This window comes from Ideonella sp. (genome assembly GCF_036277275.1).
Classification (GTDB): Bacteria; Pseudomonadota; Gammaproteobacteria; order Burkholderiales; family Burkholderiaceae_C; genus Ideonella.
Window position 1 is genome coordinate 1 of record NZ_DASUNH010000102.1, and the last position, 57,671, is coordinate 57,671.

General features: G+C 66.2%; 36 protein-coding genes and 1 tRNA gene (2 of these 37 only partly in view). 25 read left to right on the top strand and 12 right to left on the bottom strand.

Features of this window, described 5'->3' with window-relative positions:
* Positions 1 to 91: 91 nt before the first annotated feature.
* A complete protein-coding gene (gene ppc / locus VFY73_RS16890; RefSeq protein ID WP_414654479.1) occupies positions 92 to 2,923 on the bottom strand; it encodes a phosphoenolpyruvate carboxylase in 2,832 nt (943 codons plus the stop codon).
* A gap of 102 nt (positions 2,924 to 3,025) precedes the next feature.
* Here ppc and hemC point away from each other — a divergent pair, with 102 nt between their 5' ends.
* The 5 genes from hemC (at position 3,026) to VFY73_RS16915 (ending at position 7,478) form a co-directional block, all read left to right on the top strand.
* The gene (hemC, locus tag VFY73_RS16895) at positions 3,026 to 3,988 is read left to right on the top strand and encodes a hydroxymethylbilane synthase (protein WP_329720834.1); all 963 of its coding nucleotides are present in this window, start codon (positions 3,026 to 3,028) and stop codon (positions 3,986 to 3,988) included.
* Positions 3,985 to 4,788 carry a uroporphyrinogen-III synthase gene (locus VFY73_RS16900; protein ID WP_329720836.1) on the top strand — a complete coding sequence of 268 codons (804 nt, stop codon included), beginning with the start codon at positions 3,985 to 3,987 and terminating at the stop codon, positions 4,786 to 4,788. Before hemC ends, VFY73_RS16900 begins: the two co-directional genes overlap by 4 nt.
* A 221-nt stretch (positions 4,789 to 5,009) precedes the next feature.
* The gene (locus VFY73_RS16905; protein ID WP_329720838.1) at positions 5,010 to 6,083 is read left to right on the top strand and encodes a uroporphyrinogen-III C-methyltransferase; all 1,074 of its coding nucleotides are present in this window, start codon (positions 5,010 to 5,012) and stop codon (positions 6,081 to 6,083) included.
* 4 nt (positions 6,084 to 6,087) lie between these two features.
* On the top strand, positions 6,088 to 7,335 hold the full coding sequence (locus VFY73_RS16910) for a heme biosynthesis HemY N-terminal domain-containing protein (protein WP_329720840.1): 1,248 nt from the start codon (positions 6,088 to 6,090) through the stop codon (positions 7,333 to 7,335).
* A gap of 66 nt (positions 7,336 to 7,401) precedes the next feature.
* Positions 7,402 to 7,478, top strand: a tRNA-Arg gene (locus tag VFY73_RS16915).
* 104 nt (positions 7,479 to 7,582) lie between these two features.
* On the opposite strand, the gene VFY73_RS16920 is transcribed toward VFY73_RS16915, so the two are convergent.
* Together VFY73_RS16920 and VFY73_RS16925 are read right to left on the bottom strand one after the other, a co-directional pair.
* Positions 7,583 to 8,707, bottom strand: a complete 1,125-nt coding sequence (locus VFY73_RS16920) for a tyrosine-type recombinase/integrase (protein ID WP_329720842.1) — start codon at positions 8,705 to 8,707, stop codon at positions 7,583 to 7,585.
* A gap of 196 nt (positions 8,708 to 8,903) precedes the next feature.
* Positions 8,904 to 10,310 carry a phage integrase N-terminal domain-containing protein gene (locus VFY73_RS16925; protein WP_329720844.1) on the bottom strand — a complete coding sequence of 469 codons (1,407 nt, stop codon included), beginning with the start codon at positions 10,308 to 10,310 and terminating at the stop codon, positions 8,904 to 8,906.
* Between the two features lie 1,171 nt (positions 10,311 to 11,481).
* Between VFY73_RS16925 and VFY73_RS16930 the strand changes: the two genes are divergently transcribed.
* The 7 genes from VFY73_RS16930 (at position 11,482) to VFY73_RS16960 (ending at position 30,529) form a co-directional block, all read left to right on the top strand.
* Positions 11,482 to 14,379 carry a DEAD/DEAH box helicase gene (locus tag VFY73_RS16930; protein WP_329720846.1) on the top strand — a complete coding sequence of 966 codons (2,898 nt, stop codon included), beginning with the start codon at positions 11,482 to 11,484 and terminating at the stop codon, positions 14,377 to 14,379.
* Positions 14,380 to 14,423: 44 nt separating this feature from the next.
* Positions 14,424 to 19,445 carry an Eco57I restriction-modification methylase domain-containing protein gene (locus tag VFY73_RS16935; RefSeq protein WP_329720848.1) on the top strand — a complete coding sequence of 1,674 codons (5,022 nt, stop codon included), beginning with the start codon at positions 14,424 to 14,426 and terminating at the stop codon, positions 19,443 to 19,445.
* Positions 19,446 to 19,490: 45 nt separating this feature from the next.
* Positions 19,491 to 21,158, top strand: coding sequence for a DUF262 domain-containing protein (locus VFY73_RS16940; protein WP_329720850.1), 1,668 nt, complete (start codon positions 19,491 to 19,493; stop codon positions 21,156 to 21,158).
* Between the two features lie 3 nt (positions 21,159 to 21,161).
* The gene (locus VFY73_RS16945) at positions 21,162 to 27,512 is read left to right on the top strand and encodes a DEAD/DEAH box helicase (protein ID WP_329720852.1); all 6,351 of its coding nucleotides are present in this window, start codon (positions 21,162 to 21,164) and stop codon (positions 27,510 to 27,512) included.
* A gap of 2 nt (positions 27,513 to 27,514) precedes the next feature.
* The gene (locus tag VFY73_RS16950; RefSeq protein WP_329720854.1) at positions 27,515 to 29,674 is read left to right on the top strand and encodes a UvrD-helicase domain-containing protein; all 2,160 of its coding nucleotides are present in this window, start codon (positions 27,515 to 27,517) and stop codon (positions 29,672 to 29,674) included.
* A gap of 167 nt (positions 29,675 to 29,841) precedes the next feature.
* Positions 29,842 to 30,048 (top strand): hypothetical protein, encoded by a 207-nt coding sequence (locus VFY73_RS16955; RefSeq protein WP_329720856.1) that lies wholly within the window; start codon positions 29,842 to 29,844, stop codon positions 30,046 to 30,048.
* Between the two features lie 292 nt (positions 30,049 to 30,340).
* Complete coding sequence (locus tag VFY73_RS16960) at positions 30,341 to 30,529, top strand: hypothetical protein (RefSeq protein ID WP_329720858.1); 189 nt, start codon at positions 30,341 to 30,343, stop codon at positions 30,527 to 30,529.
* Between the two features lie 103 nt (positions 30,530 to 30,632).
* Here VFY73_RS16960 and VFY73_RS16965 read toward each other — a convergent pair whose 3' ends face one another.
* The 3 genes from VFY73_RS16965 to VFY73_RS16975 form a co-directional block, all read right to left on the bottom strand.
* Positions 30,633 to 30,794, bottom strand: coding sequence for a hypothetical protein (locus VFY73_RS16965; RefSeq protein WP_329720860.1), 162 nt, complete (start codon positions 30,792 to 30,794; stop codon positions 30,633 to 30,635).
* Positions 30,795 to 31,039: 245 nt separating this feature from the next.
* Positions 31,040 to 31,729, bottom strand: coding sequence for a flavin reductase family protein (locus VFY73_RS16970; RefSeq protein ID WP_329720862.1), 690 nt, complete (start codon positions 31,727 to 31,729; stop codon positions 31,040 to 31,042).
* Positions 31,730 to 31,848: 119 nt separating this feature from the next.
* The gene (locus tag VFY73_RS16975; RefSeq protein WP_329720864.1) at positions 31,849 to 33,885 is read right to left on the bottom strand and encodes a hybrid sensor histidine kinase/response regulator; all 2,037 of its coding nucleotides are present in this window, start codon (positions 33,883 to 33,885) and stop codon (positions 31,849 to 31,851) included.
* Between the two features lie 232 nt (positions 33,886 to 34,117).
* Between VFY73_RS16975 and VFY73_RS16980 the strand changes: the two genes are divergently transcribed.
* Positions 34,118 to 35,149, top strand: a complete 1,032-nt coding sequence (locus VFY73_RS16980; protein WP_329720866.1) for an SMP-30/gluconolactonase/LRE family protein — start codon at positions 34,118 to 34,120, stop codon at positions 35,147 to 35,149.
* Positions 35,150 to 35,159: 10 nt separating this feature from the next.
* On the opposite strand, the gene VFY73_RS16985 is transcribed toward VFY73_RS16980, so the two are convergent.
* Both VFY73_RS16985 and VFY73_RS16990 read right to left on the bottom strand, forming a co-directional pair.
* Positions 35,160 to 37,058, bottom strand: a complete 1,899-nt coding sequence (locus VFY73_RS16985; RefSeq protein ID WP_329720868.1) for a diguanylate cyclase — start codon at positions 37,056 to 37,058, stop codon at positions 35,160 to 35,162.
* A gap of 70 nt (positions 37,059 to 37,128) precedes the next feature.
* Positions 37,129 to 38,100: a helix-turn-helix transcriptional regulator gene (locus tag VFY73_RS16990; protein WP_329720870.1), complete on the bottom strand. Its 972-nt coding sequence runs from the start codon at positions 38,098 to 38,100 to the stop codon at positions 37,129 to 37,131.
* 132 nt (positions 38,101 to 38,232) lie between these two features.
* Between VFY73_RS16990 and VFY73_RS16995 the strand changes: the two genes are divergently transcribed.
* Positions 38,233 to 39,438, top strand: coding sequence for a pyridoxal phosphate-dependent aminotransferase (locus VFY73_RS16995; protein WP_329720872.1), 1,206 nt, complete (start codon positions 38,233 to 38,235; stop codon positions 39,436 to 39,438).
* A gap of 317 nt (positions 39,439 to 39,755) precedes the next feature.
* A complete protein-coding gene (locus tag VFY73_RS17000; protein WP_329720874.1) occupies positions 39,756 to 43,037 on the top strand; it encodes a carbohydrate binding domain-containing protein in 3,282 nt (1,093 codons plus the stop codon).
* Positions 43,038 to 43,073: 36 nt separating this feature from the next.
* Here VFY73_RS17000 and chrA read toward each other — a convergent pair whose 3' ends face one another.
* Both chrA and VFY73_RS17010 read right to left on the bottom strand, forming a co-directional pair.
* Positions 43,074 to 44,303 (bottom strand): chromate efflux transporter, encoded by a 1,230-nt coding sequence (gene chrA / locus VFY73_RS17005; RefSeq protein ID WP_329720876.1) that lies wholly within the window; start codon positions 44,301 to 44,303, stop codon positions 43,074 to 43,076.
* Positions 44,304 to 44,317: 14 nt separating this feature from the next.
* Positions 44,318 to 45,328: a sulfotransferase gene (locus VFY73_RS17010; protein ID WP_329720878.1), complete on the bottom strand. Its 1,011-nt coding sequence runs from the start codon at positions 45,326 to 45,328 to the stop codon at positions 44,318 to 44,320.
* Between the two features lie 394 nt (positions 45,329 to 45,722).
* Between VFY73_RS17010 and VFY73_RS17015 the strand changes: the two genes are divergently transcribed.
* Positions 45,723 to 46,277 carry a hypothetical protein gene (locus VFY73_RS17015; protein WP_329720880.1) on the top strand — a complete coding sequence of 185 codons (555 nt, stop codon included), beginning with the start codon at positions 45,723 to 45,725 and terminating at the stop codon, positions 46,275 to 46,277.
* Between the two features lie 75 nt (positions 46,278 to 46,352).
* Positions 46,353 to 47,894, top strand: a complete 1,542-nt coding sequence (locus VFY73_RS17020) for a methyl-accepting chemotaxis protein (RefSeq protein ID WP_329720882.1) — start codon at positions 46,353 to 46,355, stop codon at positions 47,892 to 47,894.
* A gap of 208 nt (positions 47,895 to 48,102) precedes the next feature.
* On the opposite strand, the gene VFY73_RS17025 is transcribed toward VFY73_RS17020, so the two are convergent.
* The gene (locus VFY73_RS17025; protein ID WP_329720884.1) at positions 48,103 to 49,554 is read right to left on the bottom strand and encodes a PLP-dependent aminotransferase family protein; all 1,452 of its coding nucleotides are present in this window, start codon (positions 49,552 to 49,554) and stop codon (positions 48,103 to 48,105) included.
* A 95-nt stretch (positions 49,555 to 49,649) separates the two neighbouring features.
* Here VFY73_RS17025 and VFY73_RS17030 point away from each other — a divergent pair, with 95 nt between their 5' ends.
* The gene (locus VFY73_RS17030) at positions 49,650 to 50,456 is read left to right on the top strand and encodes a hypothetical protein (RefSeq protein ID WP_329720886.1); all 807 of its coding nucleotides are present in this window, start codon (positions 49,650 to 49,652) and stop codon (positions 50,454 to 50,456) included.
* A 13-nt stretch (positions 50,457 to 50,469) separates the two neighbouring features.
* Positions 50,470 to 50,940: a cupin domain-containing protein gene (locus VFY73_RS17035; protein ID WP_329720888.1), complete on the top strand. Its 471-nt coding sequence runs from the start codon at positions 50,470 to 50,472 to the stop codon at positions 50,938 to 50,940.
* 41 nt (positions 50,941 to 50,981) lie between these two features.
* On the opposite strand, the gene VFY73_RS17040 is transcribed toward VFY73_RS17035, so the two are convergent.
* A complete protein-coding gene (locus VFY73_RS17040) occupies positions 50,982 to 51,404 on the bottom strand; it encodes a response regulator (RefSeq protein WP_329720890.1) in 423 nt (140 codons plus the stop codon).
* A 255-nt stretch (positions 51,405 to 51,659) separates the two neighbouring features.
* Here VFY73_RS17040 and VFY73_RS17045 point away from each other — a divergent pair, with 255 nt between their 5' ends.
* Positions 51,660 to 52,115, top strand: a complete 456-nt coding sequence (locus VFY73_RS17045) for a CheW domain-containing protein (protein ID WP_329720892.1) — start codon at positions 51,660 to 51,662, stop codon at positions 52,113 to 52,115.
* Entirely contained in the window at positions 52,112 to 53,638 is a 1,527-nt protein-coding gene (locus VFY73_RS17050; RefSeq protein ID WP_329720894.1) for a protein-glutamate O-methyltransferase CheR, read from the top strand. The genes VFY73_RS17045 and VFY73_RS17050 overlap by 4 nt, the downstream gene beginning before the upstream one ends.
* Complete coding sequence (locus tag VFY73_RS17055; protein WP_329720896.1) at positions 53,635 to 54,159, top strand: chemotaxis protein CheW; 525 nt, start codon at positions 53,635 to 53,637, stop codon at positions 54,157 to 54,159. The genes VFY73_RS17050 and VFY73_RS17055 overlap by 4 nt, the downstream gene beginning before the upstream one ends.
* A gap of 97 nt (positions 54,160 to 54,256) precedes the next feature.
* Positions 54,257 to 55,624 (top strand): CHASE3 domain-containing protein, encoded by a 1,368-nt coding sequence (locus VFY73_RS17060; protein WP_329720898.1) that lies wholly within the window; start codon positions 54,257 to 54,259, stop codon positions 55,622 to 55,624.
* A gap of 3 nt (positions 55,625 to 55,627) precedes the next feature.
* Positions 55,628 to 57,671, top strand: partial view of a hybrid sensor histidine kinase/response regulator gene (locus VFY73_RS17065; RefSeq protein WP_329720900.1) — the 5' portion only. 2 nt of this gene lie beyond the right edge of the window; only the first 2,044 of its 2,046 coding nucleotides appear in the window; the start codon lies at positions 55,628 to 55,630; its stop codon straddles the right edge of the window (only 1 of its three bases is visible, at position 57,671).
* Positions 57,670 to 57,671, top strand: a 2-nt sliver of a protein-coding gene (cheB, locus tag VFY73_RS17070) for a chemotaxis-specific protein-glutamate methyltransferase CheB (RefSeq protein ID WP_329720902.1). It continues 1,129 nt past the right edge of the window; just 2 of its 1,131 coding nucleotides fall inside the window; its start codon straddles the right edge of the window (only 2 of its three bases are visible, at positions 57,670 to 57,671); the stop codon falls past the right edge of the window. Before VFY73_RS17065 ends, cheB begins: the two co-directional genes overlap by 4 nt.

The window sequence follows — 57,671 nt, forward strand, 5'->3', positions numbered from 1 at the left end:
GCCGCCTCCGACGGGGCCCGCCGCTCGGTCGCCTGAGCCCGTCCCGCCGACGCTCCCCCCGGCGTCGCCGGGCGGGCTCGGGCCCGGTCCGCTACCCGCTGTTGCGCAGCCCCGTCGCCAGGCCGTTGATGGTCAGGTGGATGCCCCGCTGCACGAGCTCGTGCTCGTCGCCACCCCGGCGGCGCCGCAGCAGGTCGACCTGCAGGTGGTTCAGCGGGTCGAGGTAGGGGAAGCGGTGTTCGATCGAGCGCGCCAATGCCGGGTTGCTTTGCAGCCGTTCGCCTTCGCCGGTGATCAGCGCCAGCGCGTCGTGGGTCTTGTCCCACTCGGTCCGGATCGCGGCAAAGATGCGCTTGCCCAGCCGCTTGTCCTCGACCAGCTCGACATAGCGCTGCGCGATGCGCACGTCGCTCTTGGCCAGCACCATGTCCAGGTTCGACAGCAGCGTGCGGAAGAACGGCCATTGCTTGTGCATGCGCTGCAGCAGCTCGAGCCGGCCGGTGCGGCCCGAACCTTCACCGAGGAAGGCCTCGACCGCGGAGCCGAAGCCGCACCAGCCCGGCAGCGCGACGCGGCATTGGCCCCATGAGAAGCCCCAGGGGATCGCACGCAGGTCCTCGATCGCCCGCGTGGCCTTGCGCGATGCGGGGCGCGAGCCGATGTTCAGCTCGGCGATCTCGCGGATCGGCGTGGCGGCGAAGAAGTAGTCGGTGAAGCCTTCGGTGTCGTAGACCAGGTGACGGTAGGCCGCCATGCTGGCCTGGCTCAGCGTTTCGGCCGCTTCGAGGAAGGCCTTCGGCGCGGCCTTGGTCGGGTGCAGCAGGCTGGCTTCGAGCGTCGCCGCGACGAGGGTTTCGAGGTTGCGCCGGCCGATCTCGGGGTGGGCGTATTTCGACGCGATCACCTCGCCCTGTTCGGTCAGCCGGATCTGGCCTTTTACCGTGCCGGGCGGTTGCGCGAGGATCGCCTGGTAGCTGGGGCCACCGCCGCGCCCGACGGTGCCGCCGCGGCCGTGGAACAGGCGCAGCCTGATGTTGTGCTCGGCTTCGAGCGCATCGAACATCTCGACCAGCGCGATCTCGGCGCGGTACAGCTCCCAGTTGCTGGTGAAGAAGCCGCCGTCCTTGTTGCTGTCCGAATAGCCCAGCATCACGTCCTGCTCGCCGCCGCCGCGTGCCACCAGCGCGGTGATGCCCGGCAGGGCGTAGAACTCGCGCATGATTTCCACCGCGTTGCGCAGGTCGGCGATGGTCTCGAACAAGGGCACCACGATCAGCGCGGCGCGGCCGTGGTCGTTCAGAGTGCCCTGCAAGAGCCCGGTTTCCTTCTGCAGCAACAGCACCTCGAGCAGGTCGCTCACCGTTTCGGTGTGCGAGATGATGTAGTGGCGGATCGCATGGGCGCCGAAGCGCGCGCGGCCCACCGCAGCGGCTTCGAAGATGGCCAGCTCGCCTTGCGTCAGCGGCGAATAGTCGGCGCCGCGCACACGCAGGCTGCGCGCGTCGTCGAGCAGGCGCAGCAGCAGCGCGCGGCGCTCGTCCTCCGGCAGGGCAGCGTAGTCGGGCTCGATGCGCGCGATGCGCAGCAGCTCGGCGACCACCAGCTCGTGCTGGTCGGAGCTCTGGCGCAGGTCGACGGTGGCGAGATGGAAACCGAACACCTGCACCGCACGCTGCAGCGGCGCCAGGCGCGGCGCGACCAGCGCTTCGGCGTGGTGGAAGCGCAGCGATCGTTCGATCACCTCCAGGTCGGCAGCGAACTCCTCGGCCGTCGCATAGGGGTTCTGCGGCGCCACGGCATGGCGCAGGGCCTCGGTGCCGGTGAGCTCGTGCAGCGTCGCGGCCAGGCGCGCGTAGACGCCGATCAGCGCGCGGCGGTAGGGTTCGTCTTCACGATGCGGGTTCTTGTCGGGCGAGCGTTCGGCCAGTGCCTGCATTTCGGGCGGAACCGGTGCGAGCATGGCAGACATCGACAGCTCGGCACCGAGCGAGTGGACTTCGGTCAGGTAGTGGCGCAGCGCGGTCTCGGCCTGGCGCGACAGCGCCAGGTTCAGCGTCTCGGCGGTCACGTTGGGGTTGCCGTCACGGTCGCCGCCGATCCAGTGGCCCATGCGGAAGAACGGTGGCACCGCATGGCCGGGCAGGGCCTGCTCGATCTCGCGGTACATGCGCGGGATCTGGCGCAGGAAGGTGGCGTGGTAATACGACAGCGCGTTCTCGATCTCGTCGGACACACGCAGCTTGGCGTAGCGCAGCATGCGTGTCTGCCACAGCTGGGTGACGCGGGCGCGGATCAACTGCTCGTTCTCTTGCCGGTCGCGCTCGCTGCGCAACTCGTCGCGCTGGGTGATCAACACAGCGATGCTGCGTTCGGCATCGAGGATGCTGGTGCGCTGCACCTCGGTCGGGTGGGCCGTCAGCACCGGCGAGATGTAGGCCCGCTCCAGCATCGCCGCGATGTCGGCGCCGCGGTGGTCGGCCCGCGCCAGGCGCTCGAAGCAGAAGGCCAGCGAGCCCTCTTGCAGATGGCCCTCGGCTTCGTGGTGCATGCGCCGTCGCACGTGGTGGCGGTCTTCGGCGATGTTGGCCAGGTGAGAGAAGTAGCTGAAGGCGCGGATCACGCTGACCGTCTGGTCGGCCGACAGGTTCTTCAGCAGCCGGTCGAGCACCCGGCCCGCCGAAGCGTCCTTTTTCAGCCGGTAGGCCACCGAGAGTTGCCTCACCCGCTCGATCAGCTCGAACGCTGCCCGGCCCTCCTGCTCGCGGATCACGTCGCCGAGGATCCGGCCGAGTAACCGGATATCCTCCATCAAGGGCTTGTTCTTTTCGGCGGCGTCGCTCTTGGCGTTCGGCACCACTGCAGACTTGCGCGATTTTGGTGCAGAGGTTGAAGAGGGGGCGGTCGTGCGGGCGGCGCGGGGCATGTGGTCTCCAAATGGGTAACTAAATTACCACTGCGCGATCGTAGCAGGCTTCTTCGATGGTTACGTCCTGGCCGGGGTCGAGCGGCTGGCGATAATTCACCCATGTCTGCAGACAACACCTCCACCGCCGCGACCGACGTTGTCATTGCCACACGCGAAAGCCGGCTCGCGCTGTGGCAGGCCGAGCATGTGCGCGACCGCCTCGCCGCCGAGCTGGGCCTGCGCGCCCAGTTGCTGGGCATGACGACACGCGGTGACCAGATCCTCGACCGCAGCCTGTCCAAAGTGGGCGGCAAGGGCCTGTTCGTCAAGGAGCTCGAAACCGCGCTCGAAAACGGCCAGGCCCGCCTGGCGGTGCACTCGTTGAAAGACGTGCCGATGGACCTGCCGCCCGGTTTCGCGCTGGCAGCGATCCTCGAGCGTGAAGACCCGCGCGATGCGTTCGTTTCGAACCAATACGACCAGTTGGCCGCGCTGCCGCAGGGGGCCTGCGTCGGCACCTCCAGCCTGCGCCGTGTCGTGCAGTTGAAGGCGCAGCGGCCCGACCTGCGCATCGAGCCCTTGCGCGGCAACCTCGACACCCGGCTGCGCAAGCTCGACGAAGGCGGCTACGACGCCATCGTGCTGGCCGCGGCCGGGCTGAAGCGCCTGGGCCTGGCGAGCCGCATCCGTGCGCTGTTCGATGTGGCCCAGATGATTCCTGCGGCCGGGCAGGGGGCGCTGGGGTTGGAGGTGCGCGAAGACGATGAATCGTTGCAGCAGGCCCTGGCGCGGCTGAGCCATCGGCCCACCTGGCTGGCCACGCATGCCGAACGCGCGGTGTCGCGCTCGCTCGGCGGCAGCTGCTCTGTCCCGCTGGCCGCCCACGCCACCTGGCCCACGCCAGGCCAGTTGCACCTGGCGGTGGCGCTGGGTGATGGCGAGAACACCTTGCTGCCGCTGCTCAAGGCCGAAGTCCAGGCCGAAGTGGCCGACACCGAAGCGGCCGAGGCCCTGGGCCGGCTGGCCGCTGCGCGGCTGCGCGAGTCCGGCGCGGCGCGTTACCTGGCCCATCTGGGCGGATGAACGACCGCACCGCGCCGGCCCGCTGCGCGCTGGTCACGCGCCCGCGGGCACAGGGGGTGGTCTGGCAGCAGCGGTTGCGCGCCTTGGGCGCGCGGGCCGAGTTGCTGCCCTTGATCGAGATCGACCCGGCGCCCGATCCGGCGGCATTGCGCCTGTGGTTCGCCGCGCTGGCGGCAGGGGGGCCGTTCCAGCCGGCGGCGCTGGTGATGTTCGTCAGCCCGAACGCGGCGACCGGCCTGTTCGAGGTCTTGCCAGCCGGCTGGCGTTGGCCCGCCGGCACGCTGGCGGCGGCCACCGGGCCGGGCACCGTGGCGGCACTGCGCGCGGCGGACGTGCCGGCCGAGCTGATCGTGGCGCCGCCGGAAGATGCGACGCAGTTCGATTCCGAAGCCCTGTGGGCCGTACTCGAACCCCGGCGTGACTGGGCCGGCCAACGCGTGGGCATCGTTCGTGGCGACGGCGGGCGCGATTGGCTCGCCGCCCAATTGCGCGCTGCCGGCGCCCGCGTCGGGTTTGTCCAGTCCTATGCCCGCGCTGCGCCCCGCCTGAGTGCCGACGAGCAGGCGCTGCTGAAGCAAGCGCTCGCGCAGCCGGCCGCCTTTGCCTGGTTGTTGAGCAGCTCGGAGTCGATCGACCATTTGCCGGCCCTGGCGCCTGCTGCCGACTGGCAGGCCGCATTGGCGCTGGCCTCGCACCCCCGCATCGCGGAACGCGCCCGGGCGCTGGGGTTTGGCCGGGTGCTCGAAGTGAAGCCAACGCCCGAAGCGGTCACCCAGGCGCTGGGCACGCTGCCTGCCTAGGCTTTCCGCTTCCGGCTTTCAGATGGCGAGGGTTGTCACCCTTCGTTGACAGCCACGGCCCTCGCCCAGGCGGGACACTGTGGCGCGGAAGCCGCGCGCACCGCTGGTGAACAAGGCCCGTCGATACAATCCGCGCACCCGTGAACGCCCCTGAATTGCCCTCGTCTTCCTCGGCGCCCAACGCCGCTGAACCGGTGTCCGCGGCACCTGCACCGCCTGCCATGCCCAGCCCGGCAAGCGTGGCGCCATCGCCCGCGCGCGGCCTGATGTGGCCGCTGGGTGCACTGGCGCTGACCGTGCTCAGCGTGGCCAGCCTGTCGCTCGTCTGGAGCACCCAGCAGCGCGTCAAGTCGCTCGAGCAAGAGCTGGTTCGCCGCCAGCAGAGCAGCCAGGACCAGTCCACCGAGGCCCGTCTGCTGGCCCGCCAGGCGCACGACGCCGCAGCCGATGTTGCGGCGAAGCTCGCGCTGGTCGAGGCCCGCGTGGCGGAATCTGCACTGCAGCGCACCCAGGTCGAAGAGCTGATTCAATCGCTGTCGCGCTCGCGCGATGAAAACGTGCTGGCCGATGTCGAGGCAGGCCTGCGCGTGGCGCAACAGCAGTCGGCCATCACCGGCAGCGCCGAGCCGATGGTGGCTGTGCTGCGCCAGGCCGACGAACGGCTGGCGCGCTACAACCAGCCGCGGCTCGAACGGGTGCGCCGCGCCGTCGCGCGTGATCTCGACCGTGTCCGGGCTGTCACCGTGGCCGATGTGCCCAGCTTGTCGATCAAGCTCGACGAGGCGGTGCGCCAGGTCGACGAGCTGCCGATGCTGGTCAACCCCGAGCGCAAGGTGGCGGTCCCCGCGCCGGCTGCTGCGTCGGCACCACCGCGTGATCCCTCGGCGTCGGCCGTGCGCCGCCAGGCAGAAGACTGGCTCGGCATGCTCGACCAGGCTTGGCAGCGCGTGGCCAGGGAGGCCTGGGCCGAGGTGCGTTCGCTGGTGCGAGTGACGCGCATCGACCAGCCCGAGGCGATGCTGGTGGCGCCTGAGCAGGCCTACTTCCTGCGCGAGAACCTGAAGCTGCGCCTTCTGAATGCACGGCTGGCGTTGTTGTCGCGCCAGTTCGACCAGGCCCAAAGCGACCTGGCTCAAGCCCAGGCTTCGCTGGAGCGCTATTTCGACCGCAGCTCGCGCCGCGTCAACACGACGGCAGAGCTGCTGCGCCAGGTGGCTTCGCAGACGCGTCAGGTCAACCTGCCCCGGCCCGACGAGACGTTGGCCGCGTTGGCTGCGGCCTCGGCCGGCCGCTAGCCGCATGCGTTCCGTCATCTGGCTGGTATTGCTGTTCACCGCGGCGGTGGTCACCGCCACGGTGCTGGGCCGCAACGATGCGCTGGTGTCGGTGTTCTACGGCACCTGGCGGGTCGACTTTTCGCTCAACCTGTTCCTTCTGATCCTGCTGGCGGTGGTCTTCATCGTCTTCGCCGGCCTGCAGGCGGCCCAGTCGCTGCTGAGCCTGCCGACCCGCGCACGCGAGTGGCGCGAGCAGAAGCGCGAGCGCGCCGCAGGCGCCGCGTTGCGCGAGGCGCTGGCCGAGTTGTTCGCCGCGCGTTATGCGCGCGCGCAGCGTGCTGCGCAGCGTGCACTGGATCTGCAGTCGTTGAGCAACGGCCTGCGTGGAGACCTGCAGTTCACCGTGCTGGCCGAGATGGTGGCCGCCGCCGGCCTGCACCGCCTGCAGGACAAGCGTGCCCGCGACGAACGCGTCAACGCGGCGCTGGCCCTGGTGCGTGGCCGCATCGGCAGCAGCACCGCATTCGACGGGCTGCAGCTGCTGAGCGCCGAGTGGGCGCTGGAAGACCGTGACGCCGAACGCGGACTGGCCCTGCTGGCTGAGCTGCCGCCCGGTGTGGCGCGCCGCACGCAGGCGTTGCGCTTGAAGCTGCAGGCGGCCCGCCAACAGCGTCGGCCCTTGGATGCATTGCAGACGGCGCGCCTGCTGGCCAAGCACCAGGGGTTCTCGGCACCGGCCGCGCAGTCGCTGCTGCGGTCGTTGGCGATCGAGGCGATCGATCAGGCCTTCGATCTTGACCAGCTGCGCCGCGTTTGGTCCAACCTCGATGCCGACGATCGTCGCGACGCGTTCGTCGTGGCGCGGGCGGCCCGCCGCGCACAGTCGATGGGCCACGCGGCGCAGGGCCGCACCTGGCTGCAACCGTCATGGGATGCGATCGCCACCGCCGGCGCGGACGACCGGCGTGAGCTCGCGTTGGCGCTGGTCGATTGCGCACCGGGTGTCGGCAGCGACTGGCTGCCTCGCATCGAAGCGGCACTGTCAGTGCATGGCCACGAGCCCGCGTTGGTGGCGGCGGCCGGCATGGCCTTCGCTGACCGGCAGCTTTGGGGCAAGGCGCGCCGGCCGCTGGAACAGACCGCGTCGGCGTCCACCCTGCCGCCGCCGGTGCGCCGCCAAGCCTTGCGTTGCCTGGCCGCCATCGCGCGCGAAGAAGGGCACGAAGAACATGCCCACAGCTACGACCAGCGTGCGGCTGCAATCGACTGATCATGCCGTGCACTGCACACCGAAAGTTGAGACAAACGAAAAACCCGTGCTATACTGCGAGGCTCAGCGGCTGTAGCTCAGTTGGATAGAGTACTTGGCTACGAACCAAGGGGTCGTGGGTTCGAATCCTGCCAGCCGCGCCAAAAAACAAGAAATGGATCAACGGGTTAGCTCCGAAAGGGCTAGCCCGTTTTTCTTTGCCTGCGCGACTTTTGCGCGACTCGCGCGCGACCTTCCTACTTAACGTCTACCCGTTGACCACGCGCAGCAGCGTGGTCCGGTCGCGCGTCTCGTTCGCCTTGTTGGCCGCCTCCACCAGGCGCGCGATGGTGGCGGTGGCGTAGTGCTGCGGCATGCCGGCGATGGCATGCCCCAGCAACAAGGCCCGGTCTTCCTCTGCCACGCCGGCGTCCCGCAGCCGCTGGCCGAAGGTGTGACGCAGGTCGTGTACGCGCACACGTTCGAGCCCGGCGGCTCGCCTGGCCTTCTGGAACCCGTTGTTGTTCATCGTGTCGATCGGCCGGTACGGCATGACCGGCTCCTCGTCGATGTTCTTCACACGTTCCCGACGCCAGACGAACACGAACTCGTCGTGCTGCCCGCGGCACTCTTCGACAACCCGCCACGCCACGTCGTTCAGCACCAGGACGTGAGGCCGTCCCGACTTGAAGTCCGCCGCAGGGACCACGAAGACACTGCGCTTCATCTCCGGCACCTTGCGCTCCCACGCCCACCGCAGCTTGCACACGTTCTCGTCGCGCGCGCCGCAGTTGACCGCGAAGAGCACCATGCGCTGCAAGTGCGCCGGCAGGTGCTTCATCAACGCTGCCTGCTCCGACCAGGTGATCGGATAGGGCAGCCTTCTCTGCGCTCGTTCGTCGAGCATCTCGATCAACGGCGGCGTGGCGAGCCACGGCTTGCCATCGGTCCGCCAGACGCGCGCCGCCCGGTTGAGCACCGTGCGGACGACTTCCAGGCTGTGGTTGATCGTCGACGCCTTCACCCCGTCGGCCACGCGCTGCTTCTTGAAACCCTCCAGGGCGTCGTTGCAGACGTCCCGCAGGGCCAGCCGCCCGATGTGCGGCAGCAGCAGGTTCACGTGGCCGGCGACGAGATCCAGCGTCCGGATCTCCCGCTGCTTGCACTCCGTCAGGTACTTCTGTGCAGCAGCTGCGAACAGCTGCTCATCGCCCTTTCGAAGTTCGTCTTCGCGTCGGGTATCGACTTCGGCCTGCCGCGCCCTGAGCCACGTCTCGGCGTCGTCCTGGCTGACGCGTCCGAGGCGGGCAAAGATGCGCTCGCCCTTGTATTCCTTGTTGACCGTTCGCTTGTTCGCTCGATCGCAGAGGATGCCTGGTGTCCGAGTTCGCATGGAACTGCTCCTTTCGTCGTGTTGCGACTCGGGCGCCCTCGCGCACGAATATACGCGTCGACCCATTCGTCCAGCTCGATGCGGTCGAAGGCGATGCAGCGGCTGCCGATCGGGATCTCGGTGAGAGCAGGGCGGATCTCGGCGTCGAAGCGGTTGCGGTCCACGCCGAGGTAGCCCGGTGCGTCGCGATGGCGGATCAAGCGGGGCTGCATGGCGCGCCACCCTGGTCGTTGCCGCCGTCGTCGTCATCGCCCTTCTTTTTGGCGGCGGACACGTTCCGGCGGGAGCCGATGTAGAACGCGGCCGCGCGCTCGCGGGCATGGCCCAGCAGGCGCGAGACGCGGTAGCGTGTGCTGGCCATGGCCTCTGTCGGCACGTCGCCGCCGCGCACCGGCGAAGCCACGCCGGCGTGCTCTTCGAAGAGGTCGTTGGCCAGTTGGTGCCGAAGGCCATGCGCGACGACGCCCATGACCTTCTTGCTGATGCCCAACCGCCGGACCACGTAGTAGAAGCGGTGCTGGTTCTGAAGCGCCGTCTTGTTGGCGCGGCCAACGTAGCCGCCGGGCGGCACGAGGCGCTTCAGGCGCGCGAGCAATTCGCGTTGCTCGTCCGTCGTCACGGGCACGTCCCGCAGACGCCCGCCTTTCGTGCCCTGCAGCAACCGAACGAAGGTGTCGCACTCGGGATGCGCCTCGGCGTCAGCGGGCAGGGCTTGCGCCCGAGTCCGCTCCGCCTCGTGCGGCCGGAAGTGCCGCGCCTCCTTCGGCCGCAAGCCGAACCTGTGGCAGAGCTCCAGTTGCAGCCCCACCCAGCTGTCGACCTGCGCGACCTTCTGAATCGTTGCCTCGATGTCGACGCCGTGGGTGGACCAGCTCTGGTCCACGGTGGCGATCTGGTGCCGGTGAGCGTGAGGCGATTCTGACCCGACGTAGAACGCGGGCTCACGAACCATGCCGCACTTGCCGAGCCACTCGGCGAAGGTGCGGAGGAAGCTGAGGTAGTTGTGGATCGTGGCGGTCGAGAGGCCCCGCTCGACCCATCGTTCGACCATCGCCTCGACGTGCTTGCCTCGAAGTTGGCGTGGGTCGATCTTGAAGCGCGTCTCGCGACGCAGTTCCGCGAAAAAGCCGAAGTAGAAGCGCTGGCGATCCGCCATCGTCTTGAACGAGACGCCCTTGTCCTTGGTGCTGTGCTTACCGTTGTGCAGCTTGAGCAACGCAGCGAGCACGGACCTCCAGTCGCTCGTTCCGTGGGGCAGGAAAGCCAGTACTTCCTCGGGCGTCCGAGGCATAGCGCGACGCGCTGCGTTGGCATCGCGACGAAGGTGGTTCGATGATTCGTGGTCGTGGACTCTCGCGGGCATACAGCCCTCCTTTATGAGATCGGCCGCTTGAGTCAGGGCGACCGGGTGGTGGCGCAGCGAAGGCGACCACGTCATGCGCCAGGTGGCGTGGTCGGCGGAGGTCGAGCCGTTCACGCGGCGACCGACCTCCAGCGTCGCGGCGTGCTTCCAGGTGACAGCGCGCAGGGCTGCCTCGCGGTCGTAAAGAACTAATCCCCTGGGTCCGCGCCGCGCGTTTCCGCGCTGCAGGGCCAGGCGCACTTCGGGAGTGCGCCGCGCGACCTCGTCGGGTTGCGCTTGATAGATGGGGTGCGTCTGGCCTCCGCTGCCGCCGCCGGAAGCCTTCCCTGCGAACGGGAAGGGCGGGGGTCACGTCTTGGGTCTACGCTGCGGGCTCGACGACGAGCACGCTCGGCGCGACTGCCTCAAGGGCGAGCGACGTGACGCGGAGTTGTTCTAGGGTGCCGCGCTCGGGGAGTGCGGCGGGATGCTTCGATGTTTCTGTAGAAGCCGCTCGAAGCAGCGCGTCGGTCAGGTCGACGCTGGCTTGTGAATGCTTTGCCGCTCGTTGACGGCCTGCTCGACGACGGGCGCCGCGCAATTCAGGTGCAGGTCTCGACTGCGAACGCCGGCTTTTGGTTGCCGGAACTCCAGCCTGCGATGGATGCGACATCCGGCGGCAGGCACGCACAACTCGGAACGAAGTTGACCGCGAGGTGCGGGGTTTCGTCAAGAGGGCGAAAAATCTGTCGCCTGTGCACTTGGCGTCGGGCGGACAAGTGATCTGTGCCTGTAACAACAAATTTTTCGCAGCTGAAATCGAAATGGGGAATCCGGAGGGAATCGTTCGTTGTCGATGCTCTTCCTCGCGACGGAGAGGGCAGGCTTGCGAGTTCAAACTCAGCTGTTAGCAAGCGATAGCAGGCTTCACCCTTGCGATAGGCGAGCCTTCTCTCGCAATTGACAGCCCTGCTACATGCCTCCAGTTTTCGAGAGCTTTCGCTTGCCTAAGGAAGGGCCGCTTGTGAGGACCTAAGGTGATCCGCAGGCGCGCACCGAATCATCGAAAGGGCCTCTTGAGAGGCCCTCAGGAGGTCCTCAAGAGGGCCTTTCTCCGCGAGGGTAGAAGAGGATGCGGCACGGCTGTGTTCGTGTCGTATTCCACCGCGTTCCCGTGACCGAATGGAGCCCGCGCGCGACGGTTTCGCAGCAGTTGGCGTCGTTGACCTGCTCGGCCTTCTTGAGCCCTACATTGCTGGAAGGCTGCTCGGGTTGTGGGATTCGCCCGGTGCTCGGACAATCCTTCCACTGAGGGCTAACCCCGGGTTGGCACAAAAAGCCAACTCCTTCGCCGGAGCACACGTTCACGCAAGTCAAAATGTAAACGCTGAGCCGGCTTGAGGGCGGGTGCCAATGCGGGAGCACAAGAAAGATGGAGTTGCAGCAAGCCCCGGCGCCCGGCGCGCGGGCACTGATTCGCGACGAGGAATGGATCGTCCAAAACGCCGATGCCTGCCAGCTCGGCGGCTGGCAGCTCAGTTGCATCGGCATCTCCGAGACCGTCCGCAACCACAGGGCGCTGTTCCTGTCGCAGCTGGAGGACGTGACCCTCATCGACCCGGCCAAGACCGAGCTGGTGTTCGACGAGTCCCCCAGCTTCATCGCCTCACGCCTGTACTTCGAGTCCAAGCTTCGGCAGTCGGCCCTCCAGGTTGACGCCGTCGTCCAGGGCCAGCGGGCGGTGATGGATGCCCTTCCATTCCAGTTGGTGCCTGCGCACCAAGTGCTGCGCCAGCTCCGCCCCCGCCTTTTGATCGCCGACACCGTCGGCCTGGGCAAGACCTTGGAAGCCGGCATCCTGACCGCCGAACTGATGCGCAGGGGCAAGGCCCGCCGGGTGCTGGTCGTCACCACCAAATCGATGATGCTGCAGTTCCAGCAGGAGTTCTGGAACCGTTTCACCATCGCGTTGACCAGGCTCGATTCGGCGGGCATTCAACGCATCCGGCGTGAGATCCCCTCCAACCACAACCCGTTCAACTACTTCGACCGCACGATCATCTCGGTCGACACCCTCAAGCGCGACAGCGAGTACAGACACTACCTGGAGAAGGCCTGGTGGGATCTCATCATTATTGATGAGGCCCACAACGTGTCCTACAAGGGCAACCGCACGCAAAGCAACCGCCTCGCCGGCCTGCTGGCCACGCGCTCAGACGCGCTGGTGCTGCTGACCGCCACGCCGCACAACGGCAAGCGCGACAGCTTCGCCAGCCTGATGCGGATGCTGGATCCGACTGTGCTTCCCGCCGGTGCCGACTACACCCGCGACGACGTGGCGCACCTGTTCGTGCGCCGATTCAAGAAGGATGTGAAAGAGCAGATGCGCCAGGACTTTCCTGAGCGCGAGGTGCATCGCCTGCAAAGCCCCGCCAGCGCTACTGAGAATGCGGTCTTCAACTGCCTGGGTGACCTGAAGCTGGCCTCCGACGCAGGTCAGCAGCGCGAAGGAGCGATGCTCTTCCGCACCACGCTGGAGAAGGCGCTGTTCTCGTCCCCCGCGGCCTGCCTGCAGACGCTGAAGGAGCGCCTGCGAAAGCTTCAAGCCAAAGACACTGGCCACCCGGACATCGCCTCCCTCAGCCAATTGCAAGAGCTGGTGGCGGCCATCGGCCCGGCGCAGTTCAGCAAGTTCCAGCACCTCCTAGAACAACTTCGCGGCGGCAAGCACTGGAAGTGGAACGGCGGCGATCCCACCGATCGCCTGGTGATCTTCACCGAGCGCATTGAGACGCTCAAGTTTCTGCAGACCGAGCTGACCAAGGCTCTGGGCCTGTCGGCCGAAGCCGTGGCTGTTCTGCACGGCCAGATGCCCGACGTGGACATCCAGAACACGGTCAAGGCGTTCGGCAGTGCTCACACGCCGCTGCGCCTGTTGATCGCTTCGGACGTGGCGTCAGAAGGCTTGAATCTGCACTACCAGTCGCACCGGCTCATCCACTTCGACATCTCCTGGTCGCTGATGGTCTTCCAGCAGCGCAACGGCCGCGTCGACCGTTACGGCCAGATCAAGGTGCCCCAGATCGGCTACATGCTGACCGTGCCTCAGCACGAGCGCATCCGGGGCGACCTGCGCTACCTGGAAATCCTGATCGACAAGGACGAGCAGGCAGCCAAGAACATTGGCGACCCTTCGGCCTTCATGGGCCTCTACGACGAGGAGCTGGAGGTTGCCAAGGTGGCCGCCACGATGGAGTCGAACACCACCGCAGAGGCGTTTGCCGCGCAGCTGGCCCAGGGTGACGTGGACCCTTTCGAGGCCCTGTGGGGTGCCGCCCAGGCCGGCACTGCGCCCGAAGCGAACGAAGCGGTGGCCGCTGGCGCGCACAACACGCCCAGCCCCCTTGCACCGGCGCCCACATCCGCCCCCACAGGCTCCGTCACCAGCCTGTTCGGCGACGACTACACCTACGTGCGCGACGCGCTCACCTGGCTGCGCAAAGCCTCGCCCCGCGAGTACAACCCGGTGCAGAGCGACGACGCCAAGCGAACGCTCAGCTTCCAGCCCAGCAGTGACTTGGCGCCGCTGCTCAAGCGCGAACTGGCCAGCGAGATGTGGCCTACCGACAACCAGTTCGCTCTCAGCGCCGACAAGGTGCTGGTCGACGCTGCCATTCAGCAAGCCCGCGACGCCAACACCTGGCCGCAGGTGCACTACCTGTGGCCGCTGCACCCCATCTGCCAGTGGTTGGACTACAAGCTCATGGCCCTGTTCGGCCGCCAGCGCGCCCCGGTCATCCGTGTCCAGCAAGGCGTTGCACCTGGCGAGGCCATCATCGTCGTGCTGGGCCAGGCGCCCAACCGACGCGGCCAGACCATGCTCACCCAGTGGATGGGCGTGCACCTTGGGAAGGACGGCCAACCCCAGGCAGTGCTTTCGCTGAAGGAGGTGATGCAACGCACCGGCTTCGGCAGCAGCGCCTTGGCCAACGACGGCCAGGCCGTGCCAATGGCACACATCCAGGCCGCGCTGCCGGCCGTGGTGCAGATGGCCGAGCGCCACCTCAAGCCCATCAAGCAGGCATTTGATGCCGACTGCCGCGCGCGCCTGGGTCGCGAGCTGGACAAGCTCAAGACGCTGCAGCACAAGCACTTCGCGCAGCTGGAGCTGGACTTTGCCAAAGGCATCGAGCAGGTGAATGCGGCGCGCCGCAAGCAGCGCGAGAACGACACCGCCGACCTCTTCAAGAACTACCAGCAGTGGATCAAGGACACGCTGGAGCTGGACGATCGCGCCCAGCTCACCATCGTGGCCGCGCTGACCGCCTGAACGCCTGAATCGACACCTATAGGCAGCAACGGGCACGAACGACCATGACCTTCGCGATCACCGGCCTCGAGAATACCAACGAGTTCTACAGCCAGCACTACCTGGACGAGATCGTCGAGAACGATCTCAAGCCGCTGTTCAACCGCTGGAAGGAGCAAAGCGCTGCCAGTCCCGTCTCACGCGTGCGCACGGCCGGCGGCGCGGCTTACTTTCGCGCCCGCGAGCGCTTCGTCTCCGAACGCAAGGCCGCCGACAGGCTGCCGCTGCTGATCGACCTGGTGCAGCCGCTGCTGCAAGCCATCGGCTACGAAATCGCGCCGCAAGAACTGGAGTCAGCCGATGGCAAGGGCCAGGGCCTGCCGGTGCTGGCGGTTTACCGCGATGCCAAGGCGCACCCGCTGCTGGTGATCGCAGCCGCCGTGGCACCCCCAACGGCCCCCAGTGAAGACGAGGCCCACCCGCTGCAGTGCCAGCCTCTGGGTGCCGACGGCAAGCCGAGCGCGGCTGACTGGGAAGAGACGCTGACCAAGGCCGTGTTCAGTGACGACACGCCGCCGCGCTGGGTGCTTCTTGTGCACCACGAGACTTGGCTGCTCATCGAGCGCGGCAAGTGGGGCCGCAAAGCCTTGCTCAGCTTCAACCTGCCCGAACTCTTCGGCCCGCGTGACGACAAGCAGTTCCGCGCGTTTGCAGCGCTCGCAGGCGCTGAGTCAGTGCTGCCCGCCGCGGGCGGCACCGCATTGCTGGACACGCTGGACGACAGCTCGCACAAGCATGCCTTCGAAGTCTCCACGGACCTGAAGTACGCGCTGCGCGCCTGTATCGAAGAGATCGGCAACGAGGCCATCCGCTACAAGCGCGAGGTGGCCAAGGAAAAGGTCTTCGACCGCAATGACATCGACCTGGCCGACCAGCTCAGCCGCGAGTGTCTGCGCTACATGTACCGGCTGCTGTTTCTCTTCTACATCGAGGCACGGCCTGACCTGGGCTACGCGCCCATCACCGCAGAGTCCTACCTGAAGGGCTACAGCCTGGAGCACCTGCGAGAGTTGGAGCAGATGCCACTCACCACGCCCGAGGCGCTGGAGGGCACCTACTTCCACGAAAGCCTGAAGCAGCTCTTCACCCTGATCTGGGAGGGCTTCCCCAAGCGCGGCGCCCAGGGTGTGATTCAAGACGAACTGTTGGCCGGCGGCGAGCAGATCCTGGACACCGGCTTCACCATCGCCCCGCTGCAGGGCCACCTGTTCGACCCCAAGCAGACGCCGCTGCTGGGCAGCGTGAAGCTGCGCAATCGAGTGTTGCAGAGGGTCATCCGGCTCATGTCACTGTCCGGCGAGGGCAGCGGCAAGACAGGCCGCAAGGGCGGCAGCCGGGGCCGCATCAGCTACGGCACCCTGGGCATCAACCAACTGGGTGCGGTGTACGAGTCGCTGCTGTCCTTTCGCGGCTTCTTTGCCGAAGATGACCTGTTCGAGGTGCGGCCCGACCCGAAGCGCAAGAAGGACAAGCCCGCCGCCGATGACGGCGATGGCGCTGGTGACGACGCGGAAGTTGGGGATGACGACACCAACACCGACGAGACCGGCGGCGCAGACGACGCCAGTGACGCGGTGCCCACCGCGGCCGAGAAAAAGAAGGATGCCGAGGTCGACCCGCTGGAAGCGGCCTACTTCGTGCCCGCCAGCAAACTCGACCAGTTCACCGACGCAGAACGCCTGTTCGGCGGTGAGCCGCGCCAGTACAAGAAGGGCACCTTCATCTACCGCCTGGCTGGCCGGGCGCGGGAGAAGTCGGCGTCGTACTACACACCCGAGGTGCTGACCAAGTGCCTGGTGGAGCACGCGCTCAAGGAACTGCTGGCCACGTGCAAGACGGCCGACGACATTCTGAAGATCACCGTCTGCGAACCCGCCATGGGCAGCGCGGCGTTCTTGAACGAGGCCATCAATCAACTGGCCGAGGCCTACCTGCAGGCCAAGCAGAAGGAACTGGGCCAGACCATCCCGCACGACCAGTACACCGAAGAGAAGCAGCGGGTGAAGATGTTCATCGCTGACAACAACGTGTTCGGCGTGGACCTGAACCCGGTGGCGGTGGAACTGGCCGAAGTGTCGCTGTGGCTGAACGCCATCTTCAAGGGCAGCCACGTGCCCTGGTTCGGCATGCAGCTGCGCACGGGCAACTCCCTGGTGGGCGCGCGGCGCGACGTGTTCAGCGCCGCCCAGCTGACACCTGGCCGTGGCGAGAAAGGTAAGGCTGAACGCGACTGGCGCGCAGCCGTGCCGCGGGCGGTGGGGATGACCGCATCGCCGGCCGAGAGCGATGTCTTCCACTTCCTGCTGCCGGCCGAGGGTATGGCCACCTGCACCGACAAGGTGGTCAAGGCGCTGGAGCCGAAGGCGTTCGAGACCTTCAAGAAATGGCGATCCGATTTCATCGCGCCGCTCTCCCCAGACGAAGTGCGCCGCGTGAAGGCGCTAACGGTTGCAGCGGAAGCTCTGTGGCAACAGCACGCGCTGGAGTTGGCGCGCGTGCGCAAGGCCACGAGCGATGAGTTGCACGTGTGGCCCGACCCGGCACCCAACCGCGCGCCTACAACCACCGCCCAGAAGGACGCCACCTTCCAGCGAGAGATGCTGTCGGAGCAGGTGAAGAATGCCAGCCCCTACAGACGGCTGAGGCTTGCGATGGATCTATGGTGTGCGTTGTGGTTCTGGCCTTTGGACGAGGCCGCGCATCTGCCCACGCGCGAGGAGTGGTGGTTTGTGCTGGAGACCTTGCTTCTGGGAAATGCGTCGCTTGCTGTAGCGCCGCCAGCTGGGGACTTTTTCCCGGAGACCCTGCCTCAGTCGACGCTGGACTTCACCCCAGAGCGAGACCGCTATGGCCAGGTTGATATTGATGCATTGGTCGCTGCAGTGCCCACCTTGAAATGCGCGCAGCGAGTGACGCAGGCCCAGCGCTTTTTTCACTGGGAGCTGGAGTTTGCCGATCAGTTCAAAGCGCGAGATGGCTTTGACCTCTTACTTGGGAATCCACCCTGGATCAAAGTCGAGTGGAAAGAGCAGTCGCTTCTCTCCGACTTTGACCCACGGTTTGCCATTCGTACACTGGGAGCAAAGGACGCGCTGGATCAGCGGACTGAGATTCTCGATCAGGTGAAGGGTGCATACTTCGAGTACGTCACCGAGTGCGTTTCAATGGAAGGATTGGCTTCCTTCCTGAATGCGCGCCAAAACTACTCGCTGCTTGAGGGGCAAAAGGCCAATCTCTACAAGTGCTTTTTACCTGTGTGCTGGCGAGTAGGAAGCGGCGTTCAAGGCCTGTTGCACCCGGAAGGTCCCTATGACGACCCGAAGGCGGCGGCGCTACGCGCTGCAATCTATCCACGGTTGAGAGCTCACTTCCAGTTCTCCAATGAGCTAATGCTGTTTCCCGAGGTCGACCACCACACGAAATTCAGCATCAACCTCTACTCCAAGCCGAAAGACAATGTGCGGTTTCAGCACATCGCAAACCTGTATTCACCAGCAACAATTGCGGCGTGTCATTCCCATAGTGGAGGTGGCGCGCTTCCGGGAATCAAGTCAGAAGATGGGGACTGGAGCGTACTGGGGCACTCAGATCGAGTAGTTAGTGTTGACAGTACGACGCTGGAGGTCTTCGCGAATCTGTACGATACCCGAGGAACCCCGGCCGCTAGAGCTAGGCTGCCCGTAGTTCACGGTGGTGCCGTGCTGGCGGTGCTGCAAGCACTGACCAAGGTTTCAAAGCGGCTTGGCGATTTCGGGCCAAACATCTTCTTCACGCAGCATTGGAATGAAACAAACGCGAAGAAGAACGGCACGATCATAAAGCGAACTGGCTTCGTTCAGAAACTGAATGAATTTGTGCTTTCGGGCCCGCATTTCTTCGTTGCAAACCCGCTAAATAAAACGCCAAGAACTGTCTGTACGCAGAACAGTCACTACGACCCGCTTGATCTGGAAAATCTAACCGAAGACTATATCTCGCGCACCAACTTTGTCCCCGCTTGCTCCCCCGCAACCTATCAGCTCAGAACTCCAAGAGTGACTTGGATCGAAGACGGAGCTGAAGCGGCTTTGCCAACGACCGAATACTGGCGCCTTGCCACTCGTCGTGGCGCGCATCCGGCAGACGAGAGATCCCTCCGGCCAATCCTGCTTCCGAAAGGGGCCGCCCATATCCACGGCGTCGTATCAATGGTAGTGCGTGAAAGGGCAGCGCTGATAAATCTGGCGGGACTCTGCGCATCGCTTCCGATTGATTTCTTTGTTCGCGTGAGTGGCAAGAAAGATTTCTTGAACGCTACGGCTGTTCTCACGCCGATTGTTGATGTGGGTCCCGAGGCAGCAATCCGTACGCTGATGCTCAATTGCCTCACAAATCAGTATTCGGACCTTTGGTTTTCATCTTGGTCAGACGGTTATCGCGTGTCCAAGTGGGCTTCGAACGACAGCCGCCTCCCGCATGGGCACTTTGCGGGATTGTCCTCAACTTGGCAGCACGGATCGGCACTGCGAACAGACTTCGCTAGGCGGCAGGCGCTAGTCGAGCTTGATGTCATTTGCGCAATGGCACTCGGGCTAACGCTTGCCGACCTGTTGACGATCTATCGGGTTCAGTTCCCGGTGATGCGTCAGTACGAGCGCGACACTTGGTACGACGCTCGCGGGCGCATCGTCTTCACCGCCAGCAAAGGGTTGGTGGGCGTGGGCCTGCCGCGCAAGGCTGGCCGCAACGACAAGCTGTGCACCATTCGCCCACCGGACGGTCGAAGCGACACCCGCCGCCTTGGCTGGGAAGACGTGCAACCCAAGGACGGCCAGTTCCAGGTGCCTGACGGCACGGTGATCGAACGCCCCATCCGCGACGACACGCTGCCTGGCGGCCCGGTGGACCGCACCATTCAATACGTCGCTCCGTTTGCGTTGGCTGACCGCGAAGCCGACTACCGTACTGCTTGGGCTCACTTTGCTGCCCGAGGTGCGGCCGCGAATGCTTCAGACTCATCGTCAGAGGCCGTCACTACACAACGATAGCCGCTGAGACGCGCGGCAGGTAGAACCTGGGTCGGGAGGCCGAACATGTCATACGCAGGAATATCCGTACGTGAGGCGCTGGACAAGTTGAATTCGCCCACCGGAGGCTGGTACCTGCCGCAGGTGCAGCGACAGTACGTCTGGGGTGCTCGTCACGAATCCGAGGGCTACGTTTGCTTGTTGCTCGACTCTCTGTTGCGGCGCTATCCAATCGGGGGTGTCGTGCTGTGGGAGACAGGCAAGGAAGTACCGTACCGGGAGTTCTTGAAGGACTACGCGCCAGGCCAGTACGCGCGCCAGGTCGATAAAGGCAGATGGTCCGCCGATAAGTCGCTGGTCTACGACGGCCAGCAGCGGCTGCAAACCCTGTACTCAGTCTTGCGGCATCGCTTCAACGGCCGCGTGTTGCACTTTGACCTGCTGTTTGACGATCAAGCCGCAGAGTCGGACGAGACGGGATTCCTGTTTCGCGACGCTGACGATAAGGACGAAGCCCGCTATTTGCGAATGACGCGCCTTGCCTCCATCACGTGCGACCAAGAGGCTAAGGTGGCACTGGAGGAGGAGGCTTTCGACGCGCTTGAACCCGACAAGCCGGGACGATTGAGGATTCGTAAGCACATCGGCGCGCTATGGGAAATCTTTGTCGACACGAACATCAAGTCCATCGCCTACTTTGCGGTCAAGGCGGATTCGCCCAAGCAGGTCAACGAGGTCTTCCGGCGCCTCAACACAGGCGGTGTTGCGCTCAGTCAGATTGACTTGGTCCTCAGCAAAATCAAGGCGGTTCAGTCCGACTACGAAGAACAGCTCTGGAAGCTGGCCGACAAGATCCAGAAGGCTACCGGCATTGACTTTGGCTCCGCCAATGTCTTGCAGTTCTTTCACCTGCTGGTGAAGGAGACGACGCGCATGGATGAAGATCGCCTGACGGCATCGGACATCAAGGCGTTCCAGCGCGTGCTGGAAGAGGACACCCTGCCTTTCTTCGAGGTCTTCAAGGGCTACCTGCACGGGCTGTTCAGGATCAACCACCACTCCATCGTTTGGCGGTGGCTTGCTGTACTGCCGATTGCCGCCTACCTCACCGCGAGAAAACGTGGCGGGCACAAGTGGCGCATCCGTGAGCTGAGCGAGTCGGAACTACTGGCGATCCACCAGTACTTCCTGCTTTCTCAATTCTGCGACTGGAACACCCAAACCATGGTGAACCGGTTTTCAAGCCTTTCGGCTACCGCAGGCGACAAGGGCGCGAAGTTCCCGCTGGTGGCGATCAAGAAGGTAGCGATCGAAAAGAACCGCACCGGCGCCATCCATGAGTACCAATTTTTGGCGCAACCGTGGCTGGCGACGAAGGTGCTGATGCCGAACAGGGAGTACGTGTTCCATGAACAGAAGCCGCAGGTCGATCACATTTTTCCGGTCAATCTGAAGGGCGGAGACGATGCCTACAAGGAGGCCGTGGATGTGCTGTGGAACCTGCAACCGATGCCGGCCGAGGTGAACAACTACAAGCGTGCCCGGCATCCCAAGGAGTTCTTCGCCAGTGAGGACGGCGCCAAGTACTTCGGCGACTACGACCTTGTTCCGAAACCGACTTCGACTGTCTGGGACGACCACCTGCGGTTCATCAGGCTTCGAAAATCCAAGATGGAGAAGCGGCTGGAGGAGCGCTTTGATCTCGTGCTGAAGCCAGACAGCGAGGCGAGCTAATCGATGCAACCGCTGATCGTTGCTCAACAGGTTACACAAGGAGTCGCAGACTTCCTGCGCACGGCGTTCCCGTCGACGACGCCCGGCTTCATTGGACTGCTCGAGCGCTTCCTGGAGCAGCGCGACAACATCTTCAAGGGGCCGTACCTCACGGTGCCGCTCCCTTTCAGCCCTGGCCCAAAGCAGAGCAAGCCAGCCTTTCCGTGGTTGTCCGAGGACTTCAAGCCCCACGCCCACCAAGCGAAAGCGTTCCAGCGGCTGGGTGGCGAGGGCGCGCGTTCCACACTGGTCGCCACCGGCACTGGATCCGGCAAGACGGAGTGCTTCCTGTACCCCATCCTGGAGCACTGCCGGCAGGCGCGGGCCGAAGGACGGCCAGGCATCAAGGCCATCATCCTGTATCCGATGAACGCCCTGGCGTCAGACCAAGCCGGGCGCGTGGCAAAGACGATCGTCAAGACCGCAGCATTGGAATGGGTCCGCGCAGGCCTGTACGTCGGTGAGACGCCCGCGGAGGAGTCGAAAACTGTCAGGCAGGTGGACGCCGAGACCTTCACCGTGATCACCGATCGCGACGCCTTGCGAGCCAACCCGCCGGACATCTTGTTGACGAACTACAAGATGCTGGACTTCTTGCTGCTGCGCGCGACGGACGGGCCGCTTTGGGCGCATCAGCGCCCGGACACATTGCGCTACCTGGTCGTTGACGAGCTGCACACTTTCGACGGCGCGCAGGGCACTGACCTGGCCTGTTTGATTCGCCGGCTGAAGGGCAGGCTGGGCGCCGCACCGGGACAGCTGGTGTGCGTGGGCACGTCGGCCACGCTGGGTGACGGGGGCGGCGAAAGCCTGCTGAACTTTGCGCGAGACATCTTTGGCGAGGCCATGGACGCCGATGCGGTGATCGGCGAGGACCGTGTGCCGGTGGGTGACTACTTGAGCGATGCCGTGGTGGAGCACACCATGAGCCCGCAGCCCAGCGACGAGGCAAGCCTGGACCCAGCCAACCATGCCGATCTGGGGGCCTACCTCTCTGAACAGACCAGGCTCTGGTTTGGTGAGGCCGTGCCGGCTGGTCAGGTTGAAGATTTCAGCTGGCGTTGCGAACTGGGCCAACGGCTGAAGAGCCACTTTGCGTTCCAGAACCTGCTGCGCGACCTCGATAGGCTCGGGCCGAAGTCGGTGCCGGTCGATGACCTGTTGGCTCTGCTTCGCAGGCGCCTGCCAAAGCGGCAGGCCGAATCAGCGGGTGACGTGGCGGGCGATCGGTTCGTGCTGCTGTGGCTCTCCAGCCTGCTGGCTCTGGTCGCGCACGCCAGGAAGCCGGGTCACCAGGACTTCTTCCTGCAGGTGAAGGTCGAGATTTGGCAGCGTGAGCTGAGGCGCATGGTTGCCAAGGTGGATGCGCAGCCGGTGCTGAGGCACCACGACGACCTGGGTAAGGCGGACAAGGATCACCAGCACCTACCAGTGATTCACTGCCGTGACTGCCATGCCACGGGTTGGGGGGCGACGCTGCCCAAGACCAGCCCGAACCAGCTGCAGCAAGACCTGCGACTTTTCTACAGCGCGTTCTTCAGCGAGGACGTTTCCACCCGATTTCTGTTCCCCGCAACGCCGACTGCTGACCGTCGGGTGTTCGAGCGCAAACAGGTGTGTCCGCGATGCGGTTCTTTGCATCAGATGACGCAGCGTGGCTGTTCGCACTGCGGGCACGAGACGCTGCTCGCGGTAGACATCACGGCCAATCTGAAACAGGGCACGCGCAACGGCGCCCCGTTCACCAAGTCGCACCACAACTGCCCCTATTGCGGCGGGCACAACACCTTGTCCATCGTCGGCTCGCAGGCGGCGAGCCTGGCCGCGGTGATGGTGGGCCAGCTCTTCAGTAGCGGGTACAACCAGGACAAGAAGCTCATTGCGTTCTCTGACTCGGTGCAAGACGCAGCGCACCGCGCTGGCTTTCTGGCCGCGCGAACCTGGCGCTTGAACCTTCGCCCCGCTCTGGCGCAGACCATTGCCGCAGCTGTCGCAGCCGGCGAGCCACTGACGCTGGCGCAACTGCCAAAGGCATTCGAAGCGCAGTGGAAGTCCTCGCTTGGCGAGAACCACTACGTGGCGAACTTCCTGCCGCCGCAGCTGCACTGGATGCGGGACATGGACACCTTGATGGCTACGGGGCAGTTGCCTGAGGGCAGCCAGGTGCCCGTACAGATGGCCCAGGTGATGCCGTGGGTCGTCAATGCCGAATTTGGACAGGACGCTCACGTCGGGCGCACCTTGGTGGCGACCGGCACGGCCTGTGTAACGCCCGTGGAAGAGGCCTGGACGCGGGCCATCGGGTGGCTGCATCTGCGCATGCGCGAGCAGGTGGAAGCCCTGAAGGACGTGACACCTCCAGAGATCGACGTGTTCTTGCGGGGGTTAGTTGGCGAGATGCAGCGCATCGGTGCCTGGCGCGACCCGATGCTGGCCTTCTACGCGCGGGTGGGCTGCAGGCCGCAGGCGTACAAGAAGAACCCCAGCCAGGAGAAGATGCTGTCAGGGCCTCGGCCCCCGCGGTTCCTGACCCTGCCTGAGTGCCAGCTGTGCACAAGCGTTGAGCGGGACGAATCGCGTGGCTTCACAGACTGGGCCTTGAAGGCATTTCAGGAACTGAACCTCGTCGCGCTGGGCGCTGACCAGGTTGTTCGCGACGTGTACCGACTGGCGCTGGAAGGCCTTGCGGCGGCCGGCCTGGCTGCCAACGAGCAGGCATTGGACAAGCCAGAGATTCAGATCTGGGGTCTGGAGCCGGCCGCCTTCAAAGTCGAGCTGGGTGGGCGCAAGTGGCGTTGCGCCACATGCCACAACGAGGTGTTGTCCGGCCTGTCCGAAGACTTCGACGACCAGCCGTGCCGCCGAACAGGCTGCAAGGGCGATCTGCATGCCGATGGCGGCTGGGGAGACTTCTACCGAAAGCTCTACCTGACGGCGGAGATTCAGCGTGTGGTGGCACATGAGCACACGGGCCTGCTGCCCCGCGAAACGCGCGAGCGCGTCGAGCGCGATTTCAAGTCTGACAGTGGCAGGCCCGGCGGCATCAATGTCCTGTCGGCGACGCCCACCTTAGAGATGGGCATCGACATCGGCGACCTGTCGTCGACGCTGCTGTGTTCCGTGCCGCCGACGCAGGCCAACTATGTGCAGCGCGCCGGCCGTGCTGGGCGGAGCACGGGCAACGCGTTGCTGATGACCATGGCGGCCAGCCGGCCGCATGACCTGTTCTTCTGGGAAGAGCCCAAGGAGATGATGGCGGGCAGCGTCGATGCGCCGGGGGTCTTCCTGAACGCGTCTGCGGTCCTGGAGCGTCAGTTGACGGCCTTCTCGCTGGACTGCTGGGTCAGGGAGGCCGGCAAGTCCGCATCCATCCCCGGTGAGATCCGTTCGGTGTTCAACGCGATCCGTGGGCAGGCCCTGTCGAAGTTCCCGTACCCGTGGCTGAACTTCGTGGAGCAGCGCAGGGGCGAGCTGTTGGACCGCTTTGTCCGTCTCTTCAATCAGGCGGATCGGAACCCGCTCACGCAGTCGACCCAGGATTGGCTGTCGAAGTTCATCAACGGCAGCAAGGACCAGCCGGGCTCCCTGGGCTGGAAGATCATCGACAAGCTGAACGGCATCGCCAAGGATGTCGATGAACTGAAGCGCCAGATGGAGCGAACGAAGAAGGAGATCGAAAAGCTCCAGGCACTGGCTGTGCGCGGCGAGGAAGACGAGGCCGAACTGGTGCGCCTGATGCAAGAGCGAACGGCGCTTTCGCGCCTGGTGGGCAGCATCGAGGGCAAGGCCACGCTGAACGTGCTGACCGACGAGGGCCTGCTGCCGAACTACGCATTCCCGGAGCAGGGCGTGTTGCTGCGGTCCATCATCGTTCGCGAGGCCAAACCTGGTGGCGGCGCCCCGGACCCGCTGACCTTTGAGTACGAGCGGCCAAGCGCCTCCGCGATCACCGAGCTGGCACCGAACAACACCTTCTACGCCGAAGGGCGGCGGGTTGTGGTGAACCAGGTCGATGTCTCCAAGATCAAGCCGGAGGCCTGGCGCTTCTGCCGGCAGTGCTCGTACACCGAGCCACTGTCGTCAGGCGACCACCACGCCAACTGCCCACGCTGCGGCGACACGATGTGGCGCGACAGTGGCCGGGTGCGTGAGATGCTGAAGCTCACCACCGTGTTCGCCCGCACGCTGGATCGCGAGAGCCGTATTGCAGACGACTCAGACGAACGACAGCGTGGCTTCTATGTTCGCCAGGCGTTGGTCGACAGCCCGCCCGATGCGGTGCGGGACGCTTACGTCATCGATAAACCGGAGTTTCCCTTCGGCTTCGAGTTCCTGGACAGGGTGACCTTCCGCGAAGTGAACTTCGGCGAGCAGGCACCCGACGCATCGCCGATGACCATCGCCGGCGCTGAAATGAACCGTCCGGGTTTCAGCATCTGCCCGGAGTGCGGCACGATCCAGCGACGCCGCAAGGCTGAGGAGATGTACCGCAACCACGCGCCGTACTGCTCGAAGCGCAAGGACCCGGAAGCTACCGCTCAGCAATGCGTCTTTCTCTACCGTGAGTTCGCGAGTGAGGGGATCCGGCTGTTCCTGCCGGAGGTGGGGTTTGGCGACACCGAAGAGCGGCTGCTGAGCTTCGTCTCGGCCTTGGAGCTGGGGCTCACGCGGCGTTTCCGTGGAGCGGTAGACCACCTGCGTATTGCACTGGACATCCGCATGGCTGCGGGCCAGGAGATTCCCCGCTGCTACTTGGTGATCTACGACAGCGTTCCTGGGGGCACGGGATACCTGAAGGAACTGATGCGAGCCCCCGAGCCGCTGCTTGAGGTGTTGGAGCTGGCGCTTCAGGCGCTAAACGAGTGCGTTTGCAACCAGGATGCCGAGGCAGATGGCTGCTATCGCTGTGTGTACGCGTACCACAACAGCTACGACCGGGAATCGATCTCGCGCCGGATCGCGCAGAAACTGCTGGGCGAGGTGGTTCAGCACAAGGCGTCACTGAAGCAGGTGGCCAACCTCTCCGGCGTACAGACCGGGAACCAGCTCTTCGACAGTACGCTGGAGAAGCGTTTCGTCGAGGCGTTGCGTCGCGAACACGGTGGCAAGCGCTACAGCCTTACCGAGGTGTTGTTCAAGGGCAAACCGGGGTATCAACTGCAGGCCGACACCCGTCGCTGGCGGGTGGAGCTTCAGGTGAATTTGGCTGATGGCGACGGCGTGGTTGTCGCCTGCAAGCCGGACTTCGTGTTCTGGCCTGACGATGGCGTCGATGACCTTCCGATCGCCGTCTTCCTCGACGGGTGGCAGTTCCACAAGGACTCGATTCCAGCCGACTTGGCCAAGCGCATGGCGGTGGCCAAGAGTGGGAAGTTCTCGGTCTGGACGCTGACCTGGGACGACATCGAAACCGTGCTTCAGGGCAAGGACTCCGCGACGCCTTCGCCGTGGCCCACATTGCTGGTCAATGGCGGTGGGAATGTTGTGCCGAAGATGTGCGAGGCGCAAGGCCTGCCGGCTGCGGTGAACGGTTTCAAGTCGCTCGCACCCTTCATTCAGCTTCATCAACGGCTGAGTGACTGGCGCTTTGAGGACATGCGCAGGCTGGGTGTCGCGCTGGCGATAGGCCAGGTCATGCCGCTGGGCGATGCAACTGTGTTGGCAACGATGCGCGAGGGTGCCTACTGGCACCGGCTGGAAGAGTTATCCCTGCTGCCGGACCACAGCAAGCATCGGCTCGGCGTTCGTCAACTGGGAAGCGTGGTACGACTTGCTGTCGGAAGTCACCCAGAGCATCTTGGCGAGTTGATGAAGGGAGCGGGCACTGCACAACACGAGCCGATGCTGGTGGCCGAATGGGCTCCCGACGCAGTGCCGGAGGCCGAGCGCCAGGCCCGGTGGCAACAGCTCTGGCATTGTTTGAATCTGTTGCTGCCTTTGCAGCACCTGTGGGCAGGCGCGGCCGACATGCCTGGCCTGGAGGCGTTGCAGAACGCGCCAGCGTTGCAGCAACCGGCCAGTGGCCTGCCTGCTGCATGGATCGAGGTGCTGAACTTGGTCCTGCGCGAGACTCAGGACTGGGCGCATGCTTTGGCGCTTGCCAAGGTTCCGGTGCCGGAGGTTGGCTACGAACTGCTCGATGACAAGGGGCGCGTCGTTGCTGAATCAGAGATGGCATGGCCGGGCGCGCGCGTGACCGTTTTGCTGCCGGATAGCGGTGACGTGGCCAAGTTCGAGGCTGCCGGATGGGCCTGCTTTGTGGTGACCGAGGGTCCGCTGCCTCCGGCACTGAAAGACAAACTGACGGAGACCTGAGCATGACGCTGACGCCCAAGATTGCGATGTCCGACGACTTCCTGAAGTCGTTCGCTGCGGTGCCGCGTGACCAGCAGCAGGCCGTGCTGACGTTCGTGGCTAAGTTCAGGCAGAACCCGACCGCGTCGGGCATCAACTACGAGCGCATCCGGGACGCAGGCGACCCGAACATGAGGTCGGTCCGCGTGAACGACAACGTCCGCGGAATCGTGCTGAAGCCGGATGTGGGTAATGTGTATTGCCTGCTTTGGGTCGACCGCCACGACGATGCCTACCAGTGGGCTCGCCGCCACCGTGTGGCGATTCACCCGGATGTGGGCAGCATTCAGATCTATGCGGTAGAGGCGGCGTCCACTCCGGAAGCTGCGGCAACCACCCCCGCCGCCGCAGAGGAATCTGCCGGCCTGTTTGCCACCCTCAAAGACCGCGAGATTCGGCGTTTGGGCGTGCCTGACGAGATGCTGCCTGCCGTGCGCGCCGTGACGTCTGACAAGGACCTGGAGGCCTTGGAGCCGAAGCTCCCTGACGAGGCCTTCGAAGCCCTGTTCTTGTTCGCGGCTGGCGAGGCCTACGAGAAGATCGTGGCCGATCAGACAGCGCCGGTGTCTGTTGACCCCGCTGACTTTGTTGCAGCGCTCGACCGCGACGCCACCAAGCGCCACTTCGTCGTACTAACCGATGACAGCGATCTGGAGGCGTTGTTGGCTGCGCCGCTGGAGCGCTGGCGGGTGTTCTTACACCCGAGTCAACGCAAGCTCGTCGAGCGGGAGTGGGCTGGACCGGTGAAGGTCACGGGTGGGGCTGGTACGGGCAAGACAGTGGTCGCGATGCACCGTGCGGCGCGGCTGGCAAGACAGTTCTCCGACTTGCCCGGCCGGCCGGTTGTCTTCACGACGTTCACCAAGACGCTCTCGGATGACATTCGTCAGCACTTGGAACTGCTCTGTACCCCGCAGGAGCTGGACAAGATCCTGGTCGTCAACCTGGATCAATGGGCGTCGTCGTTGCTTCGCAGATTTGGCTACAAGCCGGAGTTGCTGTACGACGAGAGTGTGAGACGGGGCTACTGGCAAGCTGCCATGTCAGCGATGCCCGCGTCGGCGGACCTGTCGCAGCACTTCATGCGCGCCGAGTACGAGCGTGTGGTGCTTCCGCAGGGATGCGAGACAGCGGAGGACTACATGCGAGCCAGTCGAGTTGGGCGCGGCGGGCAGCTGGGCCGTGCCACGCGAAAGGCCATCTGGCCTGTGTTTGCCGAGTACCGCGCTCAGCTCCATGGCGTAAACCTGCGTGAGCCCGAAGAGGCCTTCCGAGACGCGCGTCGGCTCCTGGCCGACCAGGCCACGGAACTGGGCATTCGCGCCATGGTGGTCGACGAGGCACAAGACATCAGTCCTGCGGCGTTTGAGCTAATCCGTAGTGCTGTACCGCTGGCAGCGAACGACCTGTTCATCGTTGGGGATGCGCACCAACGGATCTACCGGCACAAGGTGGTACTGAGTCGCGTCGGCATCGAAGTTAGAGGGCGCAGCCGAAGCCTGAAAGTGAACTACCGGACAACGGATGAGATCCGCCGCTGGGCCTGCGCACAACTTGAGGGCTGTGCCATCGACGATCTGGATGGCAACCTGGATTCCTTGCGCGGCTACCGTTCACTAACCCACGGCGAGCGCCCTGATGTGATCGAGTCGATATCCCATCAAGACGATGTCAAGCACATCAAGGCGATCATGAAGCAGCTTGCAGACGATGCGATCGAGCCACGTCAGGTCTGCATTGCAGCTCGAACGAACGACGACGTCGACTCCATCGTCGAGGGCTTGAAGAAGGCTGATATTGCCACGCTGCGCTTGGAGCGGTCAACGCCAGACGACCCAGCTGTCCCCGGTGTGCGGGTTGCCACCATGCACCGCATCAAAGGACTGGAGTTTGGTGTGGTGATCATCGCCGGGTACAAAGGCGCGGCCAAGTACGCTGAGCTGTTTTCTCGCGATGAGGACGCTGGAGTTTCGGACGAGACGGATATGGCGGAGAGGGCCCTCTTGCATGTGGCTGCTACGCGCGCGAAGGGACATCTATTCGTGCTCAATCGGGAAGGGAGTAGCGGCGCTCGGAAGTCGAGCGGCGGCCACCGGTCTGACGGGCAAATTCTTCCCACATAGGCGGGTTAGGCTTTCCACGATCTGTCGCATTCCGGAGGTGTCGAGGGAGCCTTTTGGGCTTTGCCTTGGCCAACCCTTGGTTTTCTACTTGACCAGAACTAGAAGTTGACCACATCGATTCATGACTGATAAAGGACGTTATCAATCATGACCCGCGCACGCCGAACATGTTCGACCTCACTCGCCCCGAAGCGCTCGCTCCATCGCTTCCCTCGCTCTACGCCCCTGACGCCGCAGCTCGGCGCCGCACCGTCGAGTTCTTCACCGCAAACATTCGAAACGCGAACACCCGCAGGGCGTACGCCCAGGCCGGCGAGGATATCGCGCGCTGGTGCGACTGGTGCGGCATCAGCGAGCCGTCGCGTCCGCGATGATCTGGACGGAGAGGACTACGACAATGCTGCGAGGAGCCTCCACATTGCGGCTGACCCGCCGCGAGCTGAGCCGCTGGGCAAGGATCACGGGCTTCACGCCTGAAGATGTCCGCAGCGAAGCGGACTTGACCCGCTTCGCTGCACGCTGCAAGTGCCACTTCCGGGGCTGCGGCGAGGACACCCGCTTCTTGCACCTTCTGATCGACGACGAACTGCGCCGTAACCTCCTGGGTGGTTTGACCGACTCGGTGGGTGACCAGGTACGTAGCGTTCGGCACGGAGGGTCGCCGCGATGACGGATGACGACAGGCCCACCCAACTGACCACCGTGCCGGGCGGCCGGGAAGCGCTGGAACGCGAGCTGCTATGGAACATCGCACTGGATGGCGACATCGCGCGCCGGGCGCAGCTCTACCGCATGCTTACGCCCGCCGCCAACACCGAAGTGGCGGTCGCACCTGACGTAGGCGGCCCATCGTGACCGGCATAAGCTGTGCCAGTTATCGGCCATGTCGACGGTGAAAGTGCCGAGGCACGTAGATGCCAGCTGACCGCCGGTGTGCCGGGGCGGGGCACCCACCCTTCTACTTGCCCTTCTTGTTGCGCGCTTGCGTGAGCGCCGACGCGGCAGCTGTCTTCTGGTCGGCTGACGACTTGGGATTTTTGAGAACCTTCGATGCCGCAGAGGCCGCTTTCGCGGATGTTTGCTCGTTGAGCTGCTTCAGGGTGGACTGCTTGCCGGCCATAAGAACGCCTCCAGGGGAGTGTTGTTGGAGGCCCAAGTGTGCATCGGGCTGACGCGCGGCCCAAGAGCTTGCCGATGGACCGTTATTTGCGCGCTCCGATCCGGCCGCGCTGCCGGCGGCATGGCTCGATCGCGATGCAGCCACCGGCCGCGAATGCCTGAAACTGCCGTTGCCTGAACCGGCGACGCTCGAGCGCATGGCCCAAGGGTTGTCGGCGCTGGCTGCGGCGCTGCGCCGCTGAGCCGTCACGGCGCGGTGAGCTCGGTGCTTGCCAGGCGCGCCCGGTCGACATCCGGGCTGCGGTACACCGCCTCGGGGATCGAAGACAAGGCCGACGGTTGCAGCTGTCCATCGCTCAAGCCATAGAACTTCTGGAAGCTCATGATCAGCGGCCGCCACTTGTCGGGGTCGATGTGGTCAGCACGGTCGGCCATCAGGATCGACGGGTGCAGGTGCACGCGCTGGATGCGCACCTCGATGTTCAGGATGTTGCCGCGCAGCAGGTCGTCGTCATCGCCCACCCCATGGATGGCTTCGACCACGGCTTCCAGTTGCACTGGGCATTCATGCGCCCGCGGCGGCGCCACGGTCTGCGAGGGCACTGGCGTGAAACCTGAGCGCTCGAACTTGTCCTGAACATGGCGATAGCCGCGTGCGGCCTTCCACGGCGGCACGGGGTTCTTGCCGGTCGTCAGGGCCAGCCGGTCGACGAAGTCGACCTCGTGCTGTGACGGCAGGTTCAGCACACATTCGCGTTCGCGCCGCAGGTTGCGCGCTGTTTGGGAGCTGGCCCCCAGGCCGAGCACGCAGCGCCAGCCGAGCCAGAAGGCCGATGACATCGGTGCGAGGTTGGGCGTACCGTCCTCGTTGGTCGTGCTGATCACGACCACGGGCGTGCCGAAGTAAAGAATGGCGGGTTCTTGTCGCTGGTGCATGCCGACTCCTGCTGAAGCATTGAAAAGACAGTGCCTCAATGTGCCTCTGCCGCGACCGGCTGTCGCGCCGGATTCGGACACCGTTTTTGCCGCGGCCGCGGCCGCGGCGCAGCGCAGCACTACACAGGATCGCTCGGCGTCGACGTACCCAACGCATCGTCGACCGCCGACAGCAACTGCCCAACGTCGATCGGCTTGGTCAGGAAGCGGAAGAAGCCGTCTGCCGCACCACGCGCCACGTCGCCGGCCGTCGCGCTGGCGGTCAGTGCAATGATCGGGATATGTGCGGTGCGCGCGTCGCTGCGCAGGATGCGCTGAGCCTCGCGGCCGCTCATGCCGGGCATGTTGTTGTCCATGAAGATGACTGCGGGCCGGTGACGGCGCGCCAGTTCCACACCGAGCCTGCCGTTGTCTGCCTTCAGCAGCTTCAACTGCGGGCGGTGCCGCAGGATCTCTTCGACCAGCATCTGGCTGGCGGGATGGTCGTCGACGCACAGCACCGGGATCCGCTGCTTGTCGCCGCGGCCGGGGTGGGGGGCGGCCAACGCTGCCGGCTCCCGCAAGTCCGAGGCCTTCGCCGCCGGCGACGCGGCGGCTTCGGGCACTTCGATCCAGAACATGCTGCCGGCGCCGGGCGTGCTGCTCGCGCCGATCTCGCCGTTCATCAGCTCGACCAGCCGCTTGGTCAGCACCAGGCCGATGCCCGAGCCTTCGGTCCTGCCGGTTTCCTGGCCGAGGCGATTGAAGGGCTGGAACAGCGATGCCATCTGCGACGGCCCCAGCCCGGCGCCGGTGTCACGCACCTCGATGCGAATGCGCAGGGCGCGCGGCCGGGTGCAGGTGATGCTGACCGTGCCATGCGGGCGGTTGTACTTGATCGCGTTGGACAGCAAGTTGATCATCGCCTGCTTCAGCCGGCCGCGGTCCGCCAGCGCCAACAGCTCGCAGTCGTCGGGCGAATCCAGCCGGATGGACCGGGCCGCCGCCATCGGGCTCATCATGCGCAGGCTTTCTTCCAGCAGGTCCGACAGCCTGACCGCCTGCAGCTGGATGCTGACCTTGCCGGCCTCGATCTGCGCCAGGTCGAGCAGCTCGTTGATCAACAGCAGCAGGTGTTGGCCTGCCTCGACGATGTGGCGCACATAGCCGGCATGCTGCTCCGCGTTGGTCGCCCTGCCGCCGGTGGTGGCCAGCAACTGGCCGAAACCGATGACGGCATTCAGCGGCGTGCGCAATTCGTGGCTCATGCTGGACAGAAAGTCGGACTTGGCCTGGTTCGCGCGTTCGGCTGCGGCTTTGGCGGCGGTCAGTTCGTCGTTCGAGCGTTCGAGCTCGGCCGTGCGTTCGTGAATGCGGCGTTCGAGCACTTCATTCAGCCGCTGCGCGTTGGCGGCGACCGTTTTCTGGCTCGTCACGTCCTGCAATGTGTTGAACCAGTGGCGGCGGCCGTCGCCGGCGCCGCTGGCCAGTGGCTCGATGGTCTGGTGAACGTGGATTTGCGCACCGGAAGGCTGCACCAGCCGGTACTCCACATCCACCCGTCCCACGGGCAGCGCGCCGGCCGACATCGTGCGCAAGAAGGTGTCGCGGTCGTCTGGGTGGATCAACTGCGCCCACTCGAGCAGGCTGCGGGGCAGGTTCGCACGCGCGCAGCCGGCGAGCTGGTGAAGCGTGTCCGACCAGTTCTCGAACCACCCCACGTCCGAGGTCACCACATGCGCCAGCTGGGCCAGGCCCTGGGCGCGATTCAGCTCGGCCTCGCGTTCGCGCAGCGCCGCTTCGGCATGCACCCGCTGCGTCACGTCGACCGGGCAGACCAGGCGCGCCGGCTTGCCCTGGTGGACCAGCTCGCGCGAGTTGATCTCGACATAGATCAGCACCTGGTTCTTGGTCAGGTGGCGCCAGACGCCGGAGTAGCGGCTCGTCGGGGGTGTGCGCCGAACCGATTCCTCGACGTACTGCACGTCTTCCGCAGGCCGGATGTCGCGGATGGTCAGCGCACAGAATTCGTCGCGGCTGTAGCCATAGACACTGCAGGCTGCCACGTTGGCATCCATGATCTGCAGCGTGGCCAGATCGTAGATGAACAGCGGCAGCGGGTTCGCCTCGAACAGGTAGCGATTGTCTTGCGGGTCGGGCAATGGCCACTCTGGCATGGCGGGGCCGTCAGCCGGCATCGGCCTGCCGGGTAAAGGTGGCGGCGGGTCCTGTCCCATGGATGTGTGGGCCAAGAGAGCGGGGGTGCGGCAAAGTCTATTCCTTTTGTTTCACAGGGCGATGCAGCAAATCGTCGTCTTTCTGCGGTGAACTACCGCGTCGTCGGATCTTTCAATCCCCCTTTCCGCCGCCCGGGGCCGTCGCCCTTGGTTCCAACCGAGGAGTCCCTTCATGACCAAGGCCTGTACCCTGATGTCGCCCGCGGGCCGTGCCCGCTCCCGCTTGGGCTGGATGGTCCGCCTGGCTGCGCTGGCCGTGTCGATGGCCCAGATGGGCAATGTGCGTGCCGCCTGGTCCTGCCCGGCCGGCCCGTTCGGCCACCCGGTGCCGCCGGGCGCGCAGATCACGCACCTGGACAATGCCTTGCCCCGCGATGCGTTCAACCAGAACGGCAACCTGAACGCCAACGTCGAGGGCCCGGTGTGGTTGGCTGGGTCGCTGTATGTCAGTGAGTTTGGCCAGGGTGCCGCCCCGCCGCCTTCGCGCGTGCTGCAAATCACCGGCGACAACACGGGGGTCGTCTTTTCCGCCACCGCCGGCACCAATGGCCTGGCCACCAACCGCGCCGGCAAGCTTCATGGCGCCAGCCACAAGGTGGGCGGCATCGTGCGGTTCGGTGCGGCTGGCGAAGAGCCGACGGTGATCGTGGCCGGCTTCCAGGGCCAGCGCTTCAATTCGCCGAACGACCTGACTTTCCGCAGCGACGGTACGCTGTACTTCACCGACCCGACCTGGCAGGCGCCCAGCCCGCCGCCGCAAGCCAAGACCCGTGTCTACCGCGTGGCGCCGGGTTCGCACACGGCCAAGGTGGTCGACGCGAACCGCTCGCAGCCCAACGGCATCACCTTGTCGCCCGATGAAAAGACCTTGTACCTGTCGACATTGGACGGCTTGTTCAAGTACGCGGTGGCAGCCGACGGCACCGTGGGATCACCCACGCGCTTTGCCCGCCAGATCGGCGGCGCCGATGGCATGGTGGTCGATTGCGCCGGCAACCTCTACGTCACCAGCACCGACGTGATCGTGTTGAACCCCGCTGGCAAGGAAATCGACCGCCTGCCGATGCCCGCCGGCGCCGGCAGCGTCACCAACGTGGCCTTTGGCGGCGCCAAGCACAAGACACTGTTCATCACCGCGATGGGGCAGGGCAGCGGCCGCGGCGTCTTCAAGGTCGACCTGAAGGTGCCGGGCATGCCGTATTGAACGGCGCCGGTCAACCTGCCAGGTGCTCCGCGAAGGCGCTCGGCACCTCGGCGCTGTCGATGCGGTTGCGGCCCCGTGCCTTGGCCCGATAGAGCAATTCGTCGGCACAGCGGTACAGCGCCTCTTCGTCCGTCTCGGCCGTGGCCGCGTGGTCGCACCACGCCAGCCCGAATGATGCGGTCACCACGCCGGCCCGGTGCTGGGCGTGGGGGATGCCGAGCGCTTCGATCGAATGCCGCACCTCGTTCAGAAAGCTCAGCAGCTGCGGGCGGTCCGGGCCGGACAGCAGCAGCGCAAATTCTTCGCCGCCGACGCGGAACAGGCGGTCGGTCGATCGTTTCAGGCCGGCCTGCACCGTGGCGCTGACGCGTCGCAGCACCTCGTCGCCGGCTGGGTGGCCGTAGTGGTCGTTGTAGCCCTTGAAGTGGTCCAGGTCGAACAGGCACAGCCCGATCGCGCCGCCCTCGCGCCGCGCATGGGCCAGGCGGTAGGCCAGCTGGTCCTGGAAGTGGCGGCGGTTGAAGGCGCCGGTCAATTCGTCGGTGATCGACAAGGTGGTCAGGCGCTGGTTTGCCGCCTCGAGTTCGCGCGTGCGCGCTTGCACCAGCTGACCGAGTTCGTTGTTCAGGCGCGCCTCGGCTTCGCGCGCCTGGCGCTCGGCGAGCAGCTTGTCGGCCTTCATCTGGTTCATGCTCTCCGCCAGGGCGATGGCGATGCACAGCGCTTCGAGCACCGACCCGATCGCCACGCCGTAGGCCAGCAGCGGGTGATCGGGCAACGTGGCTTCGAGCCGCATGCGCTCGGCCATCAGGCCCACCAGCATGCATGCCGCCCCCAGCAGGAAGAAGCGTGTGTGACGCAGCCCCTGGCGCCAGGCCCAGATGCTCAGCCCCATGGCGAACACGATGCTCGCCATCGTCGCCGGCATCGCGAGCTTCAGCGTGCCGCTGTACGAGCCGGCCAGCGCCAATGGCACCGGCAGTGCGTTCAGCCCCACCATCGTCCAGCACAGCCGCAGCAGCCACGGCCGCTGCGCCAACGCGGGCTTGACGTTGGCAATCAGCATCGCGCCGAACAGCACCACGCTCAGCGAGTAATTGATCAGCAGCCCCTGGTTGATCCACAGCAGCGGCAGGCCTTGCAGGTATTGCGCCGCATGGCCCTCGAAGGCGAAGCGCGTCGCGACCAGGCAGAACAGGTAGCTGACATACCAGGCGAACGCCGCTTGCCGCGTGCTGCCCAGCAGGCACAGGTGGTACAGCAGCAGGATCAACAGCGCACCGTAGTAAAGACCGCATAGCAGCGTGTGCGCTTGCATGCCTTGCTGGAACGCCTGCTCCGACCACAGCTTGATCGGCAGCAGGCCGAGAAAGCCGTCGCGCGAATCGAGCCGCACCAGCACGTCGACCGCTTCGCCGGCCGGCACCGTCAGCGGAAAGGCGAAGCCGTGGTAGGCGATCGGCCGGTCGGTGAACGGCCGCTGATCGCCGGTGCGGTAATGTGCCGCCGCGCCGCCGGGGTGCAGCACATGCACCTGGATGTCGTCGAGCCGTGGGTTGTCGAGTTCCAGCACGCGGGTGACCTCGCCGTCGGCGGCGCCGATCAGGCGCAGGTGCAACCACCAGGCCGACGGCGAGTGTGCGAGGTTCAGCACCGGCGTGGTCGCCGGCCGCCAGGCCCGGGCCGTGGCCAGCACCTGATCCACCCGCAGCTGGCGGCTGGGGTCTTCCAGCAGCTCGACCTTGTCGGCAATGGACAACCGGTCCTGGCCCGGTGACAGCGTCAATGCGACGGGCGCTGCCTGCACGCCGGCCGCGCAGCTCAGCCACAGCCAGGCCGTTGCCGGCAACACCCAGGGCGCCAGGCCCAGGCTGCGAGCGATACGAAGACAGATATGCAGGAATTCCACAGGTGCAAACCGGGGGCCGCCGAGGGCCCTCGGCGCCTCTATCGGCCTGCGCGCTGCCGACTTGAGCGGCTCAGCCGTTCAGGCCGTAAAGGGCCACGATGCGGCGCAGCCGCTCGATCGTCGCGCGTTTCAGGGGCGGTGGCCCGATCACCTCGACCTCGGGCGCCAGCCGCAGCAACTGGCCGGTGGCATGCTCGATCGTCTCGATCGGGATGCGCAATTCGACCCGTGTCTGCTCGCTTTCGGGTGGCGCCACCGCAGCCACCGCCTTGGCCACGGCGGCGCTGAGGTACGACAGGTTCTTCAATCCCACGGCGGTGGCCCGCAAGGTCGCCTCACCCTTGAAAACCTCGGCCTCGAAGCGCTGCACCGATTGGCGCCAATGCTCGGTCAGGCTGAAGCCCTTGGGTCGCTTGACCACGCCGTGCTGCAGCTCGGCCGCGAGGATGCTGGCCACGCGGTAAGTGCGGATCTTGTCGTCGCCGGCGGCGACCAGGTACCACGCGCCGGCCTTGAGCACCAGCCCCAGCGGGTGGATCGTGCGGCGCGAGGTCAGCTTCCAGCTTTCATAGTGGATCGACAGCGGCCGCTCGTCCCAGACGGCGGTTGCCACGGTGGCCAGGTGCGGCAACGGCATCGACTCGCGGTACCAGTCGATCGGGTCGAGGTACAGGCGCGAGCTGACGCGGCGCGCGTCGTCGCGCCACGAAGCAGGTAGCGCGGCGAGCAGCTTCAGCTGGGCCTGCTCGACCTGGTCGCCCAGGCCCAGCTCGGCAGCCGGCCCGGCCAGGCCGCTGAGAAAGACCGCCTGCGCTTCCGACGGCGTCAACCCGGTGAGCGTGGTCTTCCAGCCGCGCATCAGCTCGAAGCCGCCGGCGCGGCCGCGCTCGGCGTAGACCGGCACGCCAGCGGCGGTCAGCTCGTCGATGTCGCGGTAGAGGGTACGGATCGAGATTTCCAGCACATCGGCCAGCGCACGCGCGCTCATGCGCCCGCGCGTCTCCAACAACATCTGGATCGACAACAGGCGGCTGGCGCGCAAGGTGAAAGCTCCGGTGGGTGGTTGCAGTTCGGATGCTAAAACTGACTTCGTCTGGCAGCTATTGGCGCCGCCAGCCACGCAGCGCCGGCCATGCTCGTTAGCATCGGGCTTCCATCACCAAGGACGACCCGCATGAACCCAGCAGTTGCACCAGGTCTGCCCGCGGCCACGACGACAGGGGCCGATGCCCGCGACAACGTCCGTGCGCTGCGCTCGTCGCAGATCCGCGAGGTGGCCAACGCCGGCCTGGGCGTGGCGGACGTGCTGCCGTTCTGGTTCGGCGAGTCGGACCGGGCAACGCCAGCCTTCATCTGCCAGGCCGCCACGGCTGCATTGGGGCAGGGCGCGACCTTCTATTCGCACAACCTGGGCATCGCGCCGCTGCGCGAGGCGCTCGCCAGCTATGTCACTCGCCTGCATGGCCCCACCGCTGTCGACCACGTGGCGGTGACCAGCTCCGGGGTCAGCGCGTTGATGTTGGCCACGCAGCTGGTGGCCGGTGCGGGCGACCGGGTGGTCGCGGTCACGCCACTGTGGCCCAACCTCGTCGAGATCCCGAAGATCCTGGGCGCCGAGGTGCAGACGGTGGGTTTGCGCTTCGGTGCGCAAGGCTGGTCGCTGGACGTGGACCAGTTGCTCGCCGCGTTGACACCCGGCACGCGGCTGCTGCTGCTGAATTCGCCCAACAACCCGACCGGCTGGGTGATGAGCCGCGACGACCAGCGCACGGTGCTGGACCATTGCCGACGCCTGGGCATCTGGATCATCGCCGACGAGGTCTACGAACGATTGAGTTATGTGCAGGGCGATGAGATCGCGCCCTCGTTTCTCGACCTTGCCAGCCGCGACGAACGTGTCATCTGCGTCAACTCGTTCTCGAAGGCCTGGCTGATGACCGGCTGGCGCCTGGGCTGGATCGTGGCGCCAGCCGCGCTGATGGACGACCTGGGCAAGCTGATCGAATACAACACCTCGTGCTCGCCGGTGTTCGTGCAGCAGGCGGGCATCGCTGCGCTGACGCAGGGCGAGGCGTTTGTGCAGCAGCTGGTGGGTGACCTGCGCGCCTCGCGCGACCACCTGGTGCGGGCGCTGTCGACCCTGCCGGGCGTGCAGGTGAAGGCGCCGCCGGGTGCGATGTACCTGTTCTTCTCGTTGCCGGGCGCTGGGCAGAGCCTCGCGTTGTGCAAGACGCTGGTGCGCGAGGCGGGCCTTGGCCTCGCGCCGGGCAGCGCCTTCGGCCCCGAGGGCGAGGGCTTCGTGCGCTGGTGCTACGCCTGCGATCCGGCGCGGCTTGACGCTGGCGTGGCGCGGCTCCAGCGCTATCTCGCATCTCGGTGATCCTCGTTTAAAGGGTCTGTAGTCTGGCTACATTGAAACTACGATGTAGTCGAGACGGAATGGGTTTTTCCTCTGAGAGACGCCGTTGCAAAGCCGTCGTGGAGGCTAGGGAAAACGAAGAGTGGTCGGTAGTTTTGTTTTAGTAGAGTCGCCGCCGTGACGCCGAAGCCGGCAGCTGCGGCCCCCTGACGTCACACCGATCTGCGCTCCAGTTCCTGTCGCACTTGCCGTGATGAGAGGTCTGCGAACTAACGCGTCAGATCGCTGACCCATGTCTTGACGATCAGCATTCCCGCCAAGGTGGGAAGGGAGACCCCATGCCTACTCGCTTCTTGCCTCATGCGTTGGCCATGGCTGCCGTTGCCGCATTGGCCGGCCAGCCGGCCGTGTCGGCGGCCGCCAGCATCCCGGCGGCCCACGTCTATCACAACCACATGCCGAACTTCTGGCCGTTCTACGGCGTGGACGTGACGGCGACCTATGACGCGACGCCTGTCGGCCAGCCGATCCGCCACACCTACGACGGTCAGGTGATCAACCTGAAGAAGAGCCCGCCGCCCGGCTACAGCTACTACCTGCCGGCTTCACAAGGCGGCGGCATCATGCCGCACGACGACCTGGTCAGCTACTACTCGCACGACGCGAAGACCGGCGCCTACCAATGGTGGCCACAGCAGGACGCCAGCGAGATGAAAGCCTGGTCCGGCGGCGGCGGGCAGGTGCACGTGACGATGTCCGGCGCGGTGGTCAACAACGTCAACAGCCTGCAGAACCTGCAGAACGTGCCGGGCTACACCGACCCGAACTGGGGCGCATCGTGGACCTCGGCCTACAACGGCCTGCCGACGAACAACGGCCACCGCACGCTCGACCTGATCCACTTCACCGGCCACCACACGATGGGACCGCTGGTCGGGCCGGAGTACTTCCTGAAGGACCTGATCGTCCACGGCGCGACCTTGGCGCAGCCCTACTTCCTGGGCAGTAGCTACACCTCGTCGCGCGGCTTCTTCCCGACCGAGCTGGGTTTCTCGGAACGGCTGATCCCGACGCTGGCGAAGATGGGCGTGCAATGGACGGTGGTGGGCAACAACCACTTCTCGCGCACGCTGAAGGACTACCCGTTCGCGACCTTCGATGCGACAGGCGACACGCTGATCTCGCCGCCCAACCGGGCCGACCTGCGCAACACATCCAACGTCGGCACGTGGGTGGCCAACGGCATGGCGCACGAGCAGCAGGTCATCGTCAACAAGTTCCCGTTCGCGTCGACACCGCACTGGGTGCGCGCGGTCGACCCGGCCACCGGCGCGGTCTCGAAAGTGGCGGCGATCCCGGTGAGCCAGAACGGCTCATGGGCCGAGGGTTGGGACGGCTCGACGACAGTCGACGAGCTGATGCCCTTCACCGCACTCGAGCCGCGCCAGTTCTTCGTCGTTGCGCACGACGGCGACAACTCCAGCGGCCGCGCCGGCTCGCTGGACACCTGGCAGAACGGCCACCGCGTCACCTGCGCCGGCAACGGCTTCTGCCAAGGCATCGACGAGTACCTGAAGGCGCACCCGATCCCCGAGGGCGACGTGCAGCATGTGCAGGACGGCTCCTGGGTCGACACGCGCGACAGCTCGTCCGACCCGACCTGGTACCACTGGCACTTGCCGCCGCTGATCTGGCAAGGTCAGTTCAGTGCCTTCAACCAGGCCACCGGGCTGAACCTTGCGCCGAAGAAGAACCTCAAAGGGCAGAACGAAGGCGCCACCGTCAGCCTCGAACATGGCTGGCACTACCTCGAGCGCAACTTCGCGCTGCTGCAGCCGGCCTTGAACTATGCGAAGACGGCCGAGCAGATCTGGCTCGACGCGCACCCGAACCACTGGGCGCCGACCAGCGCGCTGGACAAGCAGGTCACGCACGCTGGAAACCAACTGAACCCGTGGATGCTGTCGTTTCCGGTCAAGGGCGATGCGGCCGCCGACTACGCCGGTGGCGCCAACCCGGCCGAACTCGCCTGGTACTTCCTGTTGCCGGCAATGGACTCGGGTTTCGGCTACTACGACGAGAACAAGGACGACGTGGTCAAGCCGACGCTGGCCTTCAACAACTCACTCGCGTTCTCCAAACCCTATGTCAGCGCGAACCTGGCGAAAGACCGCACCGGCCCGTCCGTCTGGTGGCCCCAGCGCTATCCGTACAACCCGGGCTCGGTCAACGGCTCGAAGGCCGAGGGCTGGACGGTCCAGCACTACAGCCAGGACTTCGCGGTCTACACCTATGGCTTCGACGTCTCGGGCATCGCCTCAGCCAAGCTGATGGTGCGCGTGCACAACCAGAACACGATCGACAACGACGACGACACCTACAAGGTCTACAGCCCGAAGAAGATGGTCGGCAAGCCGGGCCTGAACATCACGCCGAGCAAGGTGGGCGCGTGGACAGCCTACCCGATGCAGGTGCGCGACCTGAAGCCGGTGATGAACGGCGTCACCTGGGTGCAGCCGACGATGGACACGCTGAAGGCGCTGCCGGCGCAGGAGATTGGCAACCTGTACTACGCCTACCTGTCGGCGTACCGCAACCAACTGCTCGACTACTACGTGAAGATGACCGACACGGCGGGCAACGTCACGCGATCGGAGATCCAGCAGGTGTATGTCGGCGCCGGCACCTACCGCAGCGGCGGCAATTCAGGCTTCACCGAAGACGTAAACGGCACCGTACCGGGTGTCTACCCGTTTCTGGTGACTGACAGCACGCCCCCCAGCGTGCCGGCCAAGCCGACGCTCGGCCAGCTCACCGACCGCAGCGTCAGCCTGAGCTGGCCAGCGTCGACAGACGACGTCGGCGTCGCCGGCTATCGGGTCTTTCGCAACGGCACGGCGGTCGGAACCACGCCGACCCCCACCTACACCGACGTCGGCCTCGTGCCGCAGACGGCCTACAGCTACCGGGTGGCGGCCTACGATGCGGCCAACAACCAATCGGCCAAGAGCGTGGCGCGCAGCGTGACCACGCGCGCACCCGACACGCAGGCGCCATCAGCACCCGGCGCGCCGGTGGCATCGGACATCACCGGCAACACCCTGAAGCTCGGCTGGACGGCGGCGAGCGACAACTACGGCGTCGCGAAGTACCTGGTGCTGCGCAACGGCAGCTCCGTCGGCACGTCGACCGGCCTGAGCTTCAACGACAGCGGCCTGACGCCGTCGACGACCTACAGCTACACCGTGAAGGCCGAGGACGCTGCCGGCAACCGCTCCGTGCCGTCTGCCGCGACGCAGGTCACCACCGCGTCAGGCCACTCGGCGACGGTGTACTACAAGGTGCCCGGCGGCTGGACGACGGTGAACATCCACTACGCGCCCAATGGCGGCAACTGGACGCCGGTGCCCGGCGTGCCGATGAACCCGGCCTGCGCGGGCTGGGATGTCTACACCGTCAACCTCGGCCAGGCGACCGGCTGGCAGACGGTGTTCAACAACGGCAACGGCACCTGGGACAACAACGGCGGGCGCAACTACGGCCTGGGCACCGGGCTGTGGCAGGTGGCCGATGGCGTGGTCAGCAGCGGGGTGAACCCCTGCGCGCAGAATGCGCGTTAGGGCCCGGCAGCGGGTGCGCCAGGCCCGCGGCAGACATCACATCAGCAGCCAGGCCAGCAGCACGCCGATCGGCAGCGACACGTACGGCGGTTGCTTGAAACGCCAGACGGTGAAGTAGGCCGCACCCACCAGCGCCGCGGCTTGCCAGGGAATGGTCTTGAACGGCAGCTTGAGCAGCAGCGAGATCGCTGCACCGGCGATCAACCCGACGACCGCGCAGCGAACGCCGACCATCGCATGCTGGAACATGCGCGACGACTTCAGCCGGTCGGCCACGCCGCTGACACCGACGCTGATCAGCGCCGTGGGCAGGTAGATGCCGATCGTGGCGGCGACGGCACCTGCCAAGCCCGCGGCCTGCATGCCGGTGAAGGTTGCAATGCTGAGGATCGGGCCCGGCGTCAGCTGGCTGGCCGCCAGGCCCGCGCTGAAGCCGGCGTGGTCCAGCCAGTGCAGGTGATCGACGATGTAGCCCTCGAGCAGCGGCACCATCACCAGGCCCCCGCCGAACAGCGTGGTGCTCAGGCCCGAGAACGCCAGCCCGACCTGGGCCACCAGCGTCTGGGGCAGCAGGGCCGGCACCAGCTGGAAGACCGCCAGGCTGATCGGCGCAAAGCACAGCAGCATCTCCAGCGGCTTCAGTCGCCGGCCTTGCTCGTGCGCGGTCTGCTTCGGCGCCGGCCAGGCGACGGTCGAGACGAACGCGCCGAAGACGAGCACGTAGATCGGCGCCGCCCAGTACGGGATCATCAGCAGCAGCGCGGTGGCGGCGACGGCGAGCGCCTTCTCCTTGTGGCCGGGCGTGGACTTCTTGGCCTGGTTGAACGCGGCTTGCGCGAGGATCACCGCCAGCGGCGGCAACACGCCCACCGTCACGGCCTTCAGCACCTTCGGGTAGCCCACGAGGAACGAGTAGCCGTACCACAGCCCCACGATGATCAGGAAGCCGGGCAGCACGATGCCGGCCAGCGCGGCCGCAAAGCCGCCCCAGCCGGCCACGCGGTGGCCCATCGTCGCGATCGCGTTCACGGCCTGCGGGCCGGGCAGCATCGTCACCAGCGCGATCAGTTCCAGGAACTCTTTTTCAGTGACCCACTGACGCTTCTTGACGAAGCGTTCCTGGGCCTGAGCCAGCAGCGCCATGAAGCCGCCCCAGGCGGTCAGGCCGAGCAGGGCGCAGTCGGCAAACAACAGGCCCTTGCTCACAGGGGTGGCGGTCGGCTCAGTCAGCGGGGTGACCTCGGCGTTGCTGGCGATATCGCTCATGCCCAGTCTAGCCTTCACACCGTGACCAGGCGCGAACGGATCGACGCCAGCAGGTCTTCCTGCGGTTTGCGTGCGGCCAGGTCTTCCGGGGGCAGCTCTTCCTTCACCGTGGCCTTGCGGGCGCGGTTGTCGGCGTCCAGCGCGGCCTTGGCCTCGGCGTCGTAGGTGCGGGCGGGCTGCACCCGGTCGACGAACTCGAGTTCGTAGCCCAGTTGCACCAGCGAGCGCCCGGCCACCGATTCGAAGTCGATGATCTGGTCAGGCGTCATGCCGGTCAGCCATTTCTTGGTGTTGGTGGCCATCACCGGCTTCTTGACGTTTTCCCACAGCTTGCCCGAGGCGGCGGTCTTGCTGGCTTCCTCCGACTCGTGGAAATCCAGCATCTTGGTGCTGAAGGCGATGCCCAGCCAACGGCACAGCAGACGCAGCGTCGACTCGGGGTTGCTCGTCAGTTCTTCGTAGGACAACGCCAGGAACTGAGACGACGGCACCCGCCGGCCGCAATCCAGCGCCAGCTGCTGCTCGACGTCCCATTGCTTGGCGACGTGGTAGGCCGTCTTTTCGCCGACGACGGCCTTCAGGAACGACAGGCAGACGTCGCGGCCGTCACGGTACAGATAGAGATAGCGCGCCTGCGAACCGAAGTAGCGCTCGATCTCCGGCAGGAAGTGAACGTTGGCGAGCGACTTGCACATCCAGTCGGGCTTGCCGTGGCTCTCGGCCATGTGGTCCATGACCGAGCCGAACACGGCGACGAGGCTGTTGTCGCGGCAACGCTGGCGGATGTCGGCGCGATCGAAAGTGACGCCCCACGAGACGGGGTTCACTTCGACCAGGCGGACCACGTCGTCGATCAGGCGCACGAAGTTCGCTTCGTTCTGCAGGTCGCCATAGGCCGGCAGCAACGGCGTGAAACGTTCCAGCACGTGGGGGGGATGAGGCGCCGCGATGGTGGGGGCTTGGTTGACCATCAGGCGCAACAGGTTGGAGCCTGAACGCTGGGTGCCAATCATGAAGACTTTCATATGCGGGCCTCTCTGAGTCATGAACAGCGCCGCGCACCGTCGTCCCGCTCGGTGGAGCAGGGGGGCGGTGGGGCCAAGGTTGGGGTTGTCGGGGGAGTGGCGCCGCGCGGGGTTGCTGCGTTGGTTGCTTGCTCGCGCGGTCGTCCCGCTTTCCTTCGGCCGCGCCAACACCGCCTTGATGACAGGGCTGTGAATACCGCACGAAAATCCGTCCCCGTATGTTTCCGGAGAGGGTTCACCCTGATCGCTGAAGCAGGTTCAGAAATTGCTGCCAGTTCTTTGATTTGGCGCACTCAAGCACGCGAACCAGCTGCCGATACACCGCTCGGAGCAAGGCGACATCGGATCGCCCCGCCACCGAACTGCAACCAACTTCCATACTTCAGGGACGACGATGAAACACATGCCGCGCCTGGCCGCACTGATGGCCATTTCTGCAACCACGCTGGCTTGCCTGGTGGCGCCGGTGCACGCTGCCGAGCTGCCCCCGGACGTGGCAGCCAAGGTGGAGAAGGCGAAAAAGCGCCTGGTCGAGCTGGCGGCCGATCCCACCGTGCTGGCGGCCGTGCGCGACGCCAACGGTCATGACGCCGGTGGCATGAACAACGGCAAGTGGATCGAGCTGAGCGACACCGATCCGGCGGTCAAGGCGACCCTGTCCAGCAAGGTCAGCCAGCAGATCGCCAAGTGGGAGCAATCCGACGACACGGTCAACAAGATCGTGCTGCGCGACCAGAAGGGCAACCTCGTCGGCGCCAGCACCCGTCCGCTGATCTTCAACAACGCCAATCGCGCGGTGTTCTCGAACGCGATCAAGGGCCAGCCCTGGTCGGCCGGCGAGATCAAGCCGGACACGTCGACGCAGATCCCGAGCGTGCACGTGGCGGCACCGGTGCTCGACGGTGGCAAGACGATCGGCGTGCTGCACGCCGGCGTGACCGCCAAGTAAACGGCGGCCCGCCGCCGCCACCAGACTCAAGCTGACCACGCCGCCCGCGCATCGGGCGGCCGCTGGAGGACTCCGATGCTGAAAAACCTGAAAGTAGGCGCCCGCATGGCGCTGGGCTTTGCTGCCGTGCTGGTGCTGATGTCGGTCATCAGCGCCATCTCCCTGAGCCGCCTGTCGGCGATCAAGGCGGACCTCGAAGCGGTGACCGGCGAGGCGCCTGAACGCCTGGCCAACTCGATGCGCGACCTGGTGCGCTACCAGGGCATGGCCCTGCGCGACGCGGTGCTGCAGGACGATGTCGCGTTCAAGAAGAAAGAATTCGACCAGATGAAGAAGGCGCGTGCGGACTACGACCGCACGGCGCAGCAACTGGCGGCGATGCCGATCGAGCCGGAGGTCAAGGCCGCGCTGGACAAGGCGGCCACCTTGCTGGCTGCCACGAAGGCGCCGATCGAGAAGGCGATCGACCTGTCGATGTCCGACGACGTTCCTGGCGCTGCCCAGGCGATGCGCGAAGAAGTCCGGCCGGCGCAGCTGGCCCAGATCAAGGCGCTCGATGACGTCATCGACGCGATCAAGCTGGCGTCGAAGCAGCGTTATGACCAGGCCGACGTGGCCTACCGCAGCGCAGTCGCCCTGATCGTCGGCCTGTCGATCACGGCGCTGGTCGCCGGTGCGCTGATCGCCTGGCGGATCCAGCTGAGCATCACGCGGCCGTTGAACCAGGCGGTGTCGGTGGCCCAGGCCGTGGCCGAAGGTGACCTGACCCGCGACATCCATGTCCGGTCACACGACGAGGTGGGCAATCTGCTGCAAGCCTTAAAGAAGGTCAACACGGACCTCGGCCGCACGATGCGCCAGGTGCAAGAGGCCGCCGAGACGATGCAGACCGCCTCGGTCGAGATCGCCATGGGCAACAACGACCTGAGCCGTCGCACCGAGCTGCAGGCGTCGAGCCTGCAGCAGACGGCAGCGTCGATGGAACAGTTGAACTCCACCGTCAAGAACAACGCCGACACCGCCCGCAGCGCGGCACAGATGGCCCACTCGGCGAGCGCCGCGGCGGCCAAGGGCGGCAAGGTGGTGACCCAGGTCGTCAGCACGATGCAGGAGATCACCGACAGCTCGAAGCGGATCTCCGACATCATCGGCACCATCGACGGCATCGCGTTCCAGACCAACATCCTGGCGCTGAACGCCGCGGTCGAGGCCGCGCGTGCCGGCGAGCAGGGCCGCGGGTTCGCGGTGGTGGCGGGCGAGGTGCGCGCATTGGCGCAGCGCTCGGCACAGGCCGCGAAGGAGATCAAGACGCTGATCAGCGCCAGTGTCGAAAGCGTCGAATCCGGCTCGCGCCTGGTCAGCGACGCCGGCTCGACGATGGCAGACATCGTCGGCCAGGTCCAGCGCGTGACCGACCTGATCGGCGAGATCAGCAGCGCCACGCAAGAGCAGACCAGTGGCATCGGCCAGGTCAACCAGGCCGTGGTACAGCTCGACGAAGTGACGCAGCAGAACGCCGCGCTGGTGGAGCAAAGCGCCGCCGCGGCCGAAAGCCTGAAGCAACAGGCCGGTGGCCTGGTCCAGGCGGTCAGTGTGTTCCGGCTCCAGCCGGCGTGAACCCGGCCCCCACGGCCCCTTCCGGGGCCTGCCTTGCAGGCCGCGCCGGGCCAGAGGCCCGGCCCCTTGCTAGGCACGAACAGTCCTCAGGACTGTTCATGTCCGAGCAAGGCCCCCGAGGGAGCTCGCGCAGCGGACTGGCGGAGCCAGATCCGGGCACGCCACTTGAAGGGCGGCAGCGCTTCGCGCGCCTGGAACTGTCGAACCCCTACACCAGCAACTGGCGGCGCATCCGCCTGAGCGCGCGGCCGATTTCGTCGGCGTCGATGACGCCGTAGCCGAAGGTCAGCGCCCGGGGCGGGCCGGACAACATCGCGTAGTCGGCGGTGCTCTGTGCGCCCGGCGTGCAGCGGTGCATCGCTTCGACGATTCGCCCGGCCTGCCGCGGCTGCCGGATGCGCGCCGCCAGGTGCAGCCCGGCCTCCGACGGGATCACCTCCAGCCAATCCCCCAGTTCACGCTGCAGGCCGCCCAGCAGCGCCTCGCGGCGTTGCGCATAGATCGGCCGCATGTGCCGCACATGGCGCGCCAGGTGCCCATCGCGGATGAAAGCCGCCAGCGCGGCCTGGGTGATGGTGTCGCAATGCGAATCGGCGCAGTGCTTGACGCTGGCCAGCGCATCGCGCGCCCAGGCGGGCGCCACGATGAAGCCCTTGCGCAGCGACGGGAACAGGCTCTTCGAGAAGGTGCCGATGTAGAAGACCAGCCCGTCGCGGTCCAGCGTCTGCAGCGCGTCCAGCGGCCGTGCGCCGAAACGGAACTCGCCGTCGTAGTCGTCTTCGAGCACCACCGCATTGCGCTCGCGCGCAAACGCCAGCAACGCCGCGCGTCGGCGCAATGACAGCGCCACGCCGGTCGGTGACTGGTGCGAAGGTGTCACGCTGACCACCCGCACATCGTGCGGCAGTTGCTCGACGCACAGCCCTTCATCGTCGACAGGCATCGGCACCAGCCGCGCGCCGGCAGCGGCAAAGGCCGCACGCAGCGGCGGGTAGCCGGGCTCTTCGACCGCCACCTTGGTCTGCCCTGGTGTCACCAGCAGGCGCGCGAGCAGATCGAAGGCCTGCTGTGCGCCCGAGGTGACGAGCACGTCGTCGCGCGAGCAGGCCACCGCGCGTGCGAACGCCACGTGCTGCGCAATCGCCTCGCGAAGCTCGGGCAGGCCTTCGGACGGCGGGTAGCTGAAGCGGGTGCGTGACCAGGCGCGCAGCGACTGCGCGGTCAGGCGCCGCCATACATCGTGGGGAAAGTGGCGGTGGTCCGGGATGCCGAGCCGGAAACAGCGCTCGGGCAGCTGGCGCGGCGGTTCGGGCCGCATGAAGGGCGTGCGCCAGAGCGGGTTCAGGCGGTCGTCTTCGAGGTGGCGGCTGATCGCGCGAGGCGGTTTCCCCGCGCGGCGCGCCGCGATCTCGGCCACCACCGCCTTGGCGCCGGGCCGTGGCAGCACATAGCCCTCGGCCACCAGCAGGTCGTAGGCGGTGACGACGGTGTTGCGGCTGACGCCCAGCGCCTGGGCCGCGGCGCGCGTGGACGGCAGCGCGCTGCCGGCCGCCAACCGCCCATCGAGAACGGCGGCCCGCAGCTGCTGGTGCAGCGACTGCGCCAGCGTGCCGCTGCCGGGCGCCGGCAGGGTCAGGTCGAAGGGAAAAACTGGCACCATGAAATTGGCTTGAACTGGATCATTCTAAGGTCCAGTGGCTGCGTAAGCTGGCGCCATTCCTTCACTCGATTGCCACGCCCACACGGAGCCCCGACATGCCTTGCCACCTCTGCGAAACCTGCGGCACCCAGTACGCCGAAACGCCCGAGCCGCCACCCCGTTGCCTCGTTTGCGAAGACGAGCGGCAGTACGTCGGCTGGCAGGGCCAGCGCTGGACCACGCATGAAGAACTCTCTCGTCGCTTCACACTGCGCATCGGCGATGACGACGGCCTGCTCGGCGTCGCATTGCCGAGCGAGTTCGCGATCCCGCAACGCGCACTATTGCTGCCCAGCGATGCCGGAAACATCCTGTGGGAATGCGTCAGCCTGGTCACGCCCGAGGCGGTGGCTGCGCTGCAGGCACGCGGCGGCGTCGATCTGATCGCGATCTCGCACCCGCACTTCTACAGCGCGATGGTCGAGTGGAGCGATGCACTCGGCGGCGTGCCGATCATGCTGCACGAGGCCGACCGTGAATGGGTGATGCGGCCGGCGCCGCAGGTCGAGTTCTGGCGTGGTGACGTGAAGCGCCTGTCGGACGCGGTGACGCTGATCCGCTGCGGCGGCCACTTCGCTGGCAGCACCGCGCTGCACTGGCGCAACGGCCCGACCCCCGGCGGCGCGCTTTTTCCAGGCGATGCGCTGCAGGTTGCGAGCGACCGCCGCCACGCCGGCTTCATGTACAGCTACCCGAACTACATCCCGATGAAGGCCAGCGACGTGCGAGCGATGCGCGAGCGGCTTGCGCCGTTCGAATTCGAGCAGGTCTTCGGCTTCAGCTGGGGACGCAACATCGTGAGCGACGGTCGCGCGGCGGTCGACGCATCGTTCGACCGCTTCTTCCACGCCATCGAAGCCTGACCTGGAGCGCCAGATGAGCCACGAGCTGACCGCATTGCAGCAGTACCTGCCCGCCCGTTTCTCCACCACCGCCGACTTGCCGTGGATCCCGTCCGGCACGCCCGGCAAGTCTGCCAAGCCCTTGCGCTTCCTGCCCGGCGGCAGCGGCTTCGTCGAGTTGTTGCGCATGGAGCCCGGCGTCGTGATGCCCTTGCATCGCCACTCGGGCGAGATCCACGCGTACAACCTGAGCGGCAGCCGACAACTGTGCACCGGCGAAGTCATTGGCCCAGGCGACTACGTGTTCGAGCCACCCGGCAACACCGACTGGTGGAAGATCGTCGGCGACGAGACGATGGTCGCACTGGTCGTCGTGATGGGCGAGGTCGAGTTCCTTGGCCCGGGCGGCGTGGTGCGTGGCCGCGCGAACGCGGCGACGCAGCTGGCCGAGTACCGGCAGTACTGCCTGGCGCACCGGTTGCCTTTGCGCGACATCGTCGAATAGCGGGGCGGGCCGTCCGTCGGCGCCGCGTCGTACGCTCGATGTCAGTCTCGCGCCGCCGAGCGCTGTTGCGCGGCGCGCTGCAAGGCGTTGGCGACCTGGACCGGCAGCGCCTGGGTGTCGATGGGCTTGGTGATGTAGCCGTCGCAGCCGGCCTCGCGCGCCTTGCGCTCGTCGCCATCCATCGCGAACGCGGTCAGTGCGATCACCGGCACGTGCTGCAGCCGCGCATCGGCCTTCAGCCGGCGCGTCAGCGTCAGCCCGTCCATGCCCGGCAGGGCGATGTCCATCAGGATCAGGTCGGGCACGACCTCGCGGAGGATCGACTGCGCCTGCGTGGCACCTTCCGCCAGCAGGATGCGGCAGCGCGTCGCCTCCAACACCGCCGTCACCAGCGCCAGGTTGGCCGGGTTGTCATCGACAACCAGGATGCATGAATTCGCGAGATCGGGAGCCGACGCTGGCATGGGGCTGCTCGGATGACACGGCGGGTGGGCGCGAGGTGATGACTTCGATCATCTCTGCGCGGGCCATCTTAGGACGGCCCGGGTTCTGGCTGCAATAGTGCATCGGCGACGTTGAATAGCACAAGACAGCCCGGCAGCCTTGCCCTAGACTACCTGCGTCAGGGAAATATATGAACGAACCGGTTCTGTCCGAGTTCGTCCTCGCAAGGCGTTGTCATCCGCGACTGCTGGTCTGAGCAGTTCGTCGGACGCCACGTGGACGACCTCAACGTCGATCTTTGGCTGGTCTGCCGAGTGCAGACCCGGTTGTGCGCGTGGCCTCTGAGCCACGTGATCGAGACCTTGCGGCCGTTGCCGATCGAGCCGGTCGCCGGCGCCCCCTCGTTCGTCGGCGGGCTGGCCGTGGTTCGCGGCGAGCCGTTGCCGGTGGTCGACGTGGCACGGCTGCTGGGCTTGCAGGCCGCGCCGCCTGAGCGCTTCGTCGTCGTGGTGACCGACGACCGCCGTGTCGCGCTGGCCGTCTCGGCCGTGCTGGGCGTGCGCCGCGTGGCGACGGGCTCGCTGCAAGCATTGCCGCCGCTGCTGAACCAGGCCGAGTCGGCCGTGGTCGCGGCGGTGGGGTTGCTGGATGCCCAGCTGCTGCTCTTCCTGCGCACGGCCCGGCTGATACCCGATGACGCGCTGGCCTTGGTGCCGGAGGCCACGTCATGACGGTCTCGATCGAGACCGACCGGGTCGAACGCTTCAGGGCTGTCATCGCGCGCCGCCTGGGGCTGCAGTTCGACGACGCGAAGCTCGGTTGGCTCGGTGACGTGTTGCACCGGCGGGCGGCGGCTGCGCGCCGGTCCGACGACAGTCACCTGGCGCGGCTCGAGGGTGATGGCGCCGACGCCGAGTTCGCTGCGCTGGCCGAAGAGTTGACCGTCCCGGAGACCTACTTCTTTCGCAACGTCGACCAGTTTCGCGCCCTGCAGGAGCAGGTGCTGCCCGATCGTCTGCGAGCAAGCGCCACGCGGCGAAGTCTGTCCATCCTGTCGGCGGGCTGCGCTTCGGGCGAAGAGGCGTATTCGATCGCGATGGCCTTGCACGGGCGCGTGCCCGGCAGCGCCGCGGAGCTGTCGATCCACGCCATCGACCTCAACCCGGCGATGATCGAGAAAGCGCGACGCGCCCGCTACACCCAATGGAGCCTGCGCGAGACGCCCGCGGCCATGCAGGCATGCTGGTTCCGGCCCGAAGGCCATGAATTCGTGCTCGACGATGCGGTGCGCGCCGCCGTGGCGTTCGAGCCGCGCAACCTCCATCTGGACGACGCCGGGTTCTGGCGGCCGGGCCGCTTCGACGTGGTCTTCTGCCGCAACGTGCTGATGTACTTCACGCCGTCCAATGCGCGCGCGGCGATCCGCCGCATCACCCGCTCGCTGGCACCGGGCGGCGTCCTGTTCCTCGGCCATGCCGAGACCCTGCGTGGCTTGTCGCAAGACTTTCATCTGCGCCACACCCACGGGACCTTCTACTACCAGCGCAAGGACAGTCTCGGTCCGGAGTGGATGGCGCAGGCGCCGGCCATCGCCCCCGCAGCGCGCGCCGCCGAGCCCGAGGGTGCCGGCGAGGTGGCCGATCGGGGCGATGGCTGGATCGAAGCGATAGGCCAGGCCGCCGAACGGATCCGCCTGCTGACGGAGCCCCCCGTGTCGACCGGGGAACACCACGCGGTGCCGGCCGTGCCCGGCCGGCTGGAGCACGCGCTAGAGCTGCTGCGGCAGGAGCGTTTCGCCGATGCACTGCCGCTGGTGCAGGCGCTGCCCGCCGACTCGGCGCGCGATCCCGATGTTCTCCTGTTGCACGCGGTGCTGCTGGTCCACCGCGGCCAACTGCAGCAAGCCGAAGCGGTGTGCCACCGACTGCTGTCGATCGACGGGTTGAACGCCGGTGCCCACTACGTGCTGGCGCTTTGCCGTGAAGCGGCCGGCCACACGGCCGCTGCCGCCGAATGTGACCAGGTGGCGATCTATCTCGACCCGACCTTCGCGATGCCGCGCCTGCACCTGGGCCTGCTCGCGCGCCGCGCGGGTGAGCACCAGGCCGCGCGCCGTGAGCTGGAACAGGCGGTGGCCTTGCTTCGGCGGGAAGACGCGTCGCGGCTGCTGTTGTTCGGCGGTGGTTTTGATCGCAGCGGCTTGCTCGCGTTGTGCCATGCCGAGTTGCGTGCCCTCGGGGGGGTGACAGCTTGAGCGCCGCATCGCGCACCGCCGCGCAGCTTCGGGCGGAGTTCGACCGCTCGTTTGCCGAGGCGGCGCATGGCGAGACCGAGGCGCGCGACGATTTCCTGGCGATTCGCTTGGGTGGCGAGGCCCATGCGGTTCGATTGGCCGAGGTCGCGCACTTGTTGCCGTTGACGGCCTTGACCCGATTGCCCAGCCCGCTGAGCGTCCTGCTCGGCGTCATCGGCTTTCGCGGCGCCATCGTTCCGGTGTACGACATGCGCGCGCTGCTCGGCCACGCGGCGTCCGAGCCGCCGCACTGGCTGGCGGTCGCTCAGGCCGAGCCGGTGGCGTTCGCCTTCGATGCATTCGACGGGCACCGGCGCAGGCCGCGCAGCGCCAGCGTGCCCCGTGCCCACGGCGAGCCCGCGCAGCAACACGTGCGCGAGGTGCTGTGCGACGGCGAACAGGTGTGGCCGATCGTGTCGATGGCATCGGTGCTCGACACGGTCAAGGCCATGGTTCAACCCAGTCCTGAAGGGAGCATGTGACATGTGGACGTTCGGCAGAAAGATCGCCCTTGGCTTTGCTGTCTCGTTCCTTCTTCTGCTGGGAATCGGGGCTGTCGCGTACCGCTGCATCGACTCGTTGACCCAGACCAGCTACCTGGTGGCGCACAGCTACGTCGCGTTGGATCACCTGAGCGACCTGATCTCCGAGCTCGCGGATGCCGAATCCGACACGCGCGGGTTCGTGATCACCGGGGACGAGAGTCACCTCGAGTCCTTTTCGGCGACCGAGGCCCTGGTGGCCAAGAGCCTGAAGGAGCTGCGCGAGCTCACGGCCGACAACGCCGCCCAGCAAAAGCGCATCGCCGCGTTGGAGCCTCTCGCGGCGGCCAAGCTGGCCCACGCTCGCAAGAATGTCGAGCTGCGAAGGCAGAACGGCCTGGACGCGGCGATCAAGATGGTTCAAAGCGGCGAGGGCAAGCGCCTGATGGACCGTGTGCGCGAACTGACCGGGCAGATGGAAGCGCAGGAGCGAAGCCTGCTCAAGCTGCGCGCCGACGAGGTCGAGGCGGCTGCCGGCAGTGCACGCTCCATCATCGTGCTGGGGACCTTGTTCTGCCTCGTCTTCGTCAGCGGCGCCGGCGCTTTGCTGACCCGTTCGCTGAGCACCCAGATCGCAGCCGCCGTGCAGCACGTGCAGCGCTCGTCCACCGAGCTGCAGTCGGCGGCCAACCAGCAGGCGGCCGGTGCGAAAGAGTCGTCGACGTCGATGACCGAGATCACCACCACCATCAGCGAGTTGCTGGCCACGTCGCGCCAGATCGCCGAGAGCGCGCAGCGCGTCGCCAACGTGGCCGACCAGACTGCCAATGCCGCCGGTGCCGGCGAGGGCACCGTGCGCGGCGCCAGCGAGTCCATCGCCGGCATCCGCCAGCAGGTGGACCTGATCGTCAACCACATGCTGGAGCTGGGCCGCAAGTCGCAGCAGATCGGCGCCGTGCTCGATATCGTGTCCGAGCTGGCTGAACAGACCAACATCCTGGCCATCAACGCCACGATCGAGGCCACCGGTGCCGGCGAGGCCGGCAAGCGCTTCGGTGTCGTTGCGGACGAGATTCGCAAGCTGGCCGATCGCGTGGCCGGTTCGACCAAGGAGATCCGCATCCTCATCGACGATGTTCGCGGCGCCGTCAACACCACCGTGATGGCCACCGAAACAGGGTCGAAGGCGGTCGATGCCGGGGCGCGCCAGTTCAGCGAGGTGACCGCCGCCTTCAGGCAGATCGCCAGCCTGGTCGCCACCACTACCGAGGCGGCCCGCGAGATCGAGTTGTCCACCAAACAGCAGACCACCGCGGTCGAACAGGTCAACCTGGCCATCAGCAACACCGCGCAGGCCACCCGCGAGACCGAGGCGAGTTCGGGCCAGACCTACCAGACGGCATCGCAACTGGCCGGTTTGTCCCGTGAGCTGCTGCGGCTGGTGCAACCGCAAGCCGTCGTTTGAGGCATGACGAAAGATCCCTACCGGTACTTCCGGGTCGAGGCCCGGGACCTGCTGGAGCAGCTGGGCCGGGGCGTGCTCGACCTCGAAAAAGGCCTGGGAGATGCGCAGACCGTGCCGCGCCTGCTGCGGCTGGCCCACACGCTCAAAGGCGCCGCGCGGGTCGTCAAGCAGTGCGAGATCGCCGACCACGCGCACGTGATCGAAGACCTGCTGGCGCCGCTGCGCGATGCGCCGGACGCGGCGCCGCGCGGCGCTGTCGACGCGTTGCTCAAGCTGATCGACAAGATGGGCGCGAGCGTCGCAGCGCTGACGCAGCCGACCGATGCAGCGCCACCATCGGCGGGTCGTCCGCCCCCCGAGGTGGCCCTTCGAACGATGCGCGCCGACCCGGCGGAAATCGATGCGCTGCTCGACGGCATCTCACAGGCCCATGCCAAGATCGCGGCGTTGCAGCGCAGCCTGGGCGCCGCGCAGCGGGCGCGCGAGCTGGCCGACCGGCTGGACGAGCAACTGTCGTTGCGGCGAGGGCAGGCACAGCGGTCGGCCGCCGGCCCCACCGGGCCGCTGGCCGGCGAACTGCGCGCCATCCTCGGCGGCCTGGGGCGCGGCCTGGCCGATGGCGTGGACCAGCTCGACCGCGAGCTGCGCCAGGTGCGTGAAGCCGCCGAGCAGTTGCGGCTGGTGCCTGCCGCGACACTGTTCACCGCGCTGGAGCGGACCGCCCGCGACGCAGCGCACACGCTGGGCAAGCGGGTGCGCTTCGAGGGCCGCGGCGGCGACGTTCGGCTCGATGCCGACGTGGTGGGTGCCCTGCAAGGCGCACTGCACCAACTGGTTCGCAACGCGGTGGCGCACGGCATCGAATCCGAAGTCGAACGCCTGGCGGCGGGCAAGCCCGCCGATGGCCACATCGTGATCGACGTCGCCAGGCGAGGACGGCGCGCGGTGTTCAGCTGTACCGATGACGGCGCCGGTGTCGATGTCGACGCCGTGCGCCGCGCAGCGCAACGCAAGGGTTGGCTGGCGCCTGCGGCCCGGGCGCTGGACGCGCAGGCACTGTTGCAGCTGATGCTGCGTGGTGGGCTCAGCACCGCGACAACGGTCACCGAGGTGGCCGGCCGGGGGGTTGGCCTGGATGTCGTGCGCGACGCCGTCGACGGGCTGGGCGGCGAGGTGACCGTGCAGACGACCCCGGGGCGTGGCACGACGCTGAGGCTGGAGGTGCCCTTGTCGATCGCATCGCTCGATGTCTTGCTGGTCGAAGCCGGCGGCGTGATGGCTTCGATCCCGCTGGATACGGTACGGCGCACGGTGCGGCACGGCACGCACGAGGTGGCGCGAACTGCCCAGGGCGATTCGCTGGTCCATGAGGGTCAGGCGGTGCCGCATGTCGCGCTGTCGTGGGTGTTGCAGCCGGGGACATCGCCACGGCCGGGCCGTTTCGAATCGGCGGTGATCGTCGAGGGGCGCGAGGGGCTGGTGGCCGTCGGCGTCGACCGGCTGCTCGGCACCGTGCGGGTGGTCTTGCGGCCGCTGTCGGCTTGGGTGGCGGCCGGGCCGGTGGTGGCGGGGGCTTTCCTCGATGTCGAAGGCAAGCCGCAGATCGTGCTCGACCCCGACGGCCTGATGGCCGAAGCCCGCCGTGCAGGCGCGCCGAAGCCGCCGGCCGTGGCTCGCGCGCCGGTGCTGGTGGTCGACGATTCGCTGACCACGCGCATGCTGGAGCAGAGCATCCTCGAATCGGCGGGCTACCTGGTGCACGCCGCGGTGTCGGCCGAAGACGGGCTCGAGCAGGCGCGGCGCCATCGGTACTCGCTGTTCCTCGTCGATGTCGAGATGCCGGGGATGGACGGCTTCAGCTTCATCGAGCACACCCGTGCCGACCCGGCGCTGCGCGAGGTGCCGGCTATCCTGGTCACCTCGCGCGCATCGCCTGAAGACAAGCGGCGAGGGCAGGAGGTGGGCGCCCAAGGCTACATCGTCAAGAGTGAGTTCGCGCAGGCCGAGTTCCTGCAGCGTGTCCAGCAACTGGTTCAGGTGCCGTCAT

What these genes read in the sequence shown, in the direction of transcription:
- ppc (WP_414654479.1), bottom strand. Translation starts at nt 2,923, where the DNA reads ATGCCCCGCGCCGCCCGCACGACCGCCCCCTCTTCAACCTCTGCACCA.
- hemC (WP_329720834.1), top strand. Translation starts at nt 3,026, where the DNA reads ATGTCTGCAGACAACACCTCCACCGCCGCGACCGACGTTGTCATTGCC.
- VFY73_RS16900 (WP_329720836.1), top strand. Translation starts at nt 3,985, where the DNA reads ATGAACGACCGCACCGCGCCGGCCCGCTGCGCGCTGGTCACGCGCCCG.
- VFY73_RS16905 (WP_329720838.1), top strand. Translation starts at nt 5,010, where the DNA reads ATGCCCAGCCCGGCAAGCGTGGCGCCATCGCCCGCGCGCGGCCTGATG.
- VFY73_RS16910 (WP_329720840.1), top strand. Translation starts at nt 6,088, where the DNA reads ATGCGTTCCGTCATCTGGCTGGTATTGCTGTTCACCGCGGCGGTGGTC.
- VFY73_RS16920 (WP_329720842.1), bottom strand. Translation starts at nt 8,707, where the DNA reads ATGCGAACTCGGACACCAGGCATCCTCTGCGATCGAGCGAACAAGCGA.
- VFY73_RS16930 (WP_329720846.1), top strand. Translation starts at nt 11,482, where the DNA reads ATGGAGTTGCAGCAAGCCCCGGCGCCCGGCGCGCGGGCACTGATTCGC.
- VFY73_RS16935 (WP_329720848.1), top strand. Translation starts at nt 14,424, where the DNA reads ATGACCTTCGCGATCACCGGCCTCGAGAATACCAACGAGTTCTACAGC.
- VFY73_RS16940 (WP_329720850.1), top strand. Translation starts at nt 19,491, where the DNA reads ATGTCATACGCAGGAATATCCGTACGTGAGGCGCTGGACAAGTTGAAT.
- VFY73_RS16945 (WP_329720852.1), top strand. Translation starts at nt 21,162, where the DNA reads ATGCAACCGCTGATCGTTGCTCAACAGGTTACACAAGGAGTCGCAGAC.
- VFY73_RS16950 (WP_329720854.1), top strand. Translation starts at nt 27,515, where the DNA reads ATGACGCTGACGCCCAAGATTGCGATGTCCGACGACTTCCTGAAGTCG.
- VFY73_RS16955 (WP_329720856.1), top strand. Translation starts at nt 29,842, where the DNA reads ATGTTCGACCTCACTCGCCCCGAAGCGCTCGCTCCATCGCTTCCCTCG.
- VFY73_RS16960 (WP_329720858.1), top strand. Translation starts at nt 30,341, where the DNA reads ATGACGGATGACGACAGGCCCACCCAACTGACCACCGTGCCGGGCGGC.
- VFY73_RS16965 (WP_329720860.1), bottom strand. Translation starts at nt 30,794, where the DNA reads ATGGCCGGCAAGCAGTCCACCCTGAAGCAGCTCAACGAGCAAACATCC.
- VFY73_RS16970 (WP_329720862.1), bottom strand. Translation starts at nt 31,729, where the DNA reads ATGCACCAGCGACAAGAACCCGCCATTCTTTACTTCGGCACGCCCGTG.
- VFY73_RS16975 (WP_329720864.1), bottom strand. Translation starts at nt 33,885, where the DNA reads ATGCCAGAGTGGCCATTGCCCGACCCGCAAGACAATCGCTACCTGTTC.
- VFY73_RS16980 (WP_329720866.1), top strand. Translation starts at nt 34,118, where the DNA reads ATGACCAAGGCCTGTACCCTGATGTCGCCCGCGGGCCGTGCCCGCTCC.
- VFY73_RS16995 (WP_329720872.1), top strand. Translation starts at nt 38,233, where the DNA reads ATGAACCCAGCAGTTGCACCAGGTCTGCCCGCGGCCACGACGACAGGG.
- VFY73_RS17000 (WP_329720874.1), top strand. Translation starts at nt 39,756, where the DNA reads ATGCCTACTCGCTTCTTGCCTCATGCGTTGGCCATGGCTGCCGTTGCC.
- chrA (WP_329720876.1), bottom strand. Translation starts at nt 44,303, where the DNA reads ATGAGCGATATCGCCAGCAACGCCGAGGTCACCCCGCTGACTGAGCCG.
- VFY73_RS17010 (WP_329720878.1), bottom strand. Translation starts at nt 45,328, where the DNA reads ATGAAAGTCTTCATGATTGGCACCCAGCGTTCAGGCTCCAACCTGTTG.
- VFY73_RS17015 (WP_329720880.1), top strand. Translation starts at nt 45,723, where the DNA reads ATGAAACACATGCCGCGCCTGGCCGCACTGATGGCCATTTCTGCAACC.
- VFY73_RS17020 (WP_329720882.1), top strand. Translation starts at nt 46,353, where the DNA reads ATGCTGAAAAACCTGAAAGTAGGCGCCCGCATGGCGCTGGGCTTTGCT.
- VFY73_RS17025 (WP_329720884.1), bottom strand. Translation starts at nt 49,554, where the DNA reads ATGGTGCCAGTTTTTCCCTTCGACCTGACCCTGCCGGCGCCCGGCAGC.
- VFY73_RS17030 (WP_329720886.1), top strand. Translation starts at nt 49,650, where the DNA reads ATGCCTTGCCACCTCTGCGAAACCTGCGGCACCCAGTACGCCGAAACG.
- VFY73_RS17035 (WP_329720888.1), top strand. Translation starts at nt 50,470, where the DNA reads ATGAGCCACGAGCTGACCGCATTGCAGCAGTACCTGCCCGCCCGTTTC.
- VFY73_RS17040 (WP_329720890.1), bottom strand. Translation starts at nt 51,404, where the DNA reads ATGCCAGCGTCGGCTCCCGATCTCGCGAATTCATGCATCCTGGTTGTC.
- VFY73_RS17050 (WP_329720894.1), top strand. Translation starts at nt 52,112, where the DNA reads ATGACGGTCTCGATCGAGACCGACCGGGTCGAACGCTTCAGGGCTGTC.